Annotated in this window: 36 protein-coding genes and 1 pseudogene (1 of these 37 running past the window's edge); 15 read left to right on the top strand and 22 right to left on the bottom strand. The window is 62.8% G+C overall.

From position 1 onward, the window contains the following. A protein-coding gene (locus ACZRMO_RS24410; protein WP_463974503.1) for a cyclic peptide export ABC transporter crosses the window boundary here: on the top strand, positions 1–546 show its 3' end. Its footprint begins 1,107 nt before the window's first position; 546 of the gene's 1,653 nt are visible here — the last part of the coding sequence; its start codon lies off the left edge, out of view; it ends in the stop codon at positions 544–546. 154 nt (positions 547–700) lie between these two features. Further along, a complete protein-coding gene (locus ACZRMO_RS24405; RefSeq protein WP_463974543.1) occupies positions 701–3,067 on the top strand; it encodes a TonB-dependent siderophore receptor in 2,367 nt (788 codons plus the stop codon). Between the two features lie 194 nt (positions 3,068–3,261). Here the strand turns inward: ACZRMO_RS24405 and ACZRMO_RS24400 are convergent, their stop codons facing one another. Continuing rightward, the gene (locus ACZRMO_RS24400) at positions 3,262–16,815 is read right to left on the bottom strand and encodes a non-ribosomal peptide synthase/polyketide synthase (RefSeq protein ID WP_463974502.1); all 13,554 of its coding nucleotides are present in this window, start codon (positions 16,813–16,815) and stop codon (positions 3,262–3,264) included. Between the two features lie 3 nt (positions 16,816–16,818). Then, complete coding sequence (locus tag ACZRMO_RS24395; RefSeq protein ID WP_463974501.1) at positions 16,819–27,741, bottom strand: non-ribosomal peptide synthase/polyketide synthase; 10,923 nt, start codon at positions 27,739–27,741, stop codon at positions 16,819–16,821. A 209-nt stretch (positions 27,742–27,950) separates the two neighbouring features. On the opposite strand from ACZRMO_RS24395, the gene ACZRMO_RS24390 reads away from it, so the two are divergent. Beyond that, on the top strand, positions 27,951–28,202 hold the full coding sequence (locus ACZRMO_RS24390) for a type II toxin-antitoxin system HicA family toxin (RefSeq protein ID WP_463974500.1): 252 nt from the start codon (positions 27,951–27,953) through the stop codon (positions 28,200–28,202). Then, a complete protein-coding gene (locus ACZRMO_RS24385) occupies positions 28,199–28,564 on the top strand; it encodes a type II toxin-antitoxin system HicB family antitoxin (protein WP_463974499.1) in 366 nt (121 codons plus the stop codon). The genes ACZRMO_RS24390 and ACZRMO_RS24385 overlap by 4 nt, the downstream gene beginning before the upstream one ends. On the opposite strand, the gene ACZRMO_RS24380 is transcribed toward ACZRMO_RS24385, so the two are convergent. After that, entirely contained in the window at positions 28,565–29,737 is a 1,173-nt protein-coding gene (locus tag ACZRMO_RS24380; protein WP_463974498.1) for an MFS transporter, read from the bottom strand. A 140-nt stretch (positions 29,738–29,877) separates the two neighbouring features. On the opposite strand from ACZRMO_RS24380, the gene ACZRMO_RS24375 reads away from it, so the two are divergent. Then, positions 29,878–30,465: a TetR/AcrR family transcriptional regulator gene (locus ACZRMO_RS24375; RefSeq protein ID WP_463974497.1), complete on the top strand. Its 588-nt coding sequence runs from the start codon at positions 29,878–29,880 to the stop codon at positions 30,463–30,465. On the opposite strand, the gene ACZRMO_RS24370 is transcribed toward ACZRMO_RS24375, so the two are convergent. From ACZRMO_RS24370 to ACZRMO_RS24350, 5 genes are all read right to left on the bottom strand, one after another. Further along, positions 30,449–31,804: an MATE family efflux transporter gene (locus ACZRMO_RS24370; RefSeq protein ID WP_463974496.1), complete on the bottom strand. Its 1,356-nt coding sequence runs from the start codon at positions 31,802–31,804 to the stop codon at positions 30,449–30,451. The two genes, ACZRMO_RS24375 and ACZRMO_RS24370, sit on opposite strands and share 17 nt — an antisense overlap. Before the next feature lie 19 nt (positions 31,805–31,823). Next, on the bottom strand, positions 31,824–32,402 hold the full coding sequence (locus tag ACZRMO_RS24365; protein ID WP_463974495.1) for a DUF2239 family protein: 579 nt from the start codon (positions 32,400–32,402) through the stop codon (positions 31,824–31,826). A 128-nt stretch (positions 32,403–32,530) separates the two neighbouring features. Further along, positions 32,531–33,346 (bottom strand): ammonia-dependent NAD(+) synthetase, encoded by an 816-nt coding sequence (nadE, locus tag ACZRMO_RS24360; protein WP_463974494.1) that lies wholly within the window; start codon positions 33,344–33,346, stop codon positions 32,531–32,533. Between the two features lies 1 nt (position 33,347). Next, a complete protein-coding gene (gene pncB / locus ACZRMO_RS24355) occupies positions 33,348–34,565 on the bottom strand; it encodes a nicotinate phosphoribosyltransferase (RefSeq protein WP_463974493.1) in 1,218 nt (405 codons plus the stop codon). Positions 34,566–34,576: 11 nt separating this feature from the next. Further along, the gene (locus tag ACZRMO_RS24350; RefSeq protein ID WP_463974492.1) at positions 34,577–35,224 is read right to left on the bottom strand and encodes a nicotinamidase; all 648 of its coding nucleotides are present in this window, start codon (positions 35,222–35,224) and stop codon (positions 34,577–34,579) included. A 146-nt stretch (positions 35,225–35,370) separates the two neighbouring features. Between ACZRMO_RS24350 and ACZRMO_RS24345 the strand changes: the two genes are divergently transcribed. Next, a complete protein-coding gene (locus tag ACZRMO_RS24345) occupies positions 35,371–36,063 on the top strand; it encodes an NUDIX hydrolase (RefSeq protein ID WP_463974491.1) in 693 nt (230 codons plus the stop codon). 781 nt (positions 36,064–36,844) lie between these two features. Here ACZRMO_RS24345 and ACZRMO_RS24340 read toward each other — a convergent pair. Both ACZRMO_RS24340 and ACZRMO_RS24335 read right to left on the bottom strand, forming a co-directional pair. Continuing rightward, positions 36,845–37,618, bottom strand: a complete 774-nt coding sequence (locus ACZRMO_RS24340) for an L-iditol 2-dehydrogenase (RefSeq protein WP_463974490.1) — start codon at positions 37,616–37,618, stop codon at positions 36,845–36,847. A gap of 19 nt (positions 37,619–37,637) precedes the next feature. Next, positions 37,638–38,897 (bottom strand): ABC transporter substrate-binding protein, encoded by a 1,260-nt coding sequence (locus ACZRMO_RS24335; protein WP_463974542.1) that lies wholly within the window; start codon positions 38,895–38,897, stop codon positions 37,638–37,640. A 262-nt stretch (positions 38,898–39,159) separates the two neighbouring features. On the opposite strand from ACZRMO_RS24335, the gene ACZRMO_RS24330 reads away from it, so the two are divergent. The 3 genes from ACZRMO_RS24330 to ACZRMO_RS24320 all read left to right on the top strand — a co-directional run bounded on the left by ACZRMO_RS24330 (position 39,160) and on the right by ACZRMO_RS24320 (position 42,241). Continuing rightward, entirely contained in the window at positions 39,160–40,080 is a 921-nt protein-coding gene (locus ACZRMO_RS24330) for an AraC family transcriptional regulator (protein ID WP_463974489.1), read from the top strand. 172 nt (positions 40,081–40,252) lie between these two features. Continuing rightward, entirely contained in the window at positions 40,253–41,200 is a 948-nt protein-coding gene (locus ACZRMO_RS24325) for a nucleoside-specific channel-forming protein Tsx (protein WP_463974488.1), read from the top strand. A gap of 15 nt (positions 41,201–41,215) precedes the next feature. Further along, on the top strand, positions 41,216–42,241 hold the full coding sequence (locus ACZRMO_RS24320) for a purine-nucleoside phosphorylase (RefSeq protein ID WP_463974487.1): 1,026 nt from the start codon (positions 41,216–41,218) through the stop codon (positions 42,239–42,241). A 143-nt stretch (positions 42,242–42,384) separates the two neighbouring features. On the opposite strand, the gene ACZRMO_RS24315 is transcribed toward ACZRMO_RS24320, so the two are convergent. The 5 genes from ACZRMO_RS24315 to ACZRMO_RS24295 form a co-directional block, all read right to left on the bottom strand. Further along, entirely contained in the window at positions 42,385–43,344 is a 960-nt protein-coding gene (locus ACZRMO_RS24315) for a quinone oxidoreductase family protein (RefSeq protein WP_463974486.1), read from the bottom strand. A gap of 30 nt (positions 43,345–43,374) precedes the next feature. Next, positions 43,375–43,548 carry a DUF1427 family protein gene (locus ACZRMO_RS24310; protein ID WP_124528348.1) on the bottom strand — a complete coding sequence of 58 codons (174 nt, stop codon included), beginning with the start codon at positions 43,546–43,548 and terminating at the stop codon, positions 43,375–43,377. Between the two features lie 88 nt (positions 43,549–43,636). After that, positions 43,637–44,401, bottom strand: a complete 765-nt coding sequence (locus tag ACZRMO_RS24305) for an AraC family transcriptional regulator (protein ID WP_463974485.1) — start codon at positions 44,399–44,401, stop codon at positions 43,637–43,639. Between the two features lie 225 nt (positions 44,402–44,626). Continuing rightward, positions 44,627–45,082, bottom strand: coding sequence for a DMT family transporter (locus tag ACZRMO_RS24300; RefSeq protein WP_463974484.1), 456 nt, complete (start codon positions 45,080–45,082; stop codon positions 44,627–44,629). A gap of 4 nt (positions 45,083–45,086) precedes the next feature. Beyond that, positions 45,087–45,575, bottom strand: coding sequence for a DMT family transporter (locus tag ACZRMO_RS24295; RefSeq protein ID WP_463974483.1), 489 nt, complete (start codon positions 45,573–45,575; stop codon positions 45,087–45,089). A gap of 116 nt (positions 45,576–45,691) precedes the next feature. Between ACZRMO_RS24295 and ACZRMO_RS24290 the strand changes: the two genes are divergently transcribed. From ACZRMO_RS24290 to ACZRMO_RS24280, 3 genes and pseudogenes are all read left to right on the top strand, one after another. Beyond that, complete coding sequence (locus tag ACZRMO_RS24290; RefSeq protein WP_463974541.1) at positions 45,692–46,624, top strand: LysR family transcriptional regulator; 933 nt, start codon at positions 45,692–45,694, stop codon at positions 46,622–46,624. A 124-nt stretch (positions 46,625–46,748) separates the two neighbouring features. After that, complete coding sequence (locus ACZRMO_RS24285; RefSeq protein WP_463974482.1) at positions 46,749–47,108, top strand: type II toxin-antitoxin system Phd/YefM family antitoxin; 360 nt, start codon at positions 46,749–46,751, stop codon at positions 47,106–47,108. Further along, positions 47,105–47,481, top strand: a pseudogene (locus ACZRMO_RS24280) (type II toxin-antitoxin system VapC family toxin). The gene ACZRMO_RS24285 and the pseudogene ACZRMO_RS24280 overlap by 4 nt, the downstream one beginning before the upstream one ends. A 17-nt stretch (positions 47,482–47,498) precedes the next feature. On the opposite strand, the gene ACZRMO_RS24275 reads toward ACZRMO_RS24280, so the two are convergent. The 3 genes from ACZRMO_RS24275 to ACZRMO_RS24265 all read right to left on the bottom strand — a co-directional run bounded on the left by ACZRMO_RS24275 (position 47,499) and on the right by ACZRMO_RS24265 (position 51,274). Then, positions 47,499–48,818: an Nramp family divalent metal transporter gene (locus tag ACZRMO_RS24275; RefSeq protein WP_017738378.1), complete on the bottom strand. Its 1,320-nt coding sequence runs from the start codon at positions 48,816–48,818 to the stop codon at positions 47,499–47,501. 37 nt (positions 48,819–48,855) lie between these two features. Then, positions 48,856–50,409 carry a DUF726 domain-containing protein gene (locus ACZRMO_RS24270; protein WP_463974481.1) on the bottom strand — a complete coding sequence of 518 codons (1,554 nt, stop codon included), beginning with the start codon at positions 50,407–50,409 and terminating at the stop codon, positions 48,856–48,858. Positions 50,410–50,491: 82 nt separating this feature from the next. Continuing rightward, positions 50,492–51,274: an AraC family transcriptional regulator gene (locus ACZRMO_RS24265; protein WP_463974480.1), complete on the bottom strand. Its 783-nt coding sequence runs from the start codon at positions 51,272–51,274 to the stop codon at positions 50,492–50,494. A 103-nt stretch (positions 51,275–51,377) separates the two neighbouring features. Between ACZRMO_RS24265 and ACZRMO_RS24260 the strand changes: the two genes are divergently transcribed. Beyond that, positions 51,378–52,277, top strand: coding sequence for an EamA family transporter (locus ACZRMO_RS24260; RefSeq protein ID WP_124528341.1), 900 nt, complete (start codon positions 51,378–51,380; stop codon positions 52,275–52,277). Here the strand turns inward: ACZRMO_RS24260 and ACZRMO_RS24255 are convergent. Next, the gene (locus ACZRMO_RS24255) at positions 52,271–52,576 is read right to left on the bottom strand and encodes an XRE family transcriptional regulator (protein WP_463974479.1); all 306 of its coding nucleotides are present in this window, start codon (positions 52,574–52,576) and stop codon (positions 52,271–52,273) included. The genes ACZRMO_RS24260 and ACZRMO_RS24255 overlap by 7 nt on opposite strands. A gap of 184 nt (positions 52,577–52,760) precedes the next feature. On the opposite strand from ACZRMO_RS24255, the gene ACZRMO_RS24250 reads away from it, so the two are divergent. Together ACZRMO_RS24250 and ACZRMO_RS24245 are read left to right on the top strand one after the other, a co-directional pair. Further along, positions 52,761–54,569, top strand: a complete 1,809-nt coding sequence (locus ACZRMO_RS24250; protein ID WP_207047007.1) for a monovalent cation:proton antiporter-2 (CPA2) family protein — start codon at positions 52,761–52,763, stop codon at positions 54,567–54,569. Positions 54,570–54,641: 72 nt separating this feature from the next. Further along, on the top strand, positions 54,642–55,196 hold the full coding sequence (locus ACZRMO_RS24245) for a DcrB/PsbP domain-containing protein (RefSeq protein ID WP_463974478.1): 555 nt from the start codon (positions 54,642–54,644) through the stop codon (positions 55,194–55,196). Positions 55,197–55,356: 160 nt separating this feature from the next. Here ACZRMO_RS24245 and ACZRMO_RS24240 read toward each other — a convergent pair whose 3' ends face one another. Genes ACZRMO_RS24240 through ACZRMO_RS24230 form a run of 3 tightly spaced genes read right to left on the bottom strand, consistent with a single transcriptional unit; the run spans position 55,357 to position 57,443 of the window. Then, on the bottom strand, positions 55,357–56,076 hold the full coding sequence (locus tag ACZRMO_RS24240) for an alpha/beta hydrolase (protein WP_463974477.1): 720 nt from the start codon (positions 56,074–56,076) through the stop codon (positions 55,357–55,359). A gap of 11 nt (positions 56,077–56,087) precedes the next feature. Next, positions 56,088–56,843, bottom strand: coding sequence for a precorrin-6A synthase (deacetylating) (cobF, locus tag ACZRMO_RS24235; RefSeq protein WP_124528335.1), 756 nt, complete (start codon positions 56,841–56,843; stop codon positions 56,088–56,090). Positions 56,844–56,888: 45 nt separating this feature from the next. Then, complete coding sequence (locus tag ACZRMO_RS24230; RefSeq protein ID WP_463974476.1) at positions 56,889–57,443, bottom strand: histidine phosphatase family protein; 555 nt, start codon at positions 57,441–57,443, stop codon at positions 56,889–56,891. Positions 57,444–57,671: the final 228 nt, after the last annotated feature.

The following is a 57,671-nucleotide window of genomic DNA, read 5'->3' as shown; positions in this document are numbered from 1 at the left end:
TTTATCGTCGGCGAAAACGGTTGCGGCAAGACCACCCTGATCAAGCTGCTGCTGGGCCTGTACCAACCCCAGGCCGGGGAAATCCGCCTCAATGGCGAAACCGTGACCGACCCGGTGCGCGACGACTATCGCCAGTTGTTCACCACGGTGTTTGCCGACTACTACCTGTTCGATGACCTGGTGCAGGGCAGCGCCACGCAGTCGCTGGACAGCGCGACCAAGTACCTGGAACGCCTGGAAATTGCGCACAAGGTCAGCGTCAAGGACGGCGTGTTCAGCACCACCGACCTGTCCACCGGCCAGCGCAAGCGCCTGGCTCTGGTCAACGCCTGGCTCGAAGAGCGCCCGGTGCTGGTGTTCGACGAATGGGCTGCCGACCAGGACCCGGCCTTTCGCAAGATTTTCTACACCGAGCTGCTGCCGGACCTCAAGCGCCTGGGCAAGACCATCATCGTGATCAGCCACGACGACCGCTATTTCGACATCGCCGACCAGTTGGTACGCCTGCGCGCGGGCAAGGTCGTGCACGAAATGGAGCCGGCGTGAAAAAAGTTTTCCGGTTTCTACAAGTAGGAACGTCTCACTAGTGGTAATGAGAATCTAACTCAATAAACATCTATAATCTGCCCACTAAAACATAGAAGAGAAAGCATTCATGTCAGTACGACTCGGTCTGAGCCCCCTGAGCAAAGCGCTATCCATGCGCCGGGCCCTGCACTTCAACCTGTTGCCCAGCGCGCTGGCCCTGGCCGTGTCGTTGCCGATTGCTGGCTATGTGCAGGCACAGGAACTTGAGATCGACGTGCCGGCCCAGTCCCTGGGTAGCGCACTGCAAGAGTTCGGTCGCCAGACCAACCTGCAAGTGCTGTACAGCCCGACGGATGTGGAAGGCAAACGCAGCAACGCCGTCAAGGGCAAGCTCGACCCGGACCGCGCCATCACCACCCTGCTCAAAGGCACCGGCGTCGGTTACGGCCTGCAAGGCAACACCATCAGCATCAGCGCCCATGCCGCTTCCGGCATGGAACTGGGCGCGACCCAGGTGACCGCCAACCAACTCGGCACCGTGACCGAAGGCACCGGCTCCTATACGCCGGGCACCATCGCCACCGCCACACGCCTGGTGTTGACCCCACGGGAGACGCCGCAGTCGATCTCCGTGGTCACCCGCCAGGCCATGGACGACTTCGCCCTCAACTCCATCGACGACGTGATGCGCCATACCCCCGGCATTACCGTGTCGACCTATGACAGCGAGCGCACCAACTACTACTCGCGCGGTTTCTCCATCAACACCTTCCAGTACGATGGCATCCCGACCCTGCGTGACGCCCAGTACTCCGCCGGCCAGACCCTCACCGACATGGCCCTCTACGACCGCGTCGAAGTACTCAAAGGGGCCACCGGCCTGCTGACCGGCGCCGGCGGCGTGGGCGGCACGCTCAACCTGATCCGCAAGAAACCGACGGCCGAGTTCCAGGGCAATATCGAGCTGGGCGCCGGTTCCTGGGACAACTACCGCTCGCAGATCGACGTCAGCGGCCCGTTGACCGAATCCGGCAACATCCGCGCGCGCGCGGTCGCGGCCTACAACGACAAGCACTCGTTCCTCGACCACTACACGCGCAAGACCAGCGTGTTCTACGGGATTCTTGAAGCCGACCTCGACGAAGACACCCTGCTGACCGTCGGCGCCGACTACCAGGACAGCGACCCGAAAGGTTCCAGCTGGACCGGCAGCCGCATGATCTTCGACGCCGAAGGCAAAGAGCTGGACTTGCCGCGCTCGTTCAACAACGGGCCGAAATGGGGTTCGTGGGCGCAGTACACCCGCACCGCCTTCGCCACCCTGGAGCACAACTTCAGCAATGGCTGGGTCGCCAAGGGCCAGTACAACCACCAGATCAACGGCTATCACGCACCGCTCGCCGCCCTGTCCCAAGATCGAGGCAACGAAAGCTCGCTGTTCGCACGCAAACACGTCGGCGAAACCACCAGCGACAGCCTGGACGGCTACGCCACCGGGCCATTTGAACTGTTTGGCCGCGAGCACGAACTGGTGGTGGGCCAGTCGATCTCGATCAGCAAATGGAAAGGCAAGAGCTACGACGCCACCTTTGCGCCGGGCACCAACTCTGCGGACTTCTACAACTGGAACGGCAACATCCCGGAACCGGCGTGGTCCCTCACACGCGTCCTCGACCAGACCAGCCGCCAGACCGGCAGCTACGTCACCAGCCGTTTCAGCCTGACCGACGAAATGCACCTGCTGCTCGGCGCACGCCTGGCCAACTACCAGGTCACCGGCACCAGCCGTTCGACGGAAAGTGGCAAAGTCGTGCCGTATGCCGGCCTGACCTACGACCTGAACGACAACTTCACCGCTTACACCAGCTACACCGAGATCTTCCAGCCACAGACCGACTACCGCGACCGCAACGACCAGATGCTCGAACCGGATGAAGGCAAAAACTACGAAGTCGGCATCAAGGGCGAGTTCTTCAACGGCGCCCTGAACACCAGCCTCGCCTACTTCGAAGTGCACGAGACCAACCGGCCGGAAGTCGATACCTCGGAAGGTGCCAGCCTGATCAACGACTCGCCGTACTACGGCATCAAGTCCAAGACCAAGGGCTACGAAGCGGAAATCTCCGGCGAAATCGCCACCGGCTGGCAATTGCAGGCGGGCTACACCCACAAGGTGGCGCGCGACGACAGCGGCAACAAGATCTCCACTTGGGAGCCGGAAGACCAGGTCAACCTCTACACCACCTACAAGCTTACCGGCCCGCTGGACAAGCTGACCATCGGCGGTGGCGCGCGCTGGCAGAGCGAAGGTTGGAAGTCGATCCGCAACTCCGGCCTGCGACGCTCCGAAATCCTCACCCAAGACCCGTACTGGCTGGTTGACCTGATGGCCCGCTACCAGATCACCAAGAACCTGTCGGCCAGCGTCAACGTCAACAACGTGTTCGACAAGAACTACTACACCAACATCGGTTTCTATGACTCCGCCTTCCCTGGCGACCCGCGCAACTTCATGGTAACCACCCGCTACAACTTCTAAACCCGGCGTCAAAACAAAAGCCCCGTATCGCGAGATACGGGGCTTTTTTTGTGCCTCCTTGATCGTTCCCACGCTCCGCGTGGGAATGCCTCTTTGGACGCTCTGCGTCCGCTCTAGGGGCGCAGAGCGCCCGGGGCTGCATTCCCACGCAGAGCGTGGGAACGATCATCCCGCGCAGAGCGTGGGAACGATCATTACAACAGCGCCGCCACCAGGTTCTTGATGAACTCGGCATTATCGACAATCCGGTGGTGGGTCGTGTCGATCACCACCGAACGCTCAATCCCCGCCTGCCCAATCACCTCGCGCAAGCCACTTTCAATCAACGCCTGGTGCATCCCCGCTTCGCTGCGCGCCGCCCACCAGCAACTGACCGGTGCCTTGATGGCCCGGAAGTCAGTGGCTTGCAAACGCTCATCGAGGATCTGTTTGATTGCCCACGACCGCTCGGTTTCTCCGCCGCTTTGCAGCTCGGCCTTGAGCGCCTGGAAGCTTGCGCCCAATGCCCGATCCGCCCACTCACACAGGTGCTGCCACTGCTGCTCTTCATCGCAATGTGCCTGCTGAGCCTGCTGCCACTGCGCCTGGATCTGCTCGGCATACGCCGGGAACATCACTTCCAGCATCTGCGCCCGGCGCTCAACCGCACTCGGCTCCGGCTGCGACTGCCCAGCGCCCTGCTCCCAGAACGCGGTAAACCGCGCCGGCGGTGGCGCATCGATCCAGCCGACAAACTCCACCGTACGACCGGCTTGCTCCAGCAGGTAAGCCACTTCCATCGCCAGGTTGCCACCCAGTGACCAACCCGCCAGGCGGAAGGCACCGTGGGTCTGCGCACCCAGCAGTTGCTGTGCATAGTCCTCGACCATCTGCGCCCAGCCCGGCACCGTGCCGTCCTCTTCCACCAAGGCCCGGCAAATGATGCCGAACACCGGCCGTTGCTCACGCAACGCCAAGGCAATCGGCTTGTAGCAATGCACCGAGCCGAAACTTGGGTGGAACAGGTACAGCGGCGTGCCTTGCGTCTGGCTGTTGAGCGGCACGATCAATGAACTGGGCGCATCACCTTCGATGCAACGGGCTTGCCCGGCCACCGTGGGGTTGAGCATCAACTGGTTGACCGCCAGCGCAGCGCCGCAGAGACGGTTGATCCGCTCCTTGAGCAGCAACACCAACAACGAATGGCCACCCAACTCAAAGAAGTTGTCGTGCACACCGACGCGCTCAACCTCCAACACCTCAGCCCAAATCCGCGCAATCTGCTGCTGCAACGCGGTTTGCGGCGCCGCGAATTCACGGCCTTGGCCAGCGGAATCCGGCTTGGGCAGCGCCTTGCGGTCCAGCTTGCCGTTGGGACTCAACGGCATCTGCTCCAGTACCACCCATTGCGCGGGCACCATGTAATCCGGCAAGTGCTTGGCCAGGTGCGCGCTGACGTGCGTGCGCCACTCAGCGTCAGCCGCGTGCAGCACCACATAGCCCACCAGCTGTTTGTTATCGACCACCAGCACCGTGGCTTCGCGCACCGACGGGTGTTCCAGCAGACGCGCTTCGATTTCACCCAGTTCAATACGCAGGCCGCGCAACTTGACCTGATGATCGAGGCGCCCAAGGTATTCGATCACCCCGTCGGCACGCTGGCGCACACGGTCGCCGGTGCGGTACAAACGCGCGCCGCTGTGGAATGGACACGGCACAAAACGCTCGGCCGTCAACGCCGGACGCCGATGATAATTGCGCGCCAGGCCTTCACCGCCCAGGTACAACTCGCCGGCAACACCGACCGGCACCGGCAACAACTGCGCATCCAGCACATGGGTGCGCAGGTTGGCGATGGGTTCGCCGATGGGCACGGTGTCGCTGCCTTCATCGACACAGGTCCAATGGGTCACGTCGATCGCTGCTTCAGTCGGGCCATACAGGTTGTACAGACCGGCAGCGGGCAGTTTCGCGAAGACCTGCTGCTGGGCATCCACCGGCAACGCTTCGCCACTGCACACAATGCGTTGCAGGCTGTGGCAGGTGGACACGGCGGGGTCTTGCAGGAAGGCCTGCAACATCGACGGCACAAAGTGCAGCGTGGTGACGTGCTCCGCGTTGATCAGGCTGACCAGTTTGGCCGGATCGCGATGATCACCCGGCGCAGCCACCACCAGACGTGCGCCGGTCATCAGCGGCCAGAAGAACTCCCACACCGACACGTCAAAGCTGAACGGGGTCTTTTGCAGCACCGTGTCCCGCCCATCCAAGCCATAGGCTTGCTGCATCCAGCACAGGCGGTTGGTCAGCGCCGAATGGCGGTTGCCCGCGCCTTTGGGTTGCCCGGTGGAGCCGGAGGTGTAGATCACATAGGCGAGGTTTTCCGGGTCGATCACGATGCCCGGATTGTGCTCGCCATAACCGTCGAACCACGACTCACCCAGCACCAGGCTGTGCAGCCCCGCCGGCATCGGCAGTTGCTCCAGCAGATGCGCCTGGGTCAGCAGCAGCTTCACGCCGCTGTCTTCGAGCATGTAGGCCAGGCGTTCACGGGGATAGTCCGGGTCCAGCGGCACGTAGGCACCGCCCGCCTTGAGGATCGCCAACAGGCCGACGACCATTTCGATGGACCGCTCCACCGCCACACCCACCAGCACATCCGCCCCCACACCCGCTTCGATCAAGCGATGGGCCAGGCGGTTGGCGCGGCGGTTCAGTTCGGCGTAGCTCAGGCGCGTGTCACCAAACGCCAGCGCCGGCGCATCCGGGGTGCGGGCAGCCTGTTCTTCCATAAGCTGGTGTGCACCCCGTTGCAGCGAATACGTCTGTGCAGTGGCGTTCCAGCCGTGGACCAACATCTGCTGCTCGGTCGCGTCCAGCAACGGCAACTGGCCGATGTGCTGCTGTGCATCGCCGGCCATGCCTTCCAGCAGGTTCAGCCAGTGGCGCGCCATGCGCGCCGGGGTGGCCGCGTCGAACAGGTCAGTGGCGTAGATCAGCGAGGCAAACAACGCGTCACTGGATTCCTGGGTGCTGAGGCTCAGGTCGAACTGCGCGGTGCGGGTCTCCCATTCCAAGCCGCTGACGTGCAGGCCCGGCAGGTGTTGCAGTTGGTCAGTGCTGTCGGTCTGGTGGTTGAACATCACCTGGAACAACGGGTTGAAACTCAGGTTGCGCTCGGGGTGCAACGCTTCGACCAACTGTTCGAACGGCAAATCCTGGTGCGCCTGGGCTTCCAGCGCCCGTTGTTTGACTTGTTGCAGCAGTTGGCTGACGGTCAGTTGCCCGTCGATGTCAGCCTTGAGCACCTGGGTGTTGACGAAGAAGCCGATCAGGCGCTCGGTTTCCTCACGGTTACGGTTGGCCACCGGCACGCCGACGCGGATATCTTGCTGGCCGCTGTAGCGGTGCAGCAAGGTCTGGAACGACGCCAGCAGCAGCATGAACAGCGTGACTTCCTCACGCTGCGCCACTTGCCGCAGCTTCGCCAGCAAGGCCGGCGGCACGCTGATGTCGAGGCTCGCGCCACGATGGCTTTGCAGGGTCGGGCGCGCATGGTCCAACGGCAATTCCAGCACCGGCTGCTCACCACCCAGGCGTTCGCGCCAGTAGTCGAGCTGGCGGTGCTTTTCGCCGGCCTCCATCCAGCCACGCTGCCAGCTCGCGTAATCGGCGTATTGCAGCGCCATGTCCGGCAGTTGCAGAGCCTGGCCCTGGCTGTAGGCGGCATACAGTTGCACCAGCTCATCGACCATCACCTGCATCGACGCGCCATCGGAGACGATATGGTGCTGCACCAGCACCAACACATGCTCATCCGCGGCCAGACGCAGCAGGCTCACGCGCATCAGCGGGCCGTGTTGCAGGTCGAACGGTGCGGCAATCTGTGCTTCCACCAGCGCCTGCAAGCCCGCCTCATCGGCATCAAGTCGCAGGATCTGGACGTCGGCGTGCGCGGCAATCACCTGCACCGCGCGCTCGCCGTCCTGTTGCACGTGGGTGCGCAGGCTTTCATGACGGGCCACCAGGGTGTCGAAACTGCGCTGTAATGCGGCCGTGTCGAGGTGCCCCTTCAGGCGCAGGGTGCCGGGGATATGGTAAGCGGCGCTGTGCGGGTCCAGCTGCCAGAGGAACCACTGGCGCTCCTGGGCATAGGACAGCGGCAACGGCTGCCCGCGCCCCACCGCCAGCATCGGCGGTGCCAGCGGCTGCGCGTTCACCGCATCGGCCAGCACGCTGGCGACGAAGCCGTGCAGGCGCGGCTGTTCAAACAGGCTGCGCAACGGCACTTCGCGACCGAGCAGGTTGCGCAGGCGCGAGATCACTTGCATGGCCAGCAACGAGTGGCCGCCCATTTCAAAGAAGTGGTCGCTCAGGCCGACGCGTTCAGCGCCGAGGATGTCGGCCCAGATCGCGGCGACTTGTTGTTCCAGTTCGGTGACCGGCGCGACCCAATCCTGCTGTGCTTGGCTGGCGTCCGGTTTCGGCAGCGCCTGGCGGTCCAGCTTGCCATTCGGGTTGAGCGGCATGCGGTCGAGGAAGATCAGGTGCGCGGGCACCATGTAGTCCGGCAGTTGTTCGCGCAGCACGGTTTTCAGGGCTTCAGCGTCAGTTTCAGCGGCCACAAGATAAGCGACCAATTGATTGTCAGCCGCCAACACCAGGGTTTCGCGCACGCCGTCCTGGGCCAGCAACAGCGCCTCGATTTCCCCCAGCTCGATGCGGAAACCACGGATTTTCACCTGATGGTCCACGCGGCCGACGTATTCGATCACGCCATCGGCGCGGTAGCGGGCCAAGTCACCGGTGCGGTACAGGCGGTCGCCGCCAAAGGGATCGGGCACGAAGCGTTCGGCAGTCAGCAACGGACGGTTCAGGTACGCACGGGCCAGGCCGCACTCGCTGCCGATATACAGCTCGCCCACAGCACCCAACGGCGCCAGGTTCAAATCGCGGTCCAGCACGTACAGCGCACGCCCCGGCAACGAACGGCCAATCGGGCTGGCGGTGGCGCCGATGGTTTCTGCGCCGCTGGTGCAATCCAGCACGCTCGACACCACCGTAGCTTCGGTCGGACCGTAGGTGTTCAGCAAACGCACGTGGCCCAGACCCGCCTTGAGCCATTGCGCCGGGCCGTCCAGCGGCATCGCTTCGCCGCCGATATGAATCTGGCGCAACGCCCCGTAAGAACGCGGCCCAGCTGCCAGGCAATCGAGCAGGAACAGGTTCCAATAAGCCGTCGGCAAGTCCGCCAGAGTGATGCCTTGGCGGATGATTTCCGCGTACAACCGGCCGCTGTCCCACAGCTCTGCACCGCGCAATACCACGGTCGCGCCATGGGTCAGCGCCGGGTAAAGCTGCTCGACGAAACCATCGAAGTTCAGCGTAGCGAATTGCAGGACGCGATCATCCTCGGTCAGCCGTGAATAACCCGCCGCAATGCTGGAAAACTCCGTCAAGGCCGCGTGGTTGATCGCCACGCCTTTCGGTTTGCCAGTGGAGCCCGAGGTGTAGATCACATAGGCCAGGTTCTGCGGGTCAACCGCGACCTGCGGATTGCCCTCCGCAAACAGTGCCACCCGATCAATCGCCACGCTACGCAGCCCAGCGGGCAATGGCATCGGCACATGGGACTGGGTCAGCACCAGGCTGACGCCGCTGTCTTCAAGCATGTGCAGCAGGCGTTCGCGCGGGTATTGCGGGTCCAGCGGCACGTAGGCACCGCCGGCCTTGAGGATCGCCAACAGGCTGACCACCATGGCAAACGAACGCTCCGCCGCGACACCGACCAAGACCTCGGGGCCGACGCCTTGGGCGATCAGATAATGCGCCAACTGGTTAGCCTGGCGATTCAGCTCGGCGTAAGTCAGCGTCTGTTCATCGAGGCACAGCGCAATGGCGTCGGGACGCTGTTGCGCCTGCCGCTCAAACAGCCCGTGCACACCCAACGGGCTGTGGAACGCCGCAGCGCCGTTGTTCCACTGCACTTGCTCGACACCGGCCAGCAGTGGCAACTCGGCGACCCGTTGGTGCGCATCTGCGGCCACCGCGTGCAGCAGGTGCTGCCAATGCTGCGCCATGCGGGCGATGGTCGCGTCGGTGAACAGGTCGGTGGCGTAAGTCAGCGTCGCAAACAGGCCTTGCGCTGAGGCCTGAGTGTCCAGGCTCAAGTCGAAATGTGCCGGATGGTTGCTGGACTCCAGCCCCTCCAGGCGCAGGCCCGGCAATTGTTCGCCACGCTGCACACGCAATTCGGACTGGTGGTTGAACATCACCTGGAACAGCGGGTTGTGGCTCAGGCTGCGTTCCGGTTGCAACGCTTCCACCAGTTGTTCGAACGGCAGGTCCTGGTGCGCCTGGGCTTCCAGCGCGCGGCGCTTGGCCTGTTGCAGCACCTGGGCAAAGCTCATCTGCCCATCGATGTCGGCCTTGAGCACCTGGGTGTTGACGAAGAAACCGATCAGGCGCTCGGTCTCCACGCGGTTGCGGTTGGCAATCGGCACGCCGACGCGGATGTCCGACTGGCCGCTGTAGCGGTGCAGCAAGGTCTGGAACGAGGCCAGCAACAGCATGAACAGGGTCACGCCTTCGCGCTGCGCCAAGGCCTTGAGGCCGGCGACCACATTCGCCTCCAGCGCCACGTCCAGGCGCGCACCGCGATAGCTCTGCACGGCTGGGCGCGGATGGTCCAGGGGCAGCTCCAACACCGGTTGCTCGGCGCCCAACAGCTCGCGCCAATAGTTCAGCTGGCGTTGCTTCTCGCCGGCGTCCATCCAGGCACGTTGCCACAGCGCGTAGTCGGCGTATTGCAGGGGCATGGCCGGCAACTGCAGGTCACGGCCCTGGCTGTAGGCGGCATACAACTGCACCAGCTCATCGACCATCACCTGCATCGACCAGCCGTCCGAGACGATATGGTGCTGCACCAGCACCAACACATGTTCCTGCGCGCTCACTTGCAACAGCTTGACCCGCAGCAACGGGCCCTGGCGCAGATCGAACGGCCGGGCGATTTCCGCTTCTACCAGCGCTTGCACCTGTTCGGCGCTCGGGTTGCCGAGGGCCGCGCTGTCGATGTGCAGCGTGGCCACCGGCAGCACCTGTTGCAGGGTGCGCTCGCCGGCGCTGACAAATACGGTGCGCAGGGTTTCGTGGCGCGCCAGCAGGCTGTCGAAGCTGCGTTGCAACGCTGCGCGGTCCAGTTCGCCGCTCAGGCGCAGGGCGTTGGGCACGTGATAGGCAGCGCTTTGCGGCTCCAGTTGCCAGAGGAACCACTGGCGTTCCTGGGCGTAGGACAGGCTCAACGGTTGATCGCGCCCCACCGCCAGCATCGGCGGTGCCAACGGCGTTTCATCGGTTTGCAGGGCCTGCAAGGCCAGCACAAAACCTTCCAGTTGCGGCTGTTCAAACAGCGTGCGCAGGGCAATTTCCCGCGCCAGCAATTGACGTACCCGCGAGATCACTTGCATGGCCAGTAACGAGTGGCCGCCCAGCTCGAAGAAGTGATCGGTCAGGCCGATGCGTTCGGCGCCGAGCACATCGGCCCAGATCGCGGCGACTTGCTGTTGCAACGCGGTGACCGGCTCGACCCACACGCCTTGGGACTGTGCCGCGTCGGGTTGCGGCAAGCCCTTGCGGTCGAGTTTGCCGTTGGGGGTCAGCGGCATTTTGGCGAGGAACATGAAGTGCGCGGGCACCATGTAGTCCGGCAGGTGGGTCTTCAGGGCGCGGCGCAGGGTTTCGCGGAACTCGGTTTCGTTGGCCAGCGGCGCATCGGCGGGCACGACGTAGGCCACCAGCTGCTTGCCGGTCGGGCGGTCTTGCGCGACGACGACGGTTTCGCCAACGCTGTCTTGTTCGCGCAGGCGCGCCTCGATTTCCCCCAGTTCGATACGGAAGCCACGGATTTTCACTTGGTGGTCGACACGACCGAGGTAATCCACCACGCCATCCGGGCGGCCACGGGTCAGGTCGCCGCTGCGGTACACGCGGCTGCCGGGCTTGCCGAACGGGTCTGGCACGAAGCGTTCAGCGGTGAGCGCTGGACGTTCCAGGTAACCCCGCGCCACGCCCTCGCCGCCCAGATACAACTCACCGGCGACGCCGATGGGTTGCAGGTTGAGTTGGGAGTCCAGCACGTAGCCGCTGCGATTGCCCAACAGTGTGCCGATGGGTGCATACACTGCGCCGCAGGGATCGCCTTTACGGGCTTTCCACAGCAACGGCGTGACCACGGTTTCCGTCGGGCCGTAGCCGTTGAACAGGTACGTCGGCTTGAGCGCACGCCAGGCCAGATCGTAACTGGCCTGCGCTACTGCATCCCCGCCAAAGCAGTAAACCCGTACAGCCGGTGGATTGCCGTCCCGTTCGGCGTGCTCGGCCAGTTGTTGCAGATACACCGGAGGGAATACCGCCATGGTCACGTTATGCCGATGCATCTGCGCGTAGGTGTATTCAGGCAGCCACAAGCTGTCGTCGCGGATCAGCACGCTGGCGCCGTTGATCAGCGGGTGCATCCAGCCTTCGTGGGAACCGTCGAAGGCGAAGGACATGAAGTGCAGTTCGCAATCGGCTGGGCTGGTTTCGTAGCGTTCACCCGTGGCAATGATGTGCGCCACCAATGGACCATGGGCAACCGCCACACCTTTGGGCATGCCGGTGGAACCCGAGGTGTAGATCACGTAGGCCAGGTTATCGCCGTCCAACGCCACTTCCGGCGCCGTCTCGGCGTAGTCCTCGGTGTGGTCAATCGACAGCACCTCAAGTCCCTGAGGAATCGGCAGTTGCTGCAACGCGCGGCTGTGGGTCAACAGCATTTTCGCGCGGCTATCTTCCATCATGTACAGCAGGCGGTCACGCGGGTATTCGATGTCCAGCGGCACATACACACCACCGGATTTCATCACGCCGAGGAACGCCACCAGGCTCTCGGCGCAACGCGGCATGGCAATCGCCACGCGCACTTCCGGGCCAACGCCACGGGCGATCAGTGCGTGGGCCAGGCGGTTGGCCTGACGGTCCAGCTCGCCGTAGCTGAGGGTCTGCGTGTCGAACTTGACCGCCACGGCCTGGGGATTTTCATGGGCGCGGTCGGCGAACAGTTCATGCACCAAACGGGCACTTGAGAAGCCGGACTCGCTGCGGTCCCACAGTTGCAGGATGTGTTGCTGCTCATCCGCATCCAGCAGGTTCAACTGCGCCACGTTCTGCTGCTGATCGGCAACCATCGCCTGCAACAGGTTCTGCCAATGCCGCGCCATGCGCGCGATGGTCGGCGCGTCGAACAGATCGGTGCTGTAGCCCAGGGACGCCCACAGGCCGTCGCGGCTGTCGTGGGTATCCAGGTCGAGGTCGAAGTGCGCGGTGCGCCGCTCCCAGGCCAGGTTTTCGATGCTCAGCTGCGCCAACGCCAACGGCTCGCGCGGCCCGTCGGTCTGGTAGTTGAACATCACCTGGAACAGCGGGTTGAGGCTCAAGCTGCGTTCCGGTTGCAGGGCTTCCACCAGTTGTTCGAACGGCAGGTCCTGGTGGGCCTGGGCGTCCAGCGCCCGTTGCTTGACCTGTTGCAGCAGCTGGGCGACGGTGGTTTGCCCGTCGATATCGGCCTTGAGCACCTGGGTGTTGACGAAAAAGCCAATCAGGCGCTCGGTCTCGACCCGGTTGCGGTTGGCGATGGGCACGCCGACGCGGATGTCCTGCTGGCCGCTGTAGCGGTGCAGCAAGGTCTGGAACGAGGCCAGCAGCAGCATGAACATCGTCACGCCTTCGCGCTGGGCCAGGGCTTTGAGACTGGCCGCCAGCGCCGCCGGCAACGGCACGTCGAGACGCGCGCCGCGATGGCTTTGCTGCGCCGGGCGCTGGTGATCGAACGGCAATTCCAGCACCGGTTGCTCGCCGCCCAGCAGGTCGCGCCAGTAGCTTAATTGGCGTTGCTTTTCGCCGGCCTCCATCCAGTCGCGTTGCCACAGCGCATAGTCGGCGTACTGGATCGGCATCGCCGGCAACTGCGCCACCTCGCCCCTGCTGTAGGCGCTGTAGAGCTGCACCAGCTCATCCACCATCACGGCCATCGAGCCGCCATCGGAAATGATGTGGTGCTGCACCAGCACCAGCACATGCTCATCGGCCGCCAGACGCAGCAAGGTCACGCGCAGCAGCGGGCCCTGTTGCAGGTTGAACGGGCGCGCGATTTCGGCAGCGACCCGCGACTGCAAGTCAGCCTCGTCGATATCGGCCAGCTCGATAGGCAGCGTGACCTGCGCACCAATCACCTGCACCGCGCCCTCACCGTCCTGTTGCACATAGGTGCGCAGGCTTTCGTGGCGCGCAATCAGGGTGTTGAAGCTGCGCTGCAAGGCCTCGCTGTCCAACTGGCCGCTAAGGCGCAAAGCGCTGGGGATATGGTAGGCGGCGCTGTCAGGGTCCAGTTGCCAGAGGAACCACTGGCGCTCCTGGGCGTATGACAGCAGCAGCGGTTGCAGGCGATTGCGCGCCACCAGCGGTGGCGCTTGTTCGACGCTTTCCAGCGCCTGCACTGCCGCAACAAAACCGGCCAACCGGGGTTGTTCGAAGACCAGTTTCAACGGCACTTCCTGCGCCAGGGCGTGGCGCAGGCGCGAGACCACTTGCATGGCGAGCAAGGAATGGCCGCCCATCTCGAAGAAGTGGTCGCTCAGGCCGACGCGTTCAGCACCGAGGATGTCGGCCCAGATTGCGGCGACTTGTTGCTCCAGTTCGGTGACTGGCGCGATCCACGCCTGTTGTGCGTGGCTGGCGTCCGGTTTCGGCAGCGCCTGGCGGTCCAGCTTGCCGTTCGGGTTGAGCGGCATGCGGTCGAGGAAGATCAGGTGCGCGGGCACCATGTAGTCTGGCAGTTGTTCGCGCAGCACGGTTTTCAGGGCTTCGGCGTCTCTCTCGGCAGCGACCAGATAGGCGACCAGTTGATTGTCAGCCGCCAACACCAGGGTTTCGCGCACGCCTTCCTGGGCCAGCAACAGCGCCTCGATTTCCCCCAGCTCGATGCGGAAACCACGGATTTTCACCTGATGGTCGACGCGGCCGACGTATTCGATCACGCCATCGGCGCGGTAGCGGGCCAAGTCGCCGGTGCGATACAGACGGTCGCCGCCGAAGGGATCGGGGACGAAGTGTTCAGCCGTCAGCAACGGACGATTCAGGTAAGCGCGAGCGAGGCCACATTCGCTGCCGATGTACAGCTCGCCGACGGCGCCCAACGGCGCCAGATTCAAATCGCGATCCAGCACGTACAACGCACGCCCAGGCAACGAACGGCCAATCGGGCTGGCGGTGGCGCCGATGGTTTCTGCGCCGCTGGTGCAATCCAGCACGCTCGACACCACGGTGGCTTCGGTCGGGCCGTAGGTGTTGAGCAAACGCACGTGGCCAAGACCCGCTTTGAGCCATTGCGCCGGGCCGTCCAGCGGCATTGCTTCGCCGCCGATGTGGATTTGGCGCAACGCCCCGTAAGAACGCGGCCCAGCTGCCAGGCAATCGAGCAGGAACAGGTTCCAGTAAGCCGTCGGCAAGTCCGCCAGAGTGATGCGTTGGCGGATGATTTCCGCGTACAACCGGCCGCTGTCCCACAGTTCTGCACCACGCAAAACCACCGTGGCACCATGGGTCAGCGCCGGATAAAGCTGCTCGACGAAACCGTCGAAGTTCAGCGTGGCGAATTGCAGGACACGATCATCCTCGCTCAACCGCGAATAACCCGCCGCGATGCTGGAAAACTCCGTCAACGCCGCGTGGTTGATCGCCACGCCTTTCGGTTTGCCGGTGGAGCCCGAGGTGTAGATCACATAAGCCAGGTTCTGCGGGTCAACCGACCGTTGCGGATTGCCCTCGGCACAACGCTGCAAGGCGTCTGCGGCGTTGTCGATATCCAGCCGCGCCACGTCGGCGGGCAACGGCAATTGCTGGGTGGACTGGCACAACACCAGGCGCACATGGCTGTCTTCGAGCATGTGCAGCAGGCGTTCGCGCGGGTATTGCGGGTCCAGCGGTACGTAAGCGCCACCGGCCTTGAGGATCGCCAACAGGCTGACCACCATGGCAAACGAACGCTCCACCGCGACGCCAACCATGACTTCCGGGCCAACGCCCTGGCCGATCAGGTAATGGGCGAACTGGTTGGCCTGGCGATTCAGCTCGGCATAGGTCAGTGTCTGTTCATCGAGGCACAGGGCAATCGCATCGGGACGCCGTTGTGCTTGCACCTCAAACAGGCCGTGCACACCCAGCGGGCTTTCGAAGGCCGCGCCGCCGCTGTTCCAGGTGTTCAGCACGTTGCGCTGTTCAGCGTCGGCCAGCAACGTCATTTGCGCGAGGCGACCGCCGGCGCTGGCGACCATCGAATGCAGCACGGTTTGCCAATGCGCTGCCATGCGCGCCACGGTGGCGGCTTCGAACAGATCGGTGGCAAAAGTCCAGGAGGCCCACAGGCCGCTGTCGGTTTCTTCGGTGTCCAGGCTCAAGTCGAACTGCGCGCTCTCGCTGGCCCACTCCAGTGAGGTCACGGCCAGCCCCGGCAATTGCTGCGCGCCGGCGTTTTTACGGGTTTGCGCCTGGTGGTTGAACATCACCTGGAACAGCGGGTTATGGCTCAAGCTGCGTTCCGGTTGCAGCGCTTCCACCAGTTGCTCGAACGGCAGGTCCTGGTGACTCTGGGCCTGCAACGTGCGCTCCTTGACCTGGGCCAGCAACTGGCGAAAGGTCATCTGGCCGTCAAGGTCGGCCTTGAGCACCTGGGTGTTGACGAAAAAGCCGATCAGGCGCTCGGTCTCGGCGCGGTTGCGGTTGGCGGTCGGCACGCCGACACGGATGTCCGACTGCCCGCTGTAGCGGTACAGCAGGGTCTGGAACGACGCCAACAACAGCATGAACAGGGTCACGCCTTCACGCTGCGCCAAGGCCTTGAGGCCGGCGACCAGCGCCGGTTCCAGCGCCACGTCTTGACGTGCGCCGCGATAGCTCTGCACGGCTGGGCGTGGATGGTCCAGAGGCAGTTCCAACACCGGCTGGCTGCCACCGAGTTGTTCGCGCCAATAACCGAGTTGGCGCTCCTTCTCCCCCGCTTCCATCCAGCGCCGCTGCCACAGGGCGTAGTCGGCGTATTGGATCGGCAGTGTGCCGAGCTGGCAGTCCTGGCCCTGGCTGTAGGCGGCGTAGAGCTGCATCAATTCCTGCACCATCACACCCATCGACCAGCCGTCGGAGACGATATGGTGCTGCACCAGCACCAACACCTGCTCGTCTTCGCCCAGGTTGAGCAGGTTCACCCGCAGCAAGGGCCCCTGCTGCAAATCGAAGGGTTCGGCGATAAGTGCCTGCACCCGCGCTTGCAGCTCGGCTTCGCTGACCGCGCTTTCAACGATCTCGACGACGGCGTGGGCCAGCACCACCTGGGAGCGGTTTTCGCCGTCCAGATGCAGGCGCGTGCGCAGGCTTTCGTGGCGCGCCAGCAGGCTGTCGAAGCTGCGCTGCAAGGCGCTTTTATCCAGGCGCCCGCTCAGGCGCAGCACGCCGGGGATATGGTAGGCGGCGCTGTGCGGGTCCAGTTGCCAGAGGAACCACTGGCGTTCCTGGGCGTAGGACAGCGGCAGCGCTTCACCGGCCTCGCGGGCCGGGGCAATCGGCAGTTGCCCGAAGCTCATGCCACGGGTTTGCAAACGTTGGTAGAACTGCTGGCGTTGTTCCAGAGGCAGGCGAAGAAAGCGCGACACCAGGTCGATATTAGGGTTGGAAAGCATGGTTCAAATCGCCTCTAGTTCGCTCAAAAAGTCACGAAGATCATCAAAGTCTTCCGCGCTGCCGGCACGGAAAGTCGCGGCGGCCTGGACATAGGCGCGCAGCGTTTCGGTCTGGAACACTTCCACCAGCGGCACTTCCAGGCCCAGTTCGGCCTGCACCCGCGAGGTGATCTGGATCGCCAGCAAGGAATGGCCGCCGACTTCGAAGAAGTTGTCGTTCAGGCCCACTTGCTCAAGGCGCAGCACGTCGGCCCAGATGGCGGCGATCTGCTGTTCCAGAGCGGTTTCGGGGGCCACGTAGTGTTGCTGCAACTGGCTGGCGTCCGGCTCGGGCAAGCCCTTGCGGTCGAGCTTGCCGTTGGGGGTCAGCGGCATCTGCGCAAGGAACATGAAGTGCGCGGGCACCATATAGTCCGGCAGGCGGGTTTTCAGGGCGCGGCGCAGGGTGTCGCGGAAGGCGGCGGTGTCGGCCAGGTTGGCGTCGGCCGGGACCACGTAGGCCACCAGTTGCTTGCCGGTCGGGCCGTCCTGGGCCACCACCACGGTTTCGCCGACGCTGTCCTGTTCACGCAGGCGCGCTTCGATTTCCCCCAGCTCAATTCGGAAGCCACGGATTTTCACTTGGTGATCGACGCGGCCGAGGTAATCCACCACGCCGTCGGGACGGCCACGGGTCAGGTCGCCACTGCGGTACACGCGGCTGCCGGGTTTGCCGAACGGGTCCGGCACGAAGCGTTCAGCGGTGAGCGCCGGACGTTCCAGGTAACCCCGCGCAACGCCCTCGCCGCCCAGGTACAACTCACCGGCCACGCCGATGGGTTGCAGGTTGAGTTGGGCGTCCAATACGTAGCCGCTGCGGTTGCCCAGCAAGGTGCCAATCGGTGCGTAAACGGCGCCGCATGGATCGCCACGGCGGGCCTTCCACAGCAGCGGCGTGACCACGGTTTCAGTCGGGCCGTAGCCGTTGAACAGATAAGTGGGTTTAAGCGCACGCCAAGCCAGGTCGTAACTGGCCTGCGCCACCGCATCCCCGCCGAAGCAGTAAACCCGCACCGCCGGTGGATTGCCGTCGCGTTCGGCGTGTTCGGCCAGCTGTTGCAGGTACACCGGCGGGAACACGGCCATTGTCACGTTGTGGCGATGCATCTGCGCGTAGGTGTATTCCGGCAGCCACAGGCTGTCATCGCGGATCAGCACGCTAGCGCCGTTGATCAATGGATGCATCCAGCCTTCGTGGGAACCGTCGAAAGCGAAGGACATGAAGTGCAGTTCGCAATCGGCCGGGCCTGTTTCGTAGCGTTCACCGGTGGCGATGATGTGCGCCACCAAAGGCCCGTGGGAAACCGCCACGCCTTTAGGCATGCCGGTGGAACCGGAGGTGTAAATCACGTAGGCGAGGTTATCGCCGTCCAAAGCAACCTCTGGCGCGGTCTCGGCGTAGTCCTCGGTGTGATCAATCGCCAGCACTTCAAGGCCTTCAGGAATCGGCAGTTGCTGCAACGCGCTGCTGTGGGTCAACAGCAATTTCGCGCGACTGTCTTCCATCATGTACAGCAAGCGATCACGCGGGTATTCGATGTCCAGCGGCACATACACGCCACCGGATTTCATCACACCGAGGAACGCCACCAGGCTCTCGGCGCAGCGCGGCATGGCAATCGCCACGCGCACTTCCGGGCCGATGCCACGGGCGATCAGCGCGTGGGCCAGGTGGTTGGCCTGACGGTCCAGCTCGCCGTAGCTGAGGGTTTGCGTGTCGAACTTGACCGCCACGGCCTGGGGATTTTCACGGGCGCGGTCGGCGAACAGTTCATGGACCAGACGCGTATTAGAGAAGCCGGATTCGCTACGATCCCACAGTTGCAGGATGTGCTGCTGCTCGTCGCTATCGAGCAGGTTCAACTGCGCCACGCTCTGCTGCTGATCAGCAACCATCGCCTGCAACAGGTTCTGCCAATGCCGCGCCATGCGTTCGATGGTCGTGGCGTCAAACAGATCGGTGGCGTAACTCAACGAGGCGCGCAGTTGCGCCGCCGACTCTTCGATGTCCAGCGTCAGGTCGAACTGAGCGACCGCTTCATCCCAAGCGACCGGGCTGATATCCAACGCGCCCAGGCGCTGCAAATGCCCACCCGCGAGGCTGATATGGTGGTTGAACGCCACCTGGAACAGCGGGCTCAGACTAAGGCTGCGTTCCGGTTGCAGCGCTTCCACCAGTTGCTCGAACGGCAGGTCCTGATGGGCCTGGGCTTCAAGGGCGCGCTGTTTGACCTGGGCCAGCAGTTCACGCACGGTGGTGTGCCCGTCGATATCGGCCTTGAGCACCTGGGTGTTGACGAAGAAGCCGATCAGGCGCTCAGTCTCGACCCGGTTGCGGTTGGCAATGGGCACGCCGACGCGGATGTCTTGCTGGCCGCTGTAGCGGTGCAACAGCACCTGGTAGGACGCCAGCAACAGCATGAACAGCGTCACGCCTTCGCGCTGGGCCAGGGTTTTAAGGCCGTCCAGCAGTGCGGTCGGCAACGGCACATTGAGCCGCGCGCCACGATGGGTTGGCACCGCCGGGCGTTGGTGATCGAACGGCAGTTCCAGCACTGGCTGTTCGCCGCCGAGCAGTTCGCGCCAGTAATCGAGCTGACGGGCCTTCTCCCCCGCCTCCATCCACTGGCGTTGCCATGCCGCGTAGTCGGCGTATTGCACCGCCAGCGCCGGCAGTTGCAGGGTTTGCCCCTGGCTATAAGCGGCGTAGAGCTGCACCAGCTCATCCACCATGACTTGCATCGACCAGCCATCGGAGATGATGTGGTGCTGCACCAGCACCAGCACATGTTCATCCGCCGCCAGGCGCAACAGGCTGACGCGCATCAGCGGGCCTTGGCGCAGGTCGAACGGCGCGGTAATGCGCGCCTCGACCAGGGCTTTCAAGCGAACCTCATCAGCCTCCACCACCGTGAGTTCGAGCGCCACGTGCGGGCGGATCACTTGTACGGTGCGGTCGGCGTCCTGCTGCAAATGGGTGCGCAGGCTGTCGTGGCGCGCGGCCAGAGCGTCGAAGGCGCGCTGCAAGGCGGCCTGATCCAGCGGGCCCTTGAGGCGCAAGGCGCTGGGCACGTGATAGGCGGCGCTGTGGGGGTCCAGTTGCCAGAGGAACCACTGGCGTTCCTGGGCGTAGGACAAGGCCAGCGGCTGGTCGCGTTCGAGGGGTTGGATCTGGCTGATCTGAACCTGTGTTTCACCCAGTGCGCGGACAAAATCGCCAAGCACGGGTTGATCGAACAGGGCTTTCAAGCCCACGTCGAGACCGAGATCGTGGCGAATGCGCGACACGGCCTGGGTCGCCAGCAGGGAATGCCCACCCAGCTCGAAGAACTGATCGTTGAGGCCGACCTGCGCCACGCCGAGCACCTCGGCCCAGATCGCGGCGACCTGGTGTTCCCGCTCGGTGTGAGGCGCGAGGTATTCACGGGCCTGCACATCGACTTTCGGCAGGGCCTTGCGGTCGAGCTTGCCGTTGGGGCTCAACGGCATGCGCGCGAGCGCCAGCCATTGCGCCGGGACCATATAGTCCGGCAGGTGCTCGGCCAAATGGGCGACCAGCACTTCGCGCCAATCCTCGGCAGTGTCATGCAGCACCACGTACGCCACCAGGTACTGGCCATCGACCGCCAGCACGGCGCTCTCGCGCACCGCGTCGTGTTCCAGCAGGCGCGCTTCGATTTCCCCCAGTTCGATACGTTGGCCACGCAGTTTGACTTGATGGTCGATGCGCCCGGCGTATTCGATCACGCCGTCTTCGCGATAACGCGCCAGGTCACCCGTGCGGTACAGCCGCTCACCTGCGACAAACGGATGGGCGACAAAGCGCTCGGCGGTCAGCGCCGGGCGCCGGTGATACCCGCGCGCGAGGCCGACGCCACCGAGGTACAACTCGCCCAGCACGCCAACGGGCGCGGGTGCGAAATTGCTGTCGAGGATGTAGCAACCGAGGTTGGCAATCGGCCGGCCAATCGGCACCGCATCGCGGCCTTCATCGACGCAGGTCCAGTGGGTTACGTCGATGGCCGCTTCGGTCGGGCCGTAGAGGTTGTAGAGCCCGGCCTGGGGCAGCTTGGCGAACACGTGCTGCTGGGCGTCCACCGGCAGGGCTTCACCGCTGCACACGATGCGGTGCAAGGTGTGGCAGGTGGCAACGGTCGGCTCTTGCAGGAACGCCTGCAACATCGATGGCACAAAGTGCAGCGTGGTGATTTGTTCGGCGTTGATCAGGCTGACCAACTTGGCCGGATCACGGTGATCGCCAGGCGCTGCCACCACCAGGCGTGCGCCGGTCAGCAGCGGCCAGAAGAACTCCCACACCGATACGTCGAAGCTGAACGGGGTCTTTTGCAGCACGCTGTCACTGACGTCCAGCGCGTAGGCTTCCTGCATCCAGTGCAGGCGGTTGGCCAGGGCGGCATGGCGGTTGCCGGCGCCTTTGGGCTGGCCGGTGGAGCCTGAGGTGTAGATCACGTAGGCGAGGTTTTCGCCGTGCAGTTCAATGCCCGGATTGATGTCGCTGTAGCCTTCGAAGGTTGATTCACCCAGCACCAGGGTATCGAGGGTCGATGGAATCGGCAGCTGTGCCTGCAGATGCGCCTGGGTCAGCAGCAGTTTGACGCCGCTGTCCTCCAGCATGTAGGCCAGGCGTTCACGTGGGTATTCCGGGTCCAGCGGCACGTAGGCGCCACCGGCCTTGAGCACGGCGAGCAGGCCCACGACCATTTCAATCGAACGCTCCACTGCCAGGCCGACCAGCACGTCCGGGCCCACGCCGGCTTCGATCAAGCGGTGGGCCAGGCGGTTGGCACGGCGATTCAGTTCGGCGTAGGTCAAGCGTTGTTGTGCGAAGACCAGCGCTGGCGCATCCGGTGTGCGCGCAGCTTGCTCTTCGATCAGTTGGTGCACGCACGTTTGCAACGAGTAGTCGCGGGCGGTGGCGTTCCAGGCGTAGAGCACCTGTTGGCGTACGGCGTCGGTCAGCGCCGGCACATCCCCCAGGCGCTGAGGTGTTGGCTGGCTCAAGCCGTGCAGCAGGTGCTGGAAGGACTCGGCCAGTTGGCGGATCTCCTCTTCGCCAAACAGCTGCGTATCGAAGCTGAACTCAAACTCCAAAGTCGTACCCGCGCCGAGCAAGACGGTGAGTGGATAGTGCGTCTGCTCCAGGTTCTGCACATTGCTGAACGTAAGCCCCGCCGGCGTGCCGTGGGCCAACGCCTCGGAGACCGGATAGTTTTCCACCACCAGCAGCGTGTCGAACAACGCCACACCGCCCGCCCCCGCCCAGCGCTGGATATCGAACAGCGGCGTGTGCTCGTGCTCGCGCAGGCTGAGGTTGAGGGCCTGCACCTGTTGCAGCCACTCGCCGACCCACAGTTGGGGGCTCGGGGTGGCAATCACCGGCAAGGTGTTGATGAACAGGCCGACCTGCTGTTCCACGCCGGGCAAACCGGCCGGGCGCCCGGAAACGGTAGCGCCAAAGGCCACGGTGGCCTGGCCGGTGTGGCGTTGCAGCAACAGCAGCCAGGCCGCTTGCACCAGGGTGTTGAGGGTGACCTTGTGCGACTGCGCGAAGGCTTTGAGCTGCGTGCTGTGCGCCGGGCTCAGGTGCAGATGGTGGCTGCCCTTGGGCGCTGCGGGCGCCGTCGAGACGCCGCGCGCCAGTTGCGTCGGGCTGTGCAGGGTTGCCAACTGGCCTTTCCAGAACGCTTCGCTGAGGGACGCGTCCTGCGCCTGCAACCAGCCGATGTAGTCGCGGTAGTGTCCGTGGATCGCCGGCAACGGCTGGCCGGCATAGTGCTGCAAGACTTCGCCGAACAGCTGCGCCCGGCTCCAGCCATCCAGCAGGATATGGTGGTTGGTGTAGATCAGATGGAAACGGTCGTGGCCGGTGCGCACCAGTTTCAGGCTGAGCAGCGGCGCCTGTTCCAGCACAAAACCCTGGGCGCGGGTGGACGCGCTCAGTTCGTCCAGCGCCGCTTGCTGGTCGGGATGCGCCTGCCAGTCGTACACGGCGAATGGCAAGGCCACCTCGCGGTAGACCGCTTGCAAGGCCTGGGCCTGCGCGTCCTGCCAGATAAACCCGGTACGCAACATGTCGTGCCGGGCCAGCACCTGTTCCCAGGCCCGCTGGAAGCGCGGCACGTCGAGGCCGTGGATGTCGGCGCGCAACTGGCTGACATAGATGTCGTCCTGGCCTTGCTGGTACAGGCTGTGGAACAGCATGCCTTGCTGCATCGGCGACAGCGGGTACAGGTCCTGCACGCCACGGGGCGCCAATGCCAACTCGTCCAGTTGCGCCTGGGTCAGGCGGGCCAGGGGCACATCGGCCGGGGTCAGGCCACCGTGTTGCGGGTTGAGGCAATGGGCGATCAGCGCCAGCAGTTCCTGCTGGTAATCGTCTGCCAGGCGTTGAATGGTCGAAGCCTGGAACATCTCGCGGCTGAAGCCCCAGCTCAGGCTCAGTTCACCGCCGTACACCTGCCCTTCCAGCGTCAGCCAGTTGGCCAGCGGCGCCTCGGCGTCCTGGGCCTGGCCGCTGCCTTGCGTGGCGGGGACGAACAGCGCGGACGCGTCGAACTGCCGGTCGAACTGCCCCAGGTAGTTGAAGGTGATACGCGGCGGCACCAGGCCGGCCAGGGCGTCGCGGGATTCGGCCGTGCCCAGGTAGCGCAGCAGGCCGTAGCCCAGGCCCTTGTCGAGCACGGCGCGCAGTTGTTCCTTGACTGCCTTGATCGCGTTCGACAAGTCCCCTTCAGCCTGCAAACGCACCGGGAACAGGCTGGTGAACCAACCGACAGTGCGGCTCAGGTCGATGCCGTCGAACAGGTCTTCGCGACCATGGCCTTCCAGCTGGATCAGCGCCGCGTGCTGGCCACTCCAACGGCTGATCACCCGCGCCAGTGCGGTCAGCAACAGATCGTTGACCTGAGTGCGATAGGCCACCGGGGCGTCTTGCAGCAGTTGACGGGTGTGCTCGGCGTCGAGGCGGATTTCGAGCTTGTCGCCCAGGCGGTTTTGCAGGCCGCCCTGGGGGTTGTCGCACGGCAGGTCGGCGTCGACCGACTGCGCCTGCCAGTACGGCAGTTGCGCGTCGAGGCTGTGTGCGTGGGCCTGCAACTGCTGCGCCCAGGTTTGATAGGCGCTGGTTTTTGCCGGCAAGGCTACTTGGTTGTAAGCCTGTTGCAGGTCCTCCAGCAGGATGCGCCACGACACGCCATCGACCACCAGGTGATGGACCACCAGCAGCAGGCGCTGGGCGCCATCGGCCAGCGTGATCAAGGCGGCACGCAGCAGCGGGCCGTGTTCCAGGTCGAGGCTGCGCTGGGCTCTATCGCACAGGGCGGCCAGGTCGGCATCGTTGCTGGCGTGGGATTGCCACAGCACCGAGTCCGTGACGGGTGCGGCATGGGTTTGTTGCCAGCCATCGGCCTGCTGAACGAAGCGCAGGCGCAAGGCGTCGTGATGGTTGATCACGTGGGTCAACGCAGCGGCAAGACGCGCAGGCTCCAGGGCCTGGCGCGGGGTCAACAGCAGTGACTGGTTCCAGTGCTGACGCGCCGGGATCGCCTGGGCGAAGAAGGCGTGCTGCACCGGGGTCAGGATCACGTCGCCGCTGACCGGGCCTTGATCGACAAGCGTGGCCTGCTCGAAGCTCGCCACCAGCGCCAGGCTGCGTACGTTCTGGTACTGGAACAGGTCGCGCGGGCTGAGGCGAATGCCTGCCTGTCGGGCACGGCTGACCACTTGGATGGAGATGATGGAGTCGCCGCCCAGTTCGAAGAAGTTGTCGTCCAGGCCGACTTGCGCGAGGCCCAGCACATCGCTCCAGATCGCCGCCAAAGCGGTTTGCAAAGGGTTTTCCGGCGCGCTGTAGGCTTGTTGCGGCGCGGCGTCCGGCAGGGGCAGCGCCTTGCGGTCGAGCTTGCCGTTGGCGGTCACCGGCAGCTTGGCCAGGGCAATGAAGTGCGTCGGCACCATGTATTCCGGCAGGCTGCTGAGCAGCCAGGCCTTGAGGTCGGCGGGCTCGTCCTGTGCGTGGACGAGGTACGCAACCAGTTGTTTGCCGCCTTGCACCAGCACCACGGCTTCACGCACCGCGGGGTGCTGCATCAGGCGTGTCTCGATTTCACCCAGTTCGATGCGCAGGCCGCGCAGTTTGACCTGATGGTCGAGGCGGCCGAGGTATTCGATGACGCCGTCGGCGCGCTGGCGCACGCGGTCGCCGGTGCGGTACAGGCGCTCGCCAGCCACGAACGGGCTCGGCACAAAGCGCTCGGCGGTCAACGCCGGGCGCCGGTGATAACTGCGGGCCAGGCCCGTGCCGCCCAGGTACAGCTCGCCGGATACACCGGCCGGTACCGGGTTGAGCTGGGCGTCGAGCACGTAGGTGGCAAGGTTGGCGATGGGCCGGCCGATGGGCACGCTGTCGGCGCCTTCATCGATGCAGGTCCAGTGGGTCACGTCGATGGCGGCTTCGGTGGGGCCGTAAAGGTTGAACAAGCCGGCCTCGGGCAACTTGGCGAAGACCTGGGTTTGCGCATCCAGCGGCAAGGCTTCGCCGCTGCACACGATGCGTTTGAGGCTGGCGCAGGCTTGAACGCCCGGCTCATGGATAAACGCCTGCAGCATCGACGGCACAAAGTGCAAGGTGGTGATGCGGTGGCGGCCAATGGTCTCGATCAGCCGCGCCGGCTCGCGGTGTTCGCCAGGAGCGGCGACCACCAGGCGCGCGCCGGTCATCAGCGGCCAGAAGAACTCCCACACCGACACGTCAAAGCTGAACGGGGTTTTCTGCAAGACCGCATCGCTGCCGTCCAGCGCGTAGGCCTGCTGCATCCAGCACAAGCGGTTGACCAGCGCGCGATGGCTGTTGCCGGCGCCCTTGGGTTTGCCGGTGGAGCCGGAGGTGTAGATCACGTAGGCGAGGTTCAGCGCCTGGATGGCCACGGCGGGCGACTGCGTGCTGTAGCCGTCGAGCCACTGCGCGGACTGGTCCAGGGCGATCACCTGGATGCCTGTGGGCAGTTGCGCCAGCAGGCTGTGCTGGCTGAGCAGCAGCGTGATGCCGCTGTCTTCGATCATGTAGGCCAGGCGTTCCTCGGGATACTCCGGGTCCAGCGGCACGTAGGCGCCGCCCGCCTTGAGAATGGCGAGCAGGCCCACCACCATGTCGAGGGAGCGCTCGATGCAGATGCCCACCAGCACGTCCGGGCCGACGCCTCTCTCGCGCAGCAGGTGTGCCAGCTGATTGGCGCGGGCGTCGAGTTGGGCGTAGGTCAGCGTGTTGCTGGCGAACGTCAGTGCCGGCGCATCCGGTGTGCGCTGGACCTGGTCTTCGATCAAGTGATGGATGCCGCGCTCGGTCGGATAGGCCTCGGCGGTGTGGTTCCAGGCGACAACCTGCGTGTGGCGGTCTTCGTCGCTGAGCATCGGCAACTCGCCAATGCGTTGCTCGCCATCGGCGACCATGGCGTGCAACAGGCTGATCCAGTGTTCGGCCATGCGCGCGATGGAGGGCGCGTCAAACAGGTCGTTGGCGTAGGTCAGCGCGGCATGCAGGGTGCCGGACTTTTCATAGGTGTCGAGGGTCAGGTCGAACTGGGTGGTGCGGCCTTGCCACTCCACCAAGGCCAGCTCCAGGCCGGAGGATGTGCGGATGCTGGCGATGTCCGCCACCAATGGCTGGTGGTTGTACATGACCTGGAACAACGGCGTATGGCTGAGGCTGCGCTCGACTTTCAGCGCTTCCACCAGGCGTTCGAACGGCAACTCCTGATGATCCTGGGCGCCCAGCGCGTGTTCCTTGATGCCTTGCAGCAACTCGGCAACGCGGGTTTGCCCGGTGAGTTCGGTGCGCAGCACCTGGGTGTTGACGAAGAAACCGATCAGGCCTTCGACTTCACTGCGGTTGCGGTTGGCGATAGGCACGCCGATACGGATATCGCCCTGCCCGGTGTAGCGATGCAACAGCACGTTGAAAGCGCCGAGCAACAACATGAACAGGGTGACGTTTTGCTGTTGCGCACAGCTGCGCAGTTGCGCGGCCAACACGGGGTCGATGGCGAAGTTATGCCGCGTGCCCTGGTAGCTGGGCATGGCCGGGCGCGAGCGGTCGGTGGGCAATTCCAGCACCGGGTGTTCGTCACCCAGGCGCGCCTGCCAATAGTCGAGCTGGCGCGCCTGCTCTCCCGCTTCCAGCCAGCGGCGTTGCCATAGGGCGTAGTCGCTGTATTGGATCGGCAACGGTGGCAGTTGCGGCGCTTCGTTACGTTCGTGAGCGTCGTAGAAGCGGATGAATTCGTCGATCAGCACGTTCATCGACCAGCCATCGGAGACGATGTGGTGCAGGGTCAGTAGCAGAACGTGTTCTTGCGTGTCGAGCTTGAGCAATTGCACGCGCAGCAGCGGGCCGTGTTCCAGGGCAAACGGTTGCAGCGATTGTGCGGTCGCGGCGGCGTTGACGGCGGGCTCGCGCTCGGCGGCAGGCAAGGTACTGAAATCCAGGTGATCGATCACCAGCGAGGCCGGCGTGGCGACTTGCAGCAGTCGTTCATCGGCCTGGCGCTGGAATACGGTGCGCAGGGTTTCGTGCCGCGCCACCAGGCTGGCGAAGGCCTGTTCCATGGCCTCCAGGTTCAGCGCGCCCTTGAGCCGCACTGCGCCTGGCAAGTTATAGGCGCCACTGGCCGGGTCCAATTGCCACAGAAACCACATGCGCTGCTGCGCGTAGGACAGCGCCTGGCGATCCTCCGTCTCCACCCCTGCCGGAATCGGAAACCGGGAAAAGTCCACGCCTTCTTTCTGCAAGGCTTGCAGGAACAGTTGGCGTTTTTCCAGGGGCAACCCGATAAACCGGCGAGCAAGTTTCAAGGAGTCTTCAGCATTCATTTCTTGGAGTCCGGGGCAATAGGCGGGAAGCACAAAGGCACGTCGTCCCTATAAAACGAACCGCAGAGGGAAAAATTAGCGCGGGGTAGAAGGCGTGCAGCCGGGTGTCATCAAGGGTTACATCAATCCTGGGAAAGCCCGGCGAAGCCGAGCTAGCATTGACGAACACCACTCTTTGCAACTACATTTAGTTACACGCAGGGAACGCCGTGTCCAAAAATGAAAAGCTGCTCGCCAAATTGCTCGACGAACACATGACATTCACCTGGCCCGAGCTCGTGACGCTGCTGCGTCGGCTGGGCTACACACAGATTGAAGGGGCCGGAAGCCGCGTCAAATTCGACATCGGCGACCCCACGGCAATGATCACATTGCACAAGCCTCACCCCGGCAACGAACTGAAACACTACATACGGCGCCAGATCATCGAACAATTGAAATCAGGAGAACTGATTCAGTGAACAACCAACTGAAACACAAAGGCTACATCGGCTCTATCGAGGCCAGCCTCGAAGATAACTGCCTGTTCGGCAAGATGCTGTTTATCAAGGCACTGATCAGCTACGAAGGGAAAACCGTCGCCGAGTTGGACGCGGCCTTTCGCGAGGCGGTGGACGACTATCTCGCCACCTGCCAAACCCTTGGGCAAACGCCCGAAAAACCGTGCAAGGGATCGTTCAACGTTCGGGTCGGCCATGACCTGCATTTGGCAGCGGCCCTGGCCGCGACCCGCAAAAAAGTCACACTCAATGATCTGACACGCCAGGCATTGAACGAGTTTTTACAACATCACTGCGCGGAGCCGTTCCCAACGATTGGCTGATTACCCCAACCGCCGATACCCCAGCACCGCTGACCCCAACACCACCGCCCCCGCCACCAACGCCACCCAGAACCCACTGGTGGCACCAAAGTGGTCGATCATCCAGCCGGAGCTGGCGGCGCCGATGGCCACGCCGATGCTCAGGCCGGTGATCAGCCAGGTCATGCCTTCGGTCAGGCGGCTGGGTGGGACGATGCGTTCCACCAGGGCCATGGACACAATCAGGGTTGGCGCGAAGAACAGGCCGGAAATAAAGATCGCCACCGCTAGGCCGGGAATGTTGGTCACCAGTAACAACGGCAAGGTGGTCAACGCCGTGGCCACGCCGCAGCACAGAAACTGCCGGGGCAGTGGCGCCTTGAGCTTGAGCGTGCCAAAGGCCAGCCCCGCCAGGCACGAGCCGATGGCGTACACCGACAGCACGATGCTCGCCGCCGCCGGCTGGCCCTGGTGCTGGGCGAAGGCCACGCTGACCACATCCACCACGCCGACGATCACGCCCATGGCCAGCAACAGGATCATCAGGATCAGCACCGAGGGCGACGCGATCAACCAACCGCTGTGGTGGTCGTGGTGGGCATGCACGGGCGGCTCGGTTTCGCGTTGCAGCACAAAGGTGGTGACGCCCACCGCCAGCAACACCGCAGCCACCAACGGCCCGGCTTCCGGGAACAGCACCACGCTCAGGCCCACCGAGATCGGCGGGCCGATGATGAAGCACACCTCATCCAGTACCGATTCCAGGGCGAACGCGGTTTGCAGCTGGGGTTGCCCGCGATACAACTCGGTCCAGCGCGCCCGCACCATGGCGGACATGTTCGGCATGCAGCCGGCCAGGGCGGCGAACAGGAACAACGTCCAGCTCGGCGCCTGCAAACGGGTGCACAGCAGCACCATCAACAAACCACCGCCACCGATCAACGCAGCGATAGGCAGCACCCTGCCCTGGCCATAACGGTCCACCAACCGCGAAACCTGCGGCGCGCAAAACGCCGTGGCCAACGCAAACACCGCCGCCACCGAGCCCGCCAGGCCATAGCCGCCATGCACTTGGGCGAGCATGGTGATCAGGCCGATGCCGGTCATCGACACCGGCATGCGCGCAAGCATCCCGGCCAGAACAAAAGCCCGGGCGCCTGGGACCTGGAACAATGCGGCATAGGGGTTTGCCATCTCTGTTGACCTCTTCCTTTGTGCCTGGGGCTTGCCATCTGAAGCCAGCCAGGCAAAATACATACGGTGCGTATGTGGCGAATCATGCTTAACATACGCGGCGTATGTCAATCATTCACTTGCCCATAACGAGCCACCCCATGAGCCGAGCCCGCGCTGAAATGATCGAAGACACCCGTGCCCGGCTGATCGCCAGCGCGCGCCAGGCATTCGCCACTCAGGGGTACGCCAACACCTCGATGGACGACTTTACCGCCCGCGCCGGGCTGACCCGCGGTGCTTTGTACCATCACTTCGGTGACAAGAAAGGCCTATTGGCCGCCGTGGTCGCGCAACTCGACAGCGAGATGGATGCGCGCTTGCAGCACATCACCGACCAGGCCCTGGACCCCTGGGCCGGTTTTTGTGAGCGCTGCCGGACCTATCTGGGCATGGCCCAGGATGGCGAGATCCAGCGCATCGTATTGCAAGACGCCCCGGCCGTGCTGGGAGACACCGGCTCCCAGCAACACTGCGTGGCCTCGTTGCGCCAATTGCTGGAAGACTTGATGCAAGCCAAGGTGATCCACCCGGTTCCGAGCCAGTCGCTGGCTCAGTTGATCAATGGCAGCCTGGTCAGCACTGCGTTGTGGATCGCCCGGGATGAAAACCCGGACGCGCGCCTGCAAGAAGGTTTGCTCAGCTTGGAGCTGCTGCTGGGCGGCCTGAAACTCACACCAACCGCGTGATCTGCTTGTGCCGCCACACCAGCCGGTAATACGCGACCTGCAACCCGAGCATCGCCAGGTAAGTCACCGGAAACGCCATCCACACGCCTTCCAGGCCGAAGTGCGCGTTGAACAAGTACGCCATCGGCAGCTCCACGCACAGCACGCAGAAGATCGAAATCGCCACCGGCATCAACACCACGCCGCTGGCGCGCATGATGCCGCCGACGACCGCCTGGAAACCAAACACCAGGATGCTCCACAGCATGATATGCAGCAGGTGCTCGGCGTTGACCCGCGCCGCGTCGTCGGTGATGAACAACCCGAGCAGCCAATGCGACAACACATAACCCAGCACGATCAAGCCGCCGGTGAGGCAGGTATTGATCAGCAGCCCGGTGCGCAGGATCGGCCCGATGCGCTCCAGGCGCCCCGCGCCAATGGCCTGGGCACCGAGGATCGACGCGGTAATGGCAATCGACAACGCCGGGAACTGCACGTAATTGACGATCTGCGTCACCGCACCATAGGCCGCCGTAGCCTGGGAGCCGTGGCCATTGACCAGGGCGAGGATGACCAGTTCCGACAGCGACAACACCACCATCTGTAAGCCGGTAGGCAGGCCGATACGCAGGACTTTGCCAAGGATCACGCGGTCCAGGCGCAAGGCGGCGAGCAGTTCGCGGTCGGGCGCCATCACGTGGTTCTTGTGACGCAGGCGCAGGACCAGAAACAGCATGGCCAAGGCGTTGCCCACCAGCCCGGCAAACACCGCGCTCTGGATGCCCATGGGCGGCAAGCCGATCCAGCCGCGAATCAGCGCCGGGGTCAGCAACAAGCCCACCAGGGTGGAAACCACCAGCGCCAGCAGCGGCGAAACCGTATCGCTGACCCCGCGCAACAACTGGGTATAGAGGATAAAAACCAGCAGCAGCGGCATGATCAACATCATCATCTGCGCATACCCCACCGCATCGTCCAACACGTCAACCGGCGTGCCCAACGCTTGCAATGCGGGGCGCGCAAACAGGCTGCCGAGCACTGCCGCAATCACCCCTACCAGCGCGCCCAAGGTCAGGGTTGCGCCAGTGATCACCTTGACCAACCCCGTCTCCTGCGCGCCCCAGGCCTGGCCGATCAGCACCGAGGCACCGGCCCCCAGGCCAATCACCAGGGCGATAAAGAAAAACACAATGGGGAACATCCCCGACACGGCCGCCAGCGCCTGGGTGCCAAGCATTTGCCCGACGTAGATGCCGTTGAGGGTGCCGGAAAAGCTTTGCAGGAAGTTGGACAGCACCATCGGTGCCAGAAAGATCAGGTAGATCTGCCACAACGGCCGTTGTTGGGTAACTTCCATGGGGGTTCGAATCCGTGAATTATTGTTGGGCAGTAAAGGCATTGCGCGACAGCCAGGCCAGGTACGTCTGCACGTCCAGCGGCCAGTGCGCGATCTTGTGGGCAAAGTCTGCGGCGTCCTGGGCAAACAGTGCGCGCGAGGCGTCTTCAAAACCAGGCAAGTTGCCAGCGATGGCACTCATGAAACGATAGCTGGCCTCTTTGGCCTGGCGTATCTGATCACGGGAGGCGTGCACGTTGCGAGCGTCATCCACCAACCGACGCAAAGCGGCCGAGGCGCCACCCCGTTGCTGGCCCAGCCATTCCCAGTGGCGTGGCAACAAGGTGACTTCGCGCGCGACCACGCCCAGCTTTGGCCGCCCCACCGAGGGCACGGCGGGCGGCTCGTCAGCAGCCACGACCGGCTCTGGCTGGGCCGGCGCATAACCCGCCGGCCAGGGGTAATCGACCTGGGTGCCGGTGGCATCATCGAAGACCAGGAAACTGCCGGTTGCCAGGTCAAGGCCTGACAGCGTGTGGGCCACATCGGCGTAGGAACCCGCCGCCACACGTTGATGGCTGACGAAGGCAGTGCACAGGGGAACGTTTGGCGTAGACATGGATTATCACCCGGGTGTTATTTGTTTTACCCGGGTCATATTAGCCAAAATATTGCAGCTTGCAAGCGGATTAACGCAGACGCGGAGCGTCAAGGGCTGCATTACCACGCAGAGCGTGGGAACGATCATCAGCGTGGAGCAATCGGCAACGCACGTTTATGGGCGGTTTTGGCATACGCGGTTTCCACGATTCCCCTCACCCGCTCGCTGACCGATTGCCCCATCAGGTACGCGTCGATCTCCGCATAGCTACAGCCATAGGCGTGTTCATCCAGCTTGCCTGGCAGCAATTCTTCCAGGTCGGCGGTCGGGTGTTTGTGCACTAGGTTGTCCGGCGCGCCAAGGGCCATGGCCAGCAGGCGTACTTGGGTCTTGGTCAGGCCGGACAGCGGCGCGAGGTCGCAGGCGCCGTCGCCGAACTTGGTGAAAAACCCCATCAACGCTTCGGCGCCGTGGTCGGTGCCGACGACCAGGCCGTGGTGCAGATTGGCCACGGCGTACTGCGCGATCATCCGCGCGCGCGCCTTGACGTTGCCCTTGATGAAATCGACATGGGCGGCACTGGCTTCGCTGGCGGTCAGGTTGGCCATCAGGCCGTCGACGCTGGCGGCGATGTTCAGGGTGTCGATCTGGTCCGGGGTGATAAAGCCCAGGGAGGCCTGGGCGTCGCCCTCATCGGCCTGGGTGTTGTAGGGCAAGCGCATGGCGATAAATCGCGCGGCGTAGCCTTCACTGCGCATCTGTTCACAAGCCAGCTGGCACAAGCGGCCCGCTGTGAGGGAGTCAACACCGCCACTGATGCCCAGCACCAGGGCCTTGCAGCCCGACTGGCGCAACGTGCTCTTGATGAAGTCGATGCGCCGTTGAATCTCCTGGGGCTCGCCGCCCTTGGCCAGCGCGCGGTCGATATTCAGTTCCTGGGCGATATGTTCTTGGGTTTGCATGTCACACCTCCATACTGGCGACATTGAACACCTTGGCGGCGTACTGCAAAAACGAGGCGTCTTCGCAGACGTTCTTGATCGGGTCATCGGAGAACTTCACCACCGGCTCGCCATGCACTCGCACCAGCTTCATCACGATGCTCAACGGTTCCACTCCGTCGACGTCGCACGCCAGGCTGGTGCCCATGCCAAAGCCGAACCGCGCCTTGCCGCGCAAGTGGCGCAGGATCGGCAGGCATTTTTCGAAGTTGAGGCCGTCGGAGAACATCAGGTCCTTGGTCATCGGGTCGATGCCCAGTTGCTTGTAGCGGGCCAGCACCTTGTCGGCCCAGGCGATGGGATCGCCGGAGTCCTGGCGCAGGCCGTCGTAGAGCTTGGCGAAGTACAGGTCAAAGTCCTTGAGGAAAAACTCGGTGCTGATGCAGTCGGTCAGCGCAATGCCGAGGCGACCACGGTATTCGCGCACCCAGTTTTCCAGGGCGGCGTTCTGGCTCTCGCGCAAGCGGCCCAGTTGCTGGTGCACCATCAGCCATTGGTGCGCCATGGTGCCAATCAACGGCAGGTCGAACTCATAGGCCAGGTGCGCGTTGCTGGTGCCGACGAACTGGCCGGGGAAGTCGCGGCGCATGATGTCGATCACTTCGCGCTGGGCCTTGAACGACAGGCGCCGGCGCGTGGAAAAGTCGGACACCCGCAGGTCGGCCAGTTCCTCGCGGCTGAGGTTTTTCTCCAGCCAATCGAACTTCTGATAGAGCTTGCGGGTGACGTCTTCGAGCGTCACATCAGGGTATTTATCGCGGTTGCGCAGCTCGCTGACCAGAGCCAGCACCGGTTGTTCGAACATGATGCAGTGCAGCATCGGGCCGATGACGCGGATGTTCAGTTGGCCGTCGACTTCGCTGATGTGGATATAGCGCAGGTTGAAACGGAACAGGCCAAGAAAGCGCTCGTAATCCGGGGTGAGGTATTCGCGAAAGCGCGGGTTGAACAGAAAGCGCAACTCGCCTTCACGCATGTGCAGGCCGGCGAGCTTTTCCAACTCATCGCGCAGTGCCGGGATCAAGTGACCGAGCTTTTCCCGGGAACGCACGATGAAGTTGTATTCCACATCGACGTTGGGGTGCTGGTGCAGCACGGCCTGCATCATGGTGAAGGTGTAGTAGTCGGTGTCGAGCAAGCCCTGGATCACTGGGGCGTTGTAGTCGTAGGCACTTTCCATGGTGGGTCTCCTTAACGCGTGGCCATCGCGGCCAGCTCTTCGCGGGTGCTACTGATTGCAGCACCGGCCTTACGCAGCTCATTGAGCGCTTGAATGCCGCCCTCCTCGCTGATCCCCCGGCACGCCGGCACGTGCAGGACCACCTCCAGGCCGGCCTTGAGCAGCTGCAACGCGGTGGTCTTGACGCAGTAGTCCAAGGCCAGGCCGCCGACAATCACACGCACCACGCCGTGGGCTTTCAGGTACTCGATAACGCCGGTGGAGAGTTTGTCGTGCAGGTCGTGGTAGCAGGCGCCGTAGGGATGCAGGTCCGGTTCGACACCCTTCCAGATGAAGTAGTCGTAGTCGTACGGGGTGGGCAACTCGTCCAGCAGCGTGAAGCCCTCGGTACCCGGGACGCAGTGGCTGACCCAGGTCACATCGGCGTGGGCCAGGCCGGTGGGTTGCAGCATCTCGCTGTGTTGCGCGACGACCCAGGGCGCGTGCGGGGTGTGGGCGTCCTTGCTGCCGACGCGGTGACCAGCGAGGCTGGCCATGTAGTTGAGCTCGGCGCCGATGCGGTCACCGCCGACCACCGGCAATTCGTTGGGGCACAGTGGCGTGAAGCTCTTCTGGGCATCGACGTCGAATGAGGCAATGGCGGTTTTTACGAGGGTCATGGCGGTTCTCCTGTGGCCTGGAAACAAAAGTACACGTCATGTACTTTCATAGCAAGAAACATTTGTTTATATAGGCTGGGATCAGTCCATGACATATCTGTTCGTTCCGTTAGACTATGCCCTGCCACTGCTTATAAGGATGTCCCATGCCGCTTAGTGCCTACCTGCATACCGTCGACCTTTGCGTCCTGTTCTACTGCCGCGCGTCCGGCGCATTGAAACTGCTGCTCAACAGGCGCGACGCCGAGCCATTCGCCGGGCATTGGGCGCTGCCGGGGGTGGTGGTGAATGGCGGCGTGCAGGATCTGAGCCTCAAGGATGCCGTGGAGCGGTTGCGCGCCAGTGACAAGGTGGGGTTTGAATTGGCCTGGAGCGAACAGGTGGGCACCGTGGGGGATGCGTTTCGTGATCCGCGGTGTTGGTCGTCGTCCACCTATTACCTGGCGATTGTGGCGGATGAGGTGGCTCTGGCCGAGCATCAGGCCTGGTTTGCGCTGGATGCGGTGGCGGATGGGAGTATCAAGCTGCCGTTCGATCACAACCTGATCGTGGCGGCGGTGCAGGAGCGGTTGCTGTCCAAGTCGCTCTATAGCAGCTTGCCGTTGATGTTTTTAGGCCGTGAGTTCAGTGCACCGCAGGCTACTACGATTTTTTCGGTGGTGCTGGCGCGGCCGGTGTTGAAGACCAGTGTTCGCCAGCGGTTGTTGAAGTTGGCTGAAGCGGGGTATTTGCGGGAGACGGGGCGCAAGAAGCCGGGGGAAGGTGGGCGGCCACAGGCGACAGTGGAGGTTTTGAAGGCTGGGGAGGTTTATTTTTTTGATCGGAGTTTTGCGGAGTAGTGGTTTGGTGGGGTACATATCCGTTTCTTCGGTAACGGCCACTATTGGTTCCGCTCTTACAGCGGCTCACTTTGGAAAAGCCCCAAAGTAAGCAAAGGGCTCTTGCCCCAACACTCGGCACCTCGCCTAGGCTCGGTGTGCCCGTAATCCGACATGGATTTGGGGGGCCGCCGCCACGCGCCATCCATGGCGCGGGGCGGCTAAACCGGCATCCCTGCCGGTTTACCCCCCAAATCCACATCGAATTCCGGCCAGCGTGTTTAACGGGGCGCCTAAGATCAAAATCAAAATCAAAAGCAAAGCGAGGCGGCCTGACAGCCGACCTGGTCGATGAAGCTGGCGCATTCCCCTGTGGGAGCTGGCTTGCCTGCGATGGCATCAACTGGGTGTGCCTGATGTACCGAGTTGCCTGCATCGCAGACAAGCCAGCTCCCACAGTTGAAGAGTGAACACCCTGAAAAATACCGGTCGGCTTTAAGGCCGCCGCGCTCTTGCTTTTGATCTGGGGTCGCCCCGTCAAACACGCTGGCCGAACGCAGGCTTGAATCCGTGGGTAACCCGGCAGGACGCCGGGTTAGCCGCCCCGCGCCATGGATGGCGCGTGGCGGCGGCCCACGGATTCAAGCCGGAGTGAGGGCATGCCGAGCCTAGGCGAGGCACCGAGTGTTGGGGCGAGGACCCTTTGGTTACTTTTGGGTCCCTCCAAAAGTGACCCGCTGTAAGAGCGGAACCATAAGCCGCCGTTACCGCAGCAACGGATATGTACACCAACAAAAAGCCATCAGCTCATCCAATTCCCCCCATCAACGTTATACGTCTGCGCCACCACATACTCCGCCTCCGCCGAAGCCAAAAACACCGCCATCCCCGTCAAATCCTCAGCCGTCCCCATCCGCCCAAACGGCACCTCCTCCCCTACCCGCCGTTTCTTCTCCCCCGGCGCCAGCCCTTCATGCCGGGCAAACAACGCATCCACCCCATCCCAATGCTCCCCATCCACCACGCCGGGAGCGATGGCATTGACGTTGATCCCCTGCTTGATCAAATTCAACCCCGCCGACTGCGTCAGGCTGATCACCGCCGCCTTGGTCGCGCAATACACCGCCACCAACGACTCGCCACGGCGCCCGGCCTGGCTGGCCATGTTGATGATCTTGCCGCCATGCCCCTGGCGGATCATCTGCCGCGCCGCCGCTTGCAAGGTGAACAACGTCCCCGCGACGTTGATTGAAAACAGCCGCTCATAACTATCCCGGGTGATATCGACAATGGGCGCCAGATCAAACAGCGCCGCATTGTTGATCAAGATATCCAGCTTGCCGACCATGGCCACCACGGCGGCAATCGCGGCGTCGATGGACCCCTGGTCGGTGACGTCCATTTCCACGGCATACGCCTGTGGCCCCAGTTCGGCGGCGGTTGCCTGGGCCTGTTGCAGGTTGATATCGGCGATGGCGACGCTGGCGCCCTCCGCAATGTAGGCCTGGGCAAACGCGCGGCCGATCCCGCGCGCTGATCCGGTGATCAGCGCGCTTTTACCTTCAAGTCGTTTCATGGGGCATGTCTCTGAAGAATTATTTTGGATAACCCGCGCGTTTCATTTCGCGCTCGGTGGTGGACTGGGCCTGGAGCAACGCCTGGTCAACCGACATGCCTCCGGTCAGCGCCGCCGAGAACATCTTGCCCACCGAGGTGCCGATGGCCTGGAACTCGGGGATGGTCACGTACTGGATGCCCACGTACGGCACCGGCTTGGCCGACGGGTGCGCCGGGTCGGCGTGTTTCATCATCTCCAGGGTCACCTGGGCAAACGGCGCAGCTTTCAAGTAGGCGTCGTTGTAGGTGGACTGGCGAGTGCCTGGCGGTACATTGGTGATGCCTTCTTTATCGGCAACCAGTTGGATGTACTCCTTGGACGTGGCCCAGGTGATAAAGGCCTTGGCCGCGTCTTTGTGCTTGGACGTGGCCGGGATCGCCAGGGACCAGGCATACAGCCATGAGGAGCCTTTGTCGGTGACTTCGGTGGGCGCGGCGGCAAAGCCTACGCTGTCGGCAACCTTGCTTTGGCTCTTGTCGGTGGTGAAGGAGCCGGCAACGCTGGCGTCTACCCAGATCGCGCATTTGCCGCTGTTGAACAGCGCCAGGGTTTCGTTGAAGCCGTTGCTGGAAACCCCCGGTGGGCCGTATTGCTTGAGGTTGTTGACGTAGAAATTGGCCGCGGCGGTCCATTCCGCGCTGGTCAGCTCAGGCTTCCACTGCTCGTCGAACCAGCGCGCGCCAAAAGCGTTGGCCATGGTGCTCAGCAAGGCGATGTTCTCGCCCCAGCCAGCCTTGCCGCGCAGGCACAGGCCGTATTGGTCCTTGTCCTTGGCGGTGAGCTTGGCGGCGAATGCGCCGAGTTGGGTCCAGGTCGGATGCGCGGGCATGCTCAGGCCGGCTTGCTGGAACAGGTCGGTGCGGTAGTAGGTGACGGTGCTTTCGCCGTAGAACGGCAACGCGTAGAGGGTGTTGTTGACCGACAGGCCCTGGCGGACCGAGGGGAAGATATCGTCGACGTCGTAGTCGGCCGGCAGTTGGGTCAGCGGCTCCAGCCAGTGCTTGGCGCCCCACAGCGGGGTTTCGTAGGTGCCGATGGTCAGCACGTCGAATTGCCCGCCCTGGGTGGCGATATCCGTGGTGAGGCGTTGGCGCAGTACGTTTTCTTCGAGCACCACCCAGTTGAGCCGGATGTCCGGGTGCTGCGCTTCGAACACCTTGGACAGGCGCTGCATACGGATCATGTCGCTGTTGTTGACCGTGGCGATGGTCACGGTGTCGGCGGCGTGGCTGGGCATGGCCAACGCCAGGCCGGACAGCAGGAACAGCGCTTGCGGGAGCTTGAGCATGGCGGTATCCACCTGTTGTTTTTGTTGTTGAGGGCCGATTACAGCAGGTTGGTCCAGCCCTCACAAACCCGTGGCGGATGCGCGACTGGTACTTTTTTAACCTTGCGCCCCGGGTTAAAAAAGTATCAGTGCCCGGCAAAACGAGGGGTAGCGCCGTCACCGCGCAGGCGCGTATTTTGAAGCGCTACCAAGAACAACAAGAAGCCCCGCCATGCCTGTCAGCCGCGCCCGACTGTTCGAGCACCGCCCCGCCGAACTGGAAGTGATCCTGCCCGAGCCGGACCATTGCTTTCGCTGGTTCGAGCACGACTATCCCTATGACCTGGCGCGCTGGAACCACCACCCCGAATTTGAGATCCACCTGATCCGCCAAGGCAGCGGCAAGTTGGTCGCGGGCGACTATATCGGCGCCTTCAGTGCCGGCCACGTCGCCCTGATCGGCCCCGACCTGCCCCACGACTGGATCGGCGAACTGGCCCCCGGCGAGTACCTCAAGGGCCGCGACGTGGTGCTGCAATTCGACGGCGCCGCCCTGCTCGCCTTGCGCAAGACGCTGCCAGAACTGGGCGACTTGCAGCCGTTGTTCGAGCACGCTCGGCGCGGCCTGCAATTTCACGGCGATACGGCGTTGCGTGCCGCCGTATTGATGGAAGACATCGGCAAAGCCCAGGGCCTGCAGCGGCTGGTGCTGTTCCTGCAACTGCTGGATACCCTCAAGAGCGCCGCGCCCCAGCACGTCCAGGCGCTGGCCAGCCCGTGCTACGCGCCCACCCTGGATGCACGCAGCGCCGAGCGTATCAACAAAGCCTTCGACTACCTGATGCGCGAGCTCACGGGGGACGTGCGCCTGTCGGTGATTGCGCAGCAACTGGAGATGAGCGAGCCGGGCTTTTCGCGCTTTTTCAAGCGCAACACCGGCCACGGTTTTATCGACCTGATGCGCAAGTTCCGCGTGCAACGCGCCTGCCGGTTGTTGTTGCAAAGCGAGATGTCCGTGGCGGCGATCTGCTTTGAAGTGGGCTACGCCAACCTGTCCAATTTCAACCGGCACTTTCGCATCGAGATGAATCAGACGCCGAGCGATTACCGCCGGGAAACCGCGCTGCACCGGTTCAACCCCTCGACAAAATGACACCCAGTCAATTCTGACCAAAAGGTCGACTAATCGCGCTTTTTTCCAGTCTATTCAAGCCAATAGTCAAAGTTGGTACAGCCTATGCAAACGTTTGCGGAACGAACTTGCCAGCCAAGTTCACCACAACCCGAAGAATCGGGTCCAAACCGCGTACGAATAGGGATTTTCAATGCACTCCACTGCAAGACACCCTGCCGCCCTTGGTGTTTCCCTGCTACTGGCCGCCGTTACGGGACTACTCAGCGCGCCCATTTTGGCGCAGGAAAAACCCGTCGATGACTCAGCACAGGGCGAAACCCTCAGCCCGGAAGCCAGCCCGACCAAAAAAGGCGTTTACCTGTCGGAATGGTTCAACCAGGACCTGACCTTGATCGGCAGCAAAGACATCAGCTTCGGTCCCAAGCCGTCCGACGACATTTACCTGGAGTACGAGTACTTCGGCCGCAAGGGCCCCTTCGAACTCTACGGCTATATCGACGTGCCGAAGATCCTCGGCATCGGTAACAGTAATGACAAAGGCGTGTGGGACCATGGCTCGCCGGTGTTCATGGAGCACGAGCCACGCATCTCCATCGACTACCTGGCGGGCCGCAGCCTGGCCATCGGGCCGTTCAAGGAATGGTATGTGGCGTTCGACTGGATCTACGACCACGGCAGCAACAAGGCCAACCGTGCCAACACCCTGTACAGCGGCCTGGGCACCGACATCGACACCCATTCGCGGGTCAATCTGTCGGCCAACTTCTACGGGCGCTACCAGTGGGAAAACTACGGCGCCAGCAATGAATATTCGTGGGATGGCTACCGCGCACAAATGAAGTACATCGTGCCTATCGGCAAGTTCGACAACGGGGCCTCGCTGACTTACATCGGCTTCACCAACTACGACTTTGGCTCCGACCTGCACAAGGACAACCCGGCGCGCACCGCCAACTCTATGGTGGCGACCAATGTGCTGCTGTATTCGTTTACCCACCTGCGGTTCACCCTGGTCGGTCGTTACTTTCATAACGGCGGCAACTGGGAGGATGGCAGTGAGTTGAACTTCGGCGAAGGCAACTTCCGCGCCCGTTCGGACGGCTGGGGCTACTACGCCGGCGTCGGTTACCAATTCTGATAGAGGAGCTTTTGCATGAACGTACTTTCCCGCCTGTCACTGGCTGTCGGCCTGGCCCTGTTGCCCCATGTGGTATTGGCGGATGCGCCGATCAAACCCAAGGTGATGCTGATCACCATGTTCGCCCCCGAGGCACAGACCTGGATCGACCGCCTGGAACTCAAGCAAGAGGTCCGCGTGCCGGGCCTGTCTGCCGAATACCCGGTGATCCGCTGCAACACCCAGGATGTCTGCCTGCTGGTCACCGGCATGGGCCAGACCAACGCCGCCGCGTCCACCCTGGCCCTGGCCTTGTCGCCCAAGTTCGACCTGCGCCAGAGCTACTTCCTGATCGCCGGGATCGCCGGCATCAGCCCCAAGCACGGCACCATCGGCACCGCGGCTTGGGCCCATTACCTGGTGGAGTTCGGCACGCAGTGGGAGCTGGACTCGCGGGATGCGCCCAAGGATTGGCCGACCGGTTACATCGGCATCAACACCAAAGGCCCCAACGAGAAACCGCCACTGGACTACAAGACCGAAGTGTTTGAACTCAACCCCAAGTTGCAGGCGAAGGCGTTTGCCCTGTCGCACCAGGTTGAGCTGACGGAAAGCAAGGAATCTGCCGCCTGGCGCAAACACTACCCCGCTGCCCCGGCCAACCAGCCGCCACAGGTCACCCGCTGCGATACCCTGGCGGGCAACACCTGGTTTTCCGGCACGCGCTTGAGCGAACGCGCCGAGGTCTGGACCAAACTGCTGACGGATAACAAGGGCGAGTACTGCACCACCCAGCAGGAGGACAACTCCACCTATGAGGCGCTGCTGCGGGCCAGCCGCGAGGGGTTGGTGGATATTCAACGCTTGGCCGTGGTGCGGGCGGGCTCGGACTTCGACCGGCCGTATCCGGGCTACAGCGAAGTGGACAACCTGCTGAAGTACGCGGACCAGGGTGGGTTTGTGCCGGCGCTGGAGAACCTGTATCGCACAGGTAATCCGCTGGTGCAGGCGATCCTCAAGAACTGGTCGGCGTGGGAAAACGGCGTGCCCGAGGCCCAGTAAACATCAACCTGTGGAAACGCGGTTGTGTGGGAGCGGGCTTGCTCGCGAATGCAGTGTGTCAGTCGCTGGAGATGTTGACTGATCCACCGCATTCGCGAGCAAGCCCGCTCCCACACTGGTTTTCCTACAGTGTTAAGAGCGGGTCAGGGCAGGAAGATGATCTTGTCTGCGCTGCCGCTATTCACTTCCCCATAACTCTGCAACCCCTCTGCCAACGCCACTTCGCGCAGGCCAGTGGGCAACGGCAACGAGCCCTCATCAAAAAACCGGCCGAACTGCTCCAGCATCACCGCACACTGCTCGCAGTTGTAGAGCAGCGAGTTGATCCCCACCACCGACCCGCCCTTGCGGTACAACGCCAGGGCCGGCAGTTGCACCTGGCCGTCCACCGGTGCGGCGATGATGGCGATGCGCCCAAACGGCGCCAACCCGGCGACGGCTGCGGGCAACCAGAAACCGGTGGTGTCGAAGATCACATCGGCGCCGCCCTTGAACACGCGGTTGACCTGCACGCCCAAGTCTTCCGGCGCACCCAAGGCAATCGACTCAACCCCCTGCCCTTGCAACACCTCCACATGCTCCGCGCGCCGCACCGCCGCCAGCACCTGGGCGCCACGAATTTTCGCCAGGGCCAAAGCCGCACTGCCTACCGCACCATTGGCACCAATCACCAGCAACCGCGTGTCTTTGCCGACACCACTGCGTTCCAGGGCATCCCAGGCAGTGGTGTACGGCACGCCAAGGCTGGCGGCCTGGGCAAAACTCAGGTGGCTGGGTTTGTGCGCCACACCGTTGGCTGAAACCTTCACAAATTCGGCGTGGGAACCGTCGGCAAAAAAGCCGAGATCGCGCCCCGTGCCCCAGACCTCCTGGCCAAGCAACGCCTGCGGGCCTTCGACGACAACGCCGGAAAAGTCACGCCCGGGAATGCGTGGCAAGGTGGTGTAGGGGAAACGGCCGAGCACGTTTTTCACGTCGCTGGGGTTCAAGCCCGCCGCCTTGATCTGCACCAGCACTTCACCGGCGGCGGGCACCGGAGTGGCGACGTCGACGAAACGCAGGGAGGCGAGATCGCCCGTAGCGGAAAATTGCAGTGCTTTCATGGCCAATATCCATCGAAGGGAAAAAGGGGATCAGGACAACCAACCGCTGACCAGTTGCCGCCCCATGGGCCAGAGCTTTTCGCCCAGCAGCATGCCCATCAGGCCTACCAAAGCGATGGCTGGTGGCGCGGGCGAGCGGAAGTCCAAGGCGCCGTAGAGCACGCCGACAAACAGGCCAATGGCGAGGGAAATCAGGTAACTCATGGGAGGGCGCCTGGTGAGTGGATGGGCTCAGTGTAGAGAGCGCATTCCTGAAGCATCGGCCAAGTACTTCAGGATTTCGGCCAAACCCTCAACCGACGTAGTGCGACGGCGCCACGCCGAGTTCGCGGCGGAACATGTCGCTGAAACTACTCGGCGAATACCCCAAAGACCGCGCGATACGACTGACCGGCTGGCCCTGGATCAACTCCGCCACCGCCGTGGCCAGTTGCACCTGGCGCCGCCATTCGGCGAAACCCATGCCCAAGTGGTGCTGGAACAGCCTCGACAAGGTTCGCACGCTGGCACCGGCCGTCTCGGCGTGTTGTTCGAAGGGGACGTCCAGGGACGGCGCGGCCATCACAGCCTGGCAGGCGTTGATCAAGCGCCGGTCGGCCTCCACCGGCATGGCGATGCGGATCGGCGAGCGGCGCGCCCGTTGCAATTCCAGCAGCGCCAGGCACACCACTGCGTCGTAATAGCCCGTATCAGCGCTGTCGCCCTCTTCCACCAGCGTGACGATCAGCTCGCGCAGCAAGCCGCCGACCTCGATCACCTGCACCTGGCTATCCAGCGTCGCCGCCAACGCCGGGCGCAGGTAGATATTGCGCATCTGCAAATCCGACACCACCCGAATCCCATGCTCCACCCCCGGCGGCAACCAGACGGCACGCTGGGGCGGGACCACCAGGGCTTCGCGCGGGGTTTCGACCCACATCACGCCGCTCATGGCGTAGAGCAATTGGCCCCAGTCGTGGCGATGGGGCTCCACGTACAACCCACGCGGGTAGGTGCGTGCCAGGGGTTGCACGGGGACGGCGTGATCACTGAGGTCGGGAGGCGCGGCCAGGGCCATGGGAGTACGTCAGTCGGGATGTGGGTGTTCATGGTAATCAGTGACGCCCGCCAAGCCGAGCTGATTTTTAGAAGCAGCACGCAAATGCCAATGTGGGAGCGGGCTTGTGTGGGAGCGGGCTTGCTCGCGAAAGCGGTGTGTCAGTCAAAGATATTTAAACTGAACCACCGTATTCGCGAGCAAGCCCGCTCCCACACAAGCCCGCTCCCACATTTTTTGACCGCGTCAGTCCGCCTGGCGGGTGTTACTGCGATACATGAACACCAGCGCCAACGCCAGGCACAGCATCGCCACAATCCGGCTCCCTGACAGCTCGATCGCCGGGTTGCCCAACCAGCCAAAGTTGTCGATCAACATCCCCATGCCCAACTGCCCGACGATCACCGCCACCGTGGCTACCGCCGTGCCCACAATCGGCACCGCGCCGACCATCACCATCATGTACACCACGCCAAACAAGGCACCGGTCAGTTGCCATTTCGGCACGTCCAGCAAGCTCACGGCCTGGGCGGGTTCAAAGAAGAAAATCAACAGCGCCGTGGTCAGCGCACCCACGGCAAAGGTCAGCAAACTGCTGCGCAACACGCCCACCGTCTGGCCCAGGCGCCCGTTGATCGCGGCCTGCACACTCAACACTGCACCGGCGGCAATCACCAGCACCAACAACAGAAGCAGATTCATCGCCTTACCCTCGTGCAATCAAGATCAGTGCCGCCACAATCAACGCCAACGCAATCCAGCGTTCACCATTGACCCGCTTGCGCGCAGTGCCGAACCAGCCGAAATGGTCGATCAACACACTCTTGCCCACCTGCCCGGACAGAATCGCGATCATGGTCATGGCGATGCCGATATGCGGCGTGGCCAGGGTCAGTACAACCACGTACATCGGCCCCAGGAAGCCGCCGATCAATTGCCAGCGCGGCAGGTCGGTCAACGCCGGGCCCTTTTGCGGGCCGCTGAACAACAGCAGCACATACAGAATCGCCGAGCCGACGCCGAAGATGCTCAACGTCGCCCACAAATGCCCGACTTGCACACCCAATGGTCCCAGCAACCCGGCCTCCACTGACAGGCCCATACCCGCCAGGATCACCAGCGGCAGCAACAACAACCGCAAAAGGTTTTTCTTCGGCACGGCCAACGCCGCACTCTCGATAGAACTTGCCTGCATACATCACCTGCGCTTCAAGAAAGAGACATGGCGCGCATTATCCGGTGGTGGTGCTGTGCGATAAATGGCAGCATGCCGACAACACCTTTGCGCAATACGCACAGCAGGAAGTCCCGATGCAGGGTTTGAATGAATTGAGTTTCAAGGCGCTGCGCCTGTTTGTGGCCGTGCTCGACCATGGCAGCTTTTCCGCAGTGGCCCGCCGCGAAAGCCTGGCGCCCTCCTCCATCTCCCGGCAGATCCAATTGATGGAGCAGGCCCTCGGCCAGCAATTGCTCTACCGCCACACCCGTGCGGTCAGCCCCACCGAGGCCGGGCGCCTGCTCGGGCATCACGCGCGACTGCTGCTGGAACAACTGGAAACCGCCGGCCAGGCCTTGCAGGAACAAGAGCGCGAGCCCAGCGGGCTGGTGCGGATCAACGCACCGATGGTGTTCGGCCAGCGCCACCTCTCACCCTGGCTGGGCGAGCTGTGCCGGCGCTATCCCAAGTTGCAACTGGACATCCAGCAGACCGACACCTACGTCGATCCCCTGCAAGACGGCACCGACCTGCTGTTTCGCATCGGCGTGCTCAACGACTCGGGCATGCAGGCGCGCATCTTCGCGCCGCAGCGCTTTCGCATCGCCGCCAGCCCCGCCTACCTGGCCCGCCACGGCACGCCGCAACACCCCGACGAACTGGCCAACCACCACTGCCTGGCCTACAAAGGCATCACCGGCCAGCAACGCTGGTTCTTCCGCCGCGATGGCGGCGACTGGACGCCCTACAGCGTCAAGGGCCCGATCACTGGCAACCACGCCGACACCCTGACCCACGCCGCCGAACAAGGCCTGGGACTGGTGGTGTTTCCGTCCTGGCTGATTGGTGAGGGCTTGCGCGCGGGCACTTTGCAGGCGGTGCTCACGGAGTACGAAGTGGCGACCACGCTGGAGCCGCAACAGATCGCCGCGTTATGGCCGGGCAGCCGGCGGTTGTCGCTGAAGGTGCGCACGGTGATTGATTATTTTGTGGAGTGTTTTGGGGTGGTGCCGTATTGGGATCGGTGAGGTGTGCGGCGGCTGAGGAAATTTCCGAGCGGGCAACGTAGGTGAGTTCTGATTTAACGGGCCACTATTTTTTGGCATTTCCCCTTGGGGCAGACTTTGACGAACTCATTTTCGGAGAGATGCCATGGACTTCCTATACGACAAAAAACCCCATGCCAAGCGAGCGGCCACAGCCAGTTGTCAGGCCGTCTTTGATAGCTCGCGGAGCGTTGGCTATATTTGGCCCAAACAGGGGGAAACCCGAATGATTACCGTGCCCTTGGGTGAAGCTAAAAACAATCTGTCAAAACTGGTTGATGAAGCTGCCGCCGGAAAAACCATCACCATCTCCAAAAATGGCCGCGCGATGGCGCAACTTGTCCCCATATCGAAGCCCAAGGGGCCGCGAATTGGTGCGATGAAAGGCATGTTTGTTGTTCCTGACGACTTTGATGCGCCTTTACCGGATGATCTACTGGACGCCTTCGAGGGCAACCCTTTATGAGGGTCTTGTTGGATACCCACATTCTGCTTTGGTCGCTGACTGATGACCCCAAACTCTCCAGCAAAGCTCAAAGCATATTGAAAATGCGGCAGAAATTTACGTCAGCGCTGCAACATTCTGGGAAATGGCAATCAAGGTCGGCTTGGGAAAACTCAATGTAGACATGAACAAACTCCGTGAATTTTGCCTGGACAGCGGCTTCGTCGAGCTACCCATCACGACTGAACACGCCACTGCCGTAAAGGATCTTGAGCATCATCACAAAGATCCCTTCGATCGGCTCATCGTCGCAGTCGCCATGAACGAACCGATGAGGTTAATTACGGCCGATCCGCACGTCGCCCAGTACACATCCCTTGCGATTCTGGTGTAACGCCCAACCGTCACGACTCAAAACACCCACTGCCCAATCAACCACCCATTCGCCCCACTGATCACCGCAAACAACAACCACGCCAACACCCGGGTCGGCAGCCGGTTCACAAACGGCCCCATCAGTTGTTTATCGCCAGTCATGCGGATCAACGGATACAACGCAAACGGCAACTGCAGGCTGAGCACCACCTGGCTGAGAATCAGCAATTTGCCAATCGCACCATCGCCCAGCAGCCATACCCCAAGAAACGCCGGGATCAGCGCCAGCCCGCGGGTAATCAGGCGGCGTTGCCAGCACGGAATACGCAGGTTGAGATAACCCTCCATGATCACTTGCCCGGCGATGGTGCCGGTGAACGTCGAGCTTTGCCCGGACGCCAGCAGTGCAACACCAAACAGGATGCTGGCAAACGCGCCGCCCACCAGTGGGTCGAGCAAGTGGTAAGCGTCCTGGATTTCGACCACATCGGTGTGGCCGGTCTTGTAGAACGCCGCAGCGGCCAGCACCAGGATGGCGGCGTTGACCAGCAAGGCCAGCGCCAGGGAGCCGATGGTGTCGATGCGCGCCAGCTTGACCGCGTCCTGTTTGCTGGCGAGGTCCTTGCCAATCAGGCGAGTCTGCACAATCGAGGTGTGCAGGTAGAGGTTATGCGGCATGACCGTGGCGCCAAGGATGCCGATGGCCAGGTACAGCGGTGCAGCATCGCTGATGGCCGAGAGTGACGGTGTGAAGCCGCTCAACACATCCGGCCAGTACGGCTTGATCAGCAGCAGCTCGATGAAGAAACACACGCCGATAGTCGCCACCAGCGCCAGCATGATCGCTTCCAGGCGGCGGAAACCACGGTTTTGCAGGGCCAGGATCAGCAACGTATCGAATGCGGTGATGACAATGCCGGTGGTCAGCGACACGCCCAGCAGCAGGTGAAACGCCAGGGCACAACCGAGCACTTCGGCCAGGTCGGTGGCGATGATGGAGATTTCCGCCAGCAGCCACTGGGTACGTGCAGAACGCTGGCTATAACGCTCGCGGCACAGCTGCGCGAGGTCCTTGCCGGTGGCGATGCCCAGCCGCGAACACAGGCACTGCACCGCCATCCCCGCCAGGCTGGCCAGCAGCACCACAAACAGCAGGCTGTAACCGTAGCGCGAGCCCGCTTCGATGGCCGTGGCCCAGTTGCCGGGGTCCATGTAGCCGATGGAAATCAACAGGCCAGGCCCGGCAAACATCAACATCCGCTTGAAGAACGACGCCTTGGGGTCAACGGCAACGGAGCCGGCCACCTCCGGTGGGCAGAACGGGGCGGTGGCGATTTTCGGCAGGCTGAATTTCACGCGGTATTCCAGGTAAATGCATAGGGCGGGAAGCTTATCAGTCGGACGCAACCGTGCGCATCACTGTGTCCCGGGGCAGGTCAAACGCCTCCACCACTTGCACCACCAGGTCCATTTCCTGGTTCAGCGCCTCGCGTTCCATGCGCTGGCGGATCACGCCCACCACCAACACCGCCAAGGTGGTGATCGAGTAGGCCGGGCCGGAAAACGCGCGCACCCCGCTGACCAACAGCATCGCCGCTGCCAACGCCTGGCCCACCACCGGAATCGCCGTGGCCGCCCCGCGCCGCAGGATAAACCCGGTGAGCCCCGCCAACGCAGTGCCACTCAACGCGGTGGTGGCCGAGCGCCCTACGCTGAAGCGCGCGAACACCCCCTGCTCTTTTTGCGCCGCCGCCTGCAACTCGGCGTCGAAGGCCTGCCGGTCGGCGCTATTGAGTTTGTCCTTGTATTGCTCGATCAGGTGCTCCGCGACCTGCGCTTCGATATCTGCCAGCTCGACGGTGTCAACGGGCTGATCGAACTTGATTCCCAGCCGCTGCGCGACATCTTCGGCGATCTGGCGATAACTAACGCCATGGCCCCGGGCGAGGTTCATAAAGCTGTCACCGCCCATGCGCTGCAACTCGATAGTCAGTTTCAACGGTTCGCGCACGCTGGCATCAATCGATGCACTGCGCTTTTGCGCCATCAGTTCGGCGAGGAACTTCAACTCGTCCGGCCGCGCCTGCACCAGCGCCGGGAACAGTTCCCCATCCTCTTCGGCAAACCGTACTTCGCTGCTGCGCTGATCTGCGCGGATCATGCCGCGCCGTTCCTGCAACAGGTCGGTGTACTGCACCACGGTCTTTAATTGCGGCCAATACGCCGCATGATCGAAGGTGGCCAGGTGCACATTGCTCACCTTGGCCTTGAGGGCGGGCGTCAGCGGGATGGCGTAACGACCGATGCAACGCTCGTTATCCGGCTTGATCGCCAGCGCCCAGTCCTTACTGGAATGACAGTTGATCACCCGCCCCTGGAGCGACGCCGACACTTCATCCCACGGGCTCGACGTACAAATCGCCCCGCCCATCAGCAACACGTTGTTCAACGGCAGTTCGCGGGCCGCCTCGGGGCTGGCCAACAGGCTCTTGACCAGGATGCGTGCGCCCAGGGAATGACCGACCAGGTTGATGCGCCGTACCGACAGGGCTTCGGCGTGCAGGTAGTTGGCCAGCTCGGGCAGCAAGGTCTGGGCGACCTCATCGACACGCGCCTCGACACTTTTGTAATGGTCAAGAAAGTAGGCAATCGCCTTGCCCACTCCCACGGTCGCCGCGCCCAGGCCACCACCGCCGAGCATCGCGCCGATCACTTCCTTGAACGGGGCGAACAGGTTTTCCAGGAAATGCCCGGCCGGCCAGAACAGCATCACATTGGTCGAGCCTTCGATGCTCGCCAGTTGCGCCGTGAAGTTGCCCAGTTGCTGGCGGTTGAAGAAGGCCGAGTAACCGTGAACGTAGAGATTGAGCACATCGCCCTGGGGCTCGCCGCACATCACAAAAGTGGGCTTACGGGTGCGGTGCATTTCATCCCACTGGTGCTGCATGGGGCGGTGACTCCTGGTGACGATGGACGGCGATAGTAACAAAGCGTGGCCGGCACAGAGGTGAATCCTGACCGACGCGGCCTCAGAACAACGACGCAGCCTTGGATTTGGCCAAGTACCGTGCCGGAGAATCCCCCAGGTTGCGCCGAAACACCGAGGTGAACGCGCTGGAGCTGCTGAAGCCCAGCCCCAGCGCCACATCGGTGATGGATGCACCGTGGCTGAGCCGCGCCGTGGCTTCCAGCAGGCACACCTGCTGGCGCCAGGCCACAAAGGTCATGCCGGTGTGCTCGAGGAACTGTCGGGTAAAGGTGCGCCGGCTCATGCTCGACCACTCGGCCATGGTGTCGAGGGCAATGGTCTGCGTGGGTGCGTCCAGAAAACGCTGGCAGGCGCGGGCCAGGCGCGGCTCTGCGGGCAACGGCGCGCTGAGGGGCAACTCGGGCATCGCGCCGATTTCATCCACCAGCAGCGTCAGCACGCAGCGTTGCCGAACACTGAGCCGCGCCGCCGGCTCGATCGTCAGCGCCGCTTCGAGCAGATGCCGCAGCAGCGGCGAGACTTCGAACACCTGGCAATGGCCTTGCAAACCCGCGCGCCCGGCGGCTTCGTCGTCGAGGTAGGTGTTGAGCATGAGCACATCCCCGCGCATATGCATTTCGTGGGGCACTCCGCCAGGCACCCAGATCGCGCGCTGCGGCGGCACCACCCAGTTACCGAGGTCGGTGAACATCTTCAAGGCGCCGGTGGACGCATAGGCGAACTGCCCACGGGCATGGGTATGCCGCGCAAACACGGTACCGGACGCGTATTCGTGCAGCGTCACCAGCGCTTCGGGGTCATTGTCAGCAAAGGTCGGGATCATGGCCCGATATTGTCAAAGGATGACCTGAGATAGCAAGCGGGCCATTCAGCTGCGGCTTAACATCAACGCCTTTGAACATGCCTGCCCGCTTAAGGAAAAGCCCATGCAGAAAAAACACCTGGCTCTCGCCCTACTCGTCACCCTGGTCTGGGGCCTGAACTTTCCGATCACCAAGCTTGGCCTGCGCGGCATCGATCCCTTTGTGCTCACCGGTATCCGCTTTGCCCTCGCCGCCTTGCCCCTGGTGTTTTTCATCCGCCGCCCGGCCGTGCACTTCGGCTACGTGGCCGCGTACGGAGTGATCTTCGGCTTGGGCATGTGGGGCGTGATCAACTATGGCATCCAGGTCGGCGTGAGTCCCGGGATCGCCTCGCTGATCATCCAGCTCAGCGTGTTTTTCACCCTCGGCTGGGGCGTGGTGCTGTTCAACGAAAACCTGCGCGACGCACAACTGGTCGGCGCCGGCCTGACCTTGCTCGGCCTCGCGGGGATCGTCGTCACCCAGGACGGCAGCCACGCGGTGCTGGGCGTCATGCTGATCGTCCTCAGCGCGTTTGCCTGGAGCGTGGGCAACGTCATCATCAAGCAGTCAGGCGTGAAGGAAATCTTCGCGTTCATGGTGTGGGCCAGCCTGTTTCCGCCGATCCCGCTGTTCCTGATGGCCTGGTGGATGCGCGGCAGCGCCGCGTTCGAAAGCCTGCCCGCCAGCCTCGACGTGATGGCCATCGGCTCGATCCTGTTCCAGGTCTACCTGGCCACGCACTTTGCCTACTGGGGCTGGAACTCGCTACTCAAGGCGTACCCCGTCTCGACGGTGGCGCCCCTGTCATTGCTCATCCCCGTGTTTGGGATCGCCAGTTCGATGCTGATCATTGGTGAACGTATCTCCACGCTGGAACTGATCTCGATAGCGATCATTCTGGTGGGGTTGGCGGTGGGGTTGTATCGCCGGCCGGTAACACTGACCACACAGAAAGAAACACAGCCGGGCAGCGCTCAATAGGCGAAGTTGTCGATCTTGACCTGACCATCTGGAAACGTCGCAATGATCTCCAGTTCGCCGCCCATCGCACGGATGTAGTCGCGCAATGTGCTGATGTACATATCCGTGCGCCGCTCCATCTTGGAAACAGCAGCCTGGTTGATATTCAATGCCTTGGCCAGATTTTCCTGGCTCAACTGCTGAGCCTTGCGCAGCTCGTACAGGGGCATTTCTTTTAGATGTTGCAGGAACAACTGCTTGGCTTCGGCCTGAGATTGCGGGGTCATGCGGGCTTGAAGTTCAGCGAATTTTTTAGCCATGGTTGAAGCGTCCTAAATCAAGATTAGACGCGATAAATATTCCATCAAAGGAATATAAATTCAACCTTTTCGTAAACCTGCCCTCCCCTTCAGCAACGAGCACACCGCAAAAACACAATTTTCGACACGTAAAAAGCGCTCTAATACGCTCCTGTTGATTCGTTTCAAGATCCTGGAGTCCCCAATGCCCCATGAAGGCAACCTGTTACAAGCAGCCGTGGTGTTTCTGCTCGCCGCCGTGCTGACCGTGCCGCTGGCCAAGCGCCTGCAATTGGGCGCGGTGCTCGGTTATCTGTTCGCCGGGGTGATCATCGGCCCGTCAGTCCTGGGTTTGGTGGGCAATCCGCAAAGCGTGGCGCAATTTTCCGAGTTGGGCGTGGTGTTGCTGCTGTTTATCATCGGCCTGGAATTGTCGCCCAAGCGCCTGTGGGTGATGCGCAAGGCGGTGTTCGGCGTCGGGTTGGCCCAGGTGTTGCTCACCGGCTTGGTGATGGGCGTGGTGGCGTTGTGGCTGTTTGGCCAGTCGTGGAACAGTGCGATTGTGCTGGGCCTGGGCCTGGCGTTGTCGTCCACCGCGTTTGGCCTGCAAAGCCTGGCCGAGCGCAAGGAGCTGAACCAGCCCCACGGCCGCCTGGCCTTTGCCATCTTGCTGTTCCAGGACATCGCGGCGATCCCGTTGATCGCCATGGTGCCGTTGCTGGCCGGCAGTGATCACCCCACCACCGAAGCCCAGGGCCTGCAACATGTGTTGCAGATCCTCGGCAGCATTGCCGTGGTGATCATCGGCGGGCGCTACCTGTTGCGGCCAGTGTTTCGCATCGTCGCCAAGACCGGCCTGCGCGAGGTGTCCACCGCCACGGCGCTGCTGGTGGTGATCGGCACCGCGTGGCTGATGGAACTGGTGGGCGTGTCCATGGCCCTGGGTGCCTTCCTCGCCGGCCTGCTGTTGGCGGACTCGGAATACCGCCATGAACTCGAATCCCAGATCGAACCCTTCAAGGGCCTGCTGCTGGGCCTGTTCTTTATCAGCGTGGGCATGGGCGCCAACCTCAGCCTGCTGCTCAGCTCGCCGCTGCTGGTGCTCGGCCTGACCCTGCTGTTGATCGGCCTGAAGTTGCCGCTGCTGTACGCCGTCGGGCGCCTGGTGGGCGACCTCAACCGCGAAAGCGCTTTGCGCCTGGGCGTGGTGCTGGCGGCGGGCGGTGAATTTGCCTTTGTGGTGTTCAAGATCGGCCGCGACCAGGGCCTGTTCGAACCGCACCTCTATGACGTGCTGGTGCTGACCATCACCCTCTCCATGGCCGTGACCCCGCTACTGCTGTTGATCTGCCCGAAGCTGTTCAAGCCCAAGGTCAAGCCGGTGGAAGTGCCCGAGGAATACCGCACCATCGAAAGCGATGCACCCCGCGTGGTCATTGCCGGCATGGGCCGCATGGGCCAGATCGTCGCGCGGATCCTGCGCGCGCAAAACATCTCGTTTATCGCCCTCGACACCTCGGTGGAAACCATCGAGCTGACCCGCAGCTTCGGCGGCATGCCGGTGTTCTACGGCGACCCGCAACGGCCGGAGATCCTGCACGCGGCCAAGGTCGATCAGGCGGAGTTCTTTGTGATCGCCATGGACGACCCGGAGATCAACATCAAGACCGCCGAACTGGTGCGCAACCTCTACCCGCACATGAAGATCATCGCCCGCGCCCGGAACCGCCAACACGTTCACCGTCTGGTGGACCTGGATGCGTCGCCGGTGCGCGAAACCTTCTACTCCAGCCTGGAAATGAGCCGCCGCACCCTGGTCGGCCTCGGTTTGACCCAGGCCCAGGCCGACGCGCGCATCACCCGCTTCAAGAACCACGACCTGCAAGTGCTGGCCGCGCAACACGCGGTGTATGACGACGCGGCCAAGGTGATGCAGACCGCCCAGGAAGCCCGGGCAGAATTGGCGCGGCTGTTTGAGATGGACCGACTCGAAGAAGAGTCCGACAAGGTGTAAGACTCAGGGTGAACGATATTGCGAAATTTCTGACAGAATACGCCGCAATTTCGTTCATCCCTGGAGCGCTTCATGGCCACTTTCACCCAGACCGCTGCCCTGCTGGCCCTCGTGCTTGCCGCTGGCAGCGCGTTCGCCGCCACCCCGCCGGCCACACAGAGCATCTCCACCTTGGGCGGCAAGTTCACCTTCAGCCTGCCCAAGGCCTACGTCGCTGACACCCTGCCTGTCAGTCAGGCCGAAGATAACAGCACAGCCACCCAGGGCACCCTATACGCCAACCAGACCACAAAAAGTGTAGTGATCGTCGCCGAAACCGTGCGTACCGATGGGGTAAACATCGGGGATAACGACACGCCATTCCTCGACGGTGCCGTCGCGGGTTTCGTCAAGGACCAGAGCGCCGCGCTGCCGGATTTCAAGAAGCAGAATGAGAAGAAGCTGACCTTCAAGGGGTTGGGTTTGCGTCAGGTGGACAGCACTGCGACACAAGGCGGGGGCAAGACGTTGAACAGCACCTTCCTGGGTGGTGCGGGTAATCACATGCTGGTGATCCAGGCGATTTCCCGTGGGGATGATGCGAAGGGCCATGCCGAGCTGGTGAAGCAGATTACAGGCGGCAAATAAGCCGACCTTGACCCAATGTGGCAGCTGGCTTGTGTGGGAGAGGCTTTTTGTGGGAGCTGGCTTGCCTGCGATGCAGACACCTCGGTCTTTCAGTAACACCTGGGTGATGCAATCGCAGGCAAGCCAGCTCCCACACAAGCCAGCCCCACTCTCCCCGTGTTTACTTGAGGTTTTTTACCAGCCAGACCCTTAGGTCCTGCACCTCAGCCTCACTGATGGTATGCGGCATCCCCACATACTCATGAAACTCCGGCTTCAACCCCACCCCCAGCAACACCTCATTCGCCCGGGTCGCCGAGGCATACGGCAGCGCCTGGTCCAACGTCCCATGGCCGATAAAGATCGCCAGTTTGTCCCGAGCCGTATCCGCCTTCAGCTCAGCCTTCAACACCGGCAACACACTGCCACTCAACGCCGCAATCCCACGCACTAGCGCAGGCTTACGCAACCCCACTTCGTAGGACATGATCGCGCCCTGGCTGAACCCCACCAGAAACACCCGGTCCGGTTGGGTGTGGTACTTGTCGGTGGCCTGCTGCACAAAGTCTTCGATCAGTTGGGCGCTGCGCTGCAAGTCGGCGGTCTCGCCGTCGTAGTCGCCATCGCCGGGTGTCTTCGCAAACCAGCGATAACCGCTCGCGTCCACCGGCATCGGCGCCCGTACGGAGAGGTAAGTCCAGGTGGACGGCAAGGCGTCCTTGAGCCCAAACAAATCTTCCTCGTTGCTGCCAAACCCGTGCAGGAAAATCACCAGCGGCTCGTTGCGCGCATCGCCCTGGGTCTGTTCCAGGTAGGCCAGCGGCAAGTCGCTGTGCAGGGTGTCGTCGGCATGGGCGGCACCGGCCAACAGGGCCAGCGTCAGGGCAAACAGCTTGAACATGGGGCGTTACCTCAGGGTTTGCGCAGCAGATAGGTGTCCATGATCCAGCCATTGGCTAGACGCGCCGCCTTGCGCACGCGCTCGATGTCGTCGGCCACTTCAGCGACTTTGCCGCTGATCAGGATTTCGTCCGGCGTACCCAGGTAGGCGCCCCAGTAAATATCCAGGTCTTGGTCGGCCACGGTGCGGTAGGAATCTTCCGCGTCGAGCATCACTACCAGCGTATCCGCATCACTCGCCTGCCCCGCCGCCAACCGGCGCCCGGTGGTGATCTCGATGGAACGGCCAATGCGGTTCAGCGGTACTTTGTGCTGGGCGGCCAGGGCCTGCACGCTGGTGATGCCGGGGATCACTTCAAATTCAAACGCACAACGGCCACTGGCCAGGATCGCCTGCAGGATGCGGATGGTGCTGTCGTAAAGCGCCGGGTCACCCCAGGCCAGGAATGCGCCGACTTCGCCGTCGGCCATTTCCTCATTGATCATGCGCTCGAAGGTCTGCTGCTTGTCGCGGTTGAGGTCCTGCACGGCCGTGGTGTAGTCAATTTCACCGCGCACGCGCTCGGGGCAGTCGGCCTCGACGAAGCGGTAGCCGGGCTCGGTGATGTAGGTCTCGCAGATCTCGCGGCGCAGGTCGATCAACTTGTCTTTGCTCTGGCCCTTGTCCATCAGGAAAAACACGTCGGTGCGATTGAGCGCCTTCACGGCCTGCATCGTGATGTAGTCAGGGTTGCCGGCGCCAATGCCGATGATCAGGATGCGTTTCATGGGTTGCTCTCATTGCGGGGCGTGGATTTTGCCATGTTCAGGGGCTCAGGCGTGAGTTTCCAGGCGCAGGCGCCAAACGCCATTAAAGCGCAGCTCGGTGGCGGACAGCGGCTCGACGTCGATCAGGTAGAACATCGACAGCGGAAACTGCATGACGTACAGCATTGCGGCGCGGATCACGAAGGGATGGGTGATGGCGACAATATGGCCGGGCTGGGTTTCGATGGACTGCATCCATTGCGCTACCCGCGCGCAGACCTGATCCACCGATTCGCCACCGTGGGGGGCGCTGGCGCTGTTGATCAGCCACTCCTGCAACTCATCACTAGGCAAGCGGCCGACGTCCTGGCCTTTCCACCGTCCGAAGTCTGCATCGCGCAATGCGTCCTCAACCACCGCGTCACGGCCAAACAAGCCCGCCGTCTGCCGGGTGCGCGCCTGCGGCCCACACAGCAGGCGACGGGGTTTCTTGTAGCGACCGGCCAAGGACAGCGCCGCGCCTTGCCAATCCATCGCCACCGACTCGTCATCGGAAAAAAAACCGCGCTTTTGCAGGGGCGTGACGGCATGGCAGATGAGGGTCAAGCGGGTGGCCTGCATGAAATTCGCTCCGCCGAATGAAGGCCAGTAAGACTGGCGCAGTTATTCCTGGCGTGCAACGTCTTGTGCTAGGTGGTGGGGGGGCGATGGCGGTGGGTCAGCTGCATTTGTGTTGACTGTTAGGCCGCCTTCGCGAGCAAGCCCGCTCCCACAGGGGATTGGGTTCACACGCCAGTCCAGGTTCACACCGATCAAAAATGTGGGAGCTGGCTTGCCTGCGATAGCGGT

The sequence above is a fragment of the Pseudomonas sp. B611 genome (genome assembly GCF_055407965.1).
The sequence above is the reverse complement of the archived record's forward strand: the minus strand, read 5'-3'. Positions and strand labels throughout refer to the sequence as shown.

Coding starts and splice junctions, on each gene's coding strand:
- ACZRMO_RS24405 (WP_463974543.1), top strand. CDS start 701: ATGCGCCGGGCCCTGCACTTCAACCTGTTGCCCAGCGCGCTGGCCCTG.
- ACZRMO_RS24400 (WP_463974502.1), bottom strand. CDS start 16,815: ATGCTTTCCAACCCTAATATCGACCTGGTGTCGCGCTTTCTTCGCCTG.
- ACZRMO_RS24395 (WP_463974501.1), bottom strand. CDS start 27,741: ATGAATGCTGAAGACTCCTTGAAACTTGCTCGCCGGTTTATCGGGTTG.
- ACZRMO_RS24380 (WP_463974498.1), bottom strand. CDS start 29,737: ATGGCAAACCCCTATGCCGCATTGTTCCAGGTCCCAGGCGCCCGGGCT.
- ACZRMO_RS24375 (WP_463974497.1), top strand. CDS start 29,878: ATGAGCCGAGCCCGCGCTGAAATGATCGAAGACACCCGTGCCCGGCTG.
- ACZRMO_RS24370 (WP_463974496.1), bottom strand. CDS start 31,804: ATGGAAGTTACCCAACAACGGCCGTTGTGGCAGATCTACCTGATCTTT.
- ACZRMO_RS24365 (WP_463974495.1), bottom strand. CDS start 32,402: ATGTCTACGCCAAACGTTCCCCTGTGCACTGCCTTCGTCAGCCATCAA.
- nadE (WP_463974494.1), bottom strand. CDS start 33,346: ATGCAAACCCAAGAACATATCGCCCAGGAACTGAATATCGACCGCGCG.
- pncB (WP_463974493.1), bottom strand. CDS start 34,565: ATGGAAAGTGCCTACGACTACAACGCCCCAGTGATCCAGGGCTTGCTC.
- ACZRMO_RS24350 (WP_463974492.1), bottom strand. CDS start 35,224: ATGACCCTCGTAAAAACCGCCATTGCCTCATTCGACGTCGATGCCCAG.
- ACZRMO_RS24345 (WP_463974491.1), top strand. CDS start 35,371: ATGCCGCTTAGTGCCTACCTGCATACCGTCGACCTTTGCGTCCTGTTC.
- ACZRMO_RS24340 (WP_463974490.1), bottom strand. CDS start 37,618: ATGAAACGACTTGAAGGTAAAAGCGCGCTGATCACCGGATCAGCGCGC.
- ACZRMO_RS24335 (WP_463974542.1), bottom strand. CDS start 38,897: ATGCCCAGCCACGCCGCCGACACCGTGACCATCGCCACGGTCAACAAC.
- ACZRMO_RS24330 (WP_463974489.1), top strand. CDS start 39,160: ATGCCTGTCAGCCGCGCCCGACTGTTCGAGCACCGCCCCGCCGAACTG.
- ACZRMO_RS24325 (WP_463974488.1), top strand. CDS start 40,253: ATGCACTCCACTGCAAGACACCCTGCCGCCCTTGGTGTTTCCCTGCTA.
- ACZRMO_RS24320 (WP_463974487.1), top strand. CDS start 41,216: ATGAACGTACTTTCCCGCCTGTCACTGGCTGTCGGCCTGGCCCTGTTG.
- ACZRMO_RS24315 (WP_463974486.1), bottom strand. CDS start 43,344: ATGAAAGCACTGCAATTTTCCGCTACGGGCGATCTCGCCTCCCTGCGT.
- ACZRMO_RS24310 (WP_124528348.1), bottom strand. CDS start 43,548: ATGAGTTACCTGATTTCCCTCGCCATTGGCCTGTTTGTCGGCGTGCTC.
- ACZRMO_RS24305 (WP_463974485.1), bottom strand. CDS start 44,401: ATGGCCCTGGCCGCGCCTCCCGACCTCAGTGATCACGCCGTCCCCGTG.
- ACZRMO_RS24300 (WP_463974484.1), bottom strand. CDS start 45,082: ATGAATCTGCTTCTGTTGTTGGTGCTGGTGATTGCCGCCGGTGCAGTG.
- ACZRMO_RS24295 (WP_463974483.1), bottom strand. CDS start 45,575: ATGCAGGCAAGTTCTATCGAGAGTGCGGCGTTGGCCGTGCCGAAGAAA.
- ACZRMO_RS24290 (WP_463974541.1), top strand. CDS start 45,692: ATGCAGGGTTTGAATGAATTGAGTTTCAAGGCGCTGCGCCTGTTTGTG.
- ACZRMO_RS24285 (WP_463974482.1), top strand. CDS start 46,749: ATGGACTTCCTATACGACAAAAAACCCCATGCCAAGCGAGCGGCCACA.
- ACZRMO_RS24270 (WP_463974481.1), bottom strand. CDS start 50,409: ATGCAGCACCAGTGGGATGAAATGCACCGCACCCGTAAGCCCACTTTT.
- ACZRMO_RS24265 (WP_463974480.1), bottom strand. CDS start 51,274: ATGATCCCGACCTTTGCTGACAATGACCCCGAAGCGCTGGTGACGCTG.
- ACZRMO_RS24260 (WP_124528341.1), top strand. CDS start 51,378: ATGCAGAAAAAACACCTGGCTCTCGCCCTACTCGTCACCCTGGTCTGG.
- ACZRMO_RS24255 (WP_463974479.1), bottom strand. CDS start 52,576: ATGGCTAAAAAATTCGCTGAACTTCAAGCCCGCATGACCCCGCAATCT.
- ACZRMO_RS24250 (WP_207047007.1), top strand. CDS start 52,761: ATGCCCCATGAAGGCAACCTGTTACAAGCAGCCGTGGTGTTTCTGCTC.
- ACZRMO_RS24245 (WP_463974478.1), top strand. CDS start 54,642: ATGGCCACTTTCACCCAGACCGCTGCCCTGCTGGCCCTCGTGCTTGCC.
- ACZRMO_RS24240 (WP_463974477.1), bottom strand. CDS start 56,076: ATGTTCAAGCTGTTTGCCCTGACGCTGGCCCTGTTGGCCGGTGCCGCC.
- cobF (WP_124528335.1), bottom strand. CDS start 56,843: ATGAAACGCATCCTGATCATCGGCATTGGCGCCGGCAACCCTGACTAC.
- ACZRMO_RS24230 (WP_463974476.1), bottom strand. CDS start 57,443: ATGCAGGCCACCCGCTTGACCCTCATCTGCCATGCCGTCACGCCCCTG.